Below are 55,444 nucleotides of genomic sequence, written 5' to 3'. Positions count from 1 at the left end.
GCTTCGCGGCGGTCGCGGCGAAGCCTTCCCCTCATCCCAGGCGAATGTTCAGGCTCTGTGCCTGGCCGGCGATAGCGGCGCGGGATAACTGCGCGCGCGCCTTGGCATTGAGATTCAGCCAGCTCACCACGGTATGACTGTTGCCCAGGCGCAGTGCCTCGCAGGCCAGGGCTTGTGCGGCCGCCTGGTCGCGCGCCGGCAGCAGCAGGATGCGTTCGCGGTTCAGGCCGGCCTTGCGCAGCCAGTCCGGGGTCAGGCTGGAGGGTGGGGCGATCAGGGTCAGCCAGCGCGAATCGCTTTCCTCGCTCAGCTCGCGGAGCATCGGCGCCAGCAGCGTCAGGCATTGGCCGGGGAGGCCGCGCAGGGCGATCTCGCTGAAAGCGCTTTCGTCATCGGCGGGTTGTTCTTCCATCAGCTCCGGAAGCAGGGGAGCAGTACCGCTCGCCCAGAGTGCTTCCTGGAACAGCGGGAGTTGCGGCAGGTTCAGCGGCTGCGGGTACTGCATGGGTATCTCCTGTTCAGCGGCGGATCACGCCGACGCTCAAGCCTTCGATGATCAGTTCCTGTTCCTTGAGATCGACCTCGATGGGGGCGAACTCAGGGTTCTCGGCGATCAGCCAGACCTTGCTGCCTTCGCGCTTGAAGCGCTTCACCGTTACCTCTTCACCCAGGCGGGCGACCACGATCTGGCCGTTGCGCGCCTCGCGGGTAACGTGCACGGCGAGCAGGTCGCCGTCGAGGATGCCGACATCCTTCATGCTCTGCCCGCGCACGCGCAGCAGGTAGTCGGCCGGCGGGTTGAAGAAGGTGGGGTTGATGCGGCAGGTGTCGTCGACGTTCTGCTCGGCGAGTATCGGCGCGCCGGCGGCAACGCGACCGATGATCGGCAATTCGTCGTCATTGGCGGCGGCTTTGGGTTCGAAACCGGGAATGCGGATGCCGCGGGAGGCGCCCGGGGTCATTTCGATGGCGCCCTTGCGGGCGAGGGCCTTCAGGTGTTCCTCGGCGGCGTTGGGGGATTTGAAGCCGAGTTCCTGGGCGATTTCCGCGCGGGTGGGCGGGTAGCCGTTGTCTTCCAGGCAGCGTTTGATGAAGGCGAGGATCTCGGCTTGGCGCGGCGTCAGCTTCAGCATGTCCATACTCTGGCTTTTTATACAGTGCCTGGAATTATATACAGTGATGGCGGGCTGGCAATGCCTATTTTCGCGCGGCTGTCGGCTCCACCCCCGTGGATGTAACCTGTGCCTGTTGGCAAGCGTCTTGCTGAGATTCAGTCATCTCGTCGTATTGCCTATAATTTTGTTAACAATCGATCGCACTTCGCTTGACAATACAAGAGGCTGAAACGTATGTTTCAAACAAGTGTTTGTCAGGCGGAATAGTCATGGCCCAGTCGGAAACCGTCGAACGCATCCTGGATGCTGCGGAACAGTTGTTCGCGGAGAAAGGCTTCGCTGAGACTTCTTTGCGTCTTATCACCAGCAAGGCGGGGGTTAACCTTGCGGCGGTGAACTATCACTTCGGCTCGAAGAAGGCGCTGATCCAGGCGGTCTTCTCGCGCTTCCTCGGGCCGTTCTGTTCCAGCCTCGAGAAGGAGCTGGATCGTCGCCAGGCCAAGCCCGATGCGCCGCGAGCCACTCTGGAAGAGCTGCTCGAGCTGTTGGTCGTCCAGGCGATGGCGGTGAAGCCGCGCAGCGGCAACGATCTGTCCATCTTCATGCGTCTGCTGGGCCTTGCTTTCAGCCAGAGCCAGGGGCACCTGCGCAAGTACCTTGAAGAAGTCTACGGCAGGGTGTTCCGCCGCTACATGCTGTTGGTGAACGAAGCCGCGCCGCGCCTGCCGCCGTTGGAACTGTTCTGGCGCGTGCACTTCATGCTCGGCGCCGCGGCGTTCAGCATGTCCGGCATCAAGGCGTTGCGGGCGATGGCCGAGAACGACTTCGGCGTGAGTACGTCCATCGAGCAGGTGATGCGCCTGATGGTTCCGTTCCTTGCCGCCGGCATGCGTGCCGACAGCGGCATCAGCGATCCGTCGCTGGCCGGTGCCCAACTCAAGCCGCGTGCCAAGGCCCCCGCCAAGGCCTGAGCCGAGCTGGGCGGTACAGTCCTGATCGGCTAAAGTAGCCGGCCATGACTGACCTCGATTTCCTCCATATTTCCCTGTCCGACCAGATGCTCTACGGCTTTGCCGGCGAGCACCTGTGCTTGCGCCTGGCGATTTCCAGCGCGGCCAACGGCGCTGGCGAGTCGAGTGGTTCCGGCTGCACGCCGCGTGGCCTGCATCAGGTTCGTGCGCGCATCGGCGAAGGTCTGCCCAAGGGGGCGGTGCTCAAGGGGCGGCGCTGGACGGGCGAGGTCTGGACCCGGGCGCTGCACGATGAGTGCCCCGGCCGCGACTGGATTCTCACACGCATCCTCTGGCTCAGCGGCTGCGAGCCGGGGCGCAATCGAATGGGGGAGGTGGATACCTTCCGCCGCTACATATACCTGCACGGCACGCCGGACTGCGAACCCATGAGTGTGCCGCTGTCCCACGGCTGTATCCGCCTGCGCAATGACGACCTGCTGGAACTCTTTCCCCGAGTGCCCCTCCATTGCCGGGTCCGTATCGAAGAGGCCGCCTGCCCCGACTGGCAGGCGCCACAACTGAACTGAAAGGAATGCACATGCAAGGCTCCCTGATGCTCGACATCGGCGGCACCTGGCTGACCGCCGAGGACCGCCAGATCCTGCGCCACCCGGAAGTGGGCGGCCTGATCATCTTCGCCCGCAACATCGAGTCGCCGCGCCAGGTGCGCGAGCTCTGCGCAGCCATCCGCGCGGTGCGCCCGGATCTGCTGCTGGCAGTGGATCAGGAAGGCGGTCGGGTGCAGCGTCTGCGCCAGGGCTTCCTGCGCCTGCCGGCGATGCGCGCCATTGCCGACAACGCCAATGCCGAGCGCCTGGCCGAACAGTGCGGCTGGTTGATGGCGACCGAAGTGCTGGCGGTGGGGCTGGACCTCAGTTTCGCTCCGGTGCTGGACCTGGATCACCAGCGCAGCGCGGTGGTCGGCAGTCGCGCCTTCGAGGGCAGCCCCGAGCGCGCGGTCGCGCTGGCCGGCGCCTTCATCCGAGGCATGCACGCTGCCGGTATGGCGGCCACCGGCAAGCACTTCCCCGGCCACGGCTGGGCGGAGGTCGACTCCCATGTGGGAATCCCGGAGGACGAGCGCAGCCTGGAAGAGATCCGCGCCTGTGACCTGGTCCCGTTCCAGCGCCTGTCGGGCGAGCTGGATGCGCTGATGCCGGCCCACGTGATCTACCCGCGGGTCGACCCGAATCCCGCCGGCTTCTCCCGGCGCTGGCTGCAGGACATCCTGCGCGGGGAACTGGGCTTCGACGGAGTGATCTTCAGCGACGACCTGTCTATGGCCGGCGCCCATGTGGTGGGCGATGCCGCCAATCGCATCGAGGCCGCGTTGAACGCCGGTTGCGACATGGGCCTGGTGTGTAATGATCGCGCCTCCGCCGAGTTGGCCCTGAGCGCGTTGCAGCGCCTGAAGGTCACTGCGCCGGCGCGCCTGCAACGCATGCGCGCCAGGGCCTGGCCGGGTGCCGAGTACAAGCAGCCGCCGCGCTGGCAGCAGGCCGTGGGCGAACTGCGCGCCGCACAACTGATCGACTAAAGGATTTGCCATGACTGTCTACGCCATCATCGGCGGCACCGGCCTGACTCAACTGGAAGGCCTGACCCTGAAGGACTCCGTCGCGCTGGACACGCCCTACGGCGCGCCTTCGGCTGCCATCCAGCGTGGCGAGTTCGCCGGCCGCGAGGTGTTGTTCCTCGCCCGTCACGGCCATCCGCATCGCTTCCCGCCGCACCAGGTGAACTACCGCGCCAACCTTTGGGCGTTGCAGCAGGCAGGGGCGGAGGCGGTTCTGGCGGTGAACGCGGTGGGCGGTATCCATGCGGCGATGGGTAGCGGTCATCTTTGCGTGCCGCACCAGATCGTCGATTACACCTGGGGCCGCGAGCACACTTATTTTGCCGGTGACATCGATCACGTTACCCACATCGATTTCAGCCATCCGTATGACGAAGGGCTGCGCCAGAAGCTGATCGGGGCTCTGCGGGCGCTGGGCTATTCGCATAGCAGTTATGGTGTCTATGCCGCGACCCAGGGGCCGCGCCTGGAAACCGTGGCGGAGATCGCCAAGCTGGAGCGCGACGGCTGCGACATCGTTGGCATGACCGGTATGCCCGAGGCGGCACTGGCCCGTGAGCTGGAGCTGCCGTACGCCTGCCTGTCGCTGGTGGTGAACCCGGCGGCCGGCAAGTCCAGCGGCATCATCACCATGACCGAGATCGAGCAGGCGCTGCACGAGGGCATCGGCAAGGTGCGTGAGGTGTTGGGGTGTGTGTTGGTGGGCTGAGGAGGCTCGCCGCAACCTTTGGGCCATCGCGGACGAAGTCCGCCCCTACGGATTGGGTAGGGGCGCGAAGAGTGCGTCGATATCGCTTTCCTGCAAACGCAAGCCGCTGTCCTTGCCTTCCTCCAGCACGCCAGCGGCCAGGGCGGTCTTGCGAGCCTGCAACTGCTGGATCTTTTCTTCCAGGGTGCCGCGGGCGATCAGTTTGTAGACGAACACCGGTTTGTCCTGGCCGATGCGGTAGGCGCGATCGGTGGCCTGGTTCTCGGCGGCCGGGTTCCACCAGGGGTCGTAGTGGATCACGGTGTCGGCGGCGGTGAGGTTCAGGCCGGTGCCACCAGCTTTCAGGCTGATGAGGAACAGCGGTACGCGCCCCTGCTGGAAGTCTTCCACCGGCTGGCGGCGGTCGCGGGTTTCGCCGGTGAGGAGCGCATAGGGAATGCTCCGTGCCTGCAGCTGCGCCTGGATCAGTTCGAGCATCGAGGTGAACTGCGAGAAGAGCAGGACGCGCCGTCCTTCGGCCAGCAACTCGTCGAGCATCTCCAGCAAGGCGCTCAGCTTGCCTGAGTGGGTTGCCGGCAAGTCCGCCTGCAGCAGGCGCGGGTCGCAGCAGACCTGGCGCAGCTTGAGCAGCGCGTCGAGCACGACGATCTGACTGCTCGCCAGCCCCTTCCGGCGGATTTCTTCGCGGACCTTGCGGTCCACCGCCAGACGCACGGTTTCGTAGAGGTCGCGCTGGCGCTCGTCGAGTTCCACCTTGTGGGTGATTTCGCTCTTGGGCGGCAGTTCGGTGGCGACCTGGTCCTTGCGGCGGCGCAGCAGGAAGGGCTTGATGCGCGCGTTCAGGTGCGCCAGGCGCTGGCTGTCGCCGGCCTTTTCGATAGGTTGGCGGTACAGGCGTGCGAAATGGCGCGCATCGCCCAGCCAGCCCGGCAGCACCAGGTTGAACAGTGACCAGAGTTCGCCCAGGTGGTTTTCCAGCGGCGTGCCGGTCAGGCACAGGCGCTGCCGGGCGTCGAGACGGGCCGCGGCCTGGGCTGATTTGCTGCTGGCATTCTTCAGATATTGCGCTTCGTCGAAGACCACCAGGTGCAGCGCTTGCCTGGACAGCGCGTCGATGTCCCGGGGCAGCAGGGCATAGGTGCTGAGCAGCAGGTCGTACTGCGCAAGGTCGTCGAAGTGCCGCTGGCGCTCGCTGCCGTGCAGGGTGAGCGCGCGCAGCTCCGGGGCGAAGCGCGCGATCTCGTCCTGCCAGTTGGCCACCAGGCTGGTGGGCATCAGGATCAGGACGGGTCGGTCCAGGCGCCCGGCGCGTTTTTCCGTGAGGATATGGGCGAGCACCTGCAGGGTCTTGCCCAGCCCCATGTCGTCGCCTAGGATGCCGCCGAGCTCCAGGTCGCGCAGCGCCTGCATCCAGGCGAGACCTTGCAGTTGGTAGGGGCGCAACTCCGCCTGCAGGCCGTCCGGTGCCACACAGGGCTGTTGCTGGAAGTCGCGCAGGCGCCGGGCGAGGTGCAGCAACTGCTCGCCGCCTTGCCAGCGCAGCGGGTATTGGTCGAGCTGGCTCAGCAGGCTGGCATCGGTGCTTGGGATTCGCAGGCGGGCTGCGTCGCGTTGCAGGCTGCTGAGCAGCAGCCCTTCCAGCAGTTGCAGCATGGCCCGTATGCGTGCCAGCGGCAGGCTTACGGTCAACGCTTTGCCATCCGTCTGGCGTCGGGCGTCGAGGCGAATGGGTAGTTCAGCGTCATCCGTGCCTTTGCGCAGCGCTGACGGAGCTTTCCGGATCAGCTCCAGCAGCGGGTGCAGCAGGCTGATCTGCTGGCCATCGACCACGATCCCCAGTTCCAGGTCGAACCAGGCCTGACCGGGTTCTTCCTCGATATGAACGTACCAGTCTTCGACTTCGCTGAAGTCGAAGGGAAAGTCTTCGTCGAACTCCACCACCCAGCCCTGGGCGCGAAGCGTGGGCAACTGGCGGGCGATCTGGGGCCAGTGTGCCTTGTTGATCGGCCGGTAGCATTCGTAGTGGTTGAGCAGGTCGTAGGGTGTGGCGTACTTGTCGAGCTTCTTCAGACCCAGTTTCTGCAGTGTTTTGCGCAGGGCCTGCTCGGCCTTGGGCTGCCGTTCGATGACGACGAACACTCCATCCTCCAGATAGTGGATCGGCTGGCCGCTGCGCACCGGACCGTGGGCGTATTCCTTGCCGTAGCCGAAGACCAGGCAGGCCTGGTGCTCATCCTCTTCGCCGTAAACCTCGTCTCGATAGGTGCTCAACAGCAGGTGCGGCACGGGTTGGACTTCCAGTCGCCGCTCCTGGCTGGACATCGGCAGTGGCGCCTGCGGGGCCAGGGCCTTGAGTTGCAGAGCGAAGAGCCTGGCCTCTTGCGGCGGTACCGCTGGAGCGCTCGACAGATAGCTGGCCAGTGCATCCGGGAGGTCGTGATGCAGGGGGCCGGCACGCATGTCCTGGCGGTTGACGTACCACGGTGGTGTCAGTTGGGTCAGCAATTGCGGTCTGGGATTCGTGTCAGTCTCCCAGCCGACGATGTAGTGCCCATCGTCACGGGTGTGCCAGGCGAGCCGGGCAGGCAGTTCCGTCCCCAATTGCAGCTGGCTGGACGGGTCTTCCAGCTCCAGGAACAGTTGCCCGCTGCGCAGGATCAGTTCCAGCAGTTCGGCGCCGTCGCGGCCCAGCAGCATCACTTCGTTGTGCTGCGGTTGGACGTCTGCCACGCCAAGTGCGCGAAGCAGAATGCGCTGATCCTGTTCGGTGACGCCCCGGCCCAGGGCGCGAGCGATGGAGATGATGCGTGGGTAGCCCTGGGGTTGGCCGCTTTCGCTGTAAACGGCGGTGTGGATGAAGACCCGGCCACTCCGGGTCAGCCGGTAACGCAGCGGGCCGCTGTAGGGCTTCCTGGTTTCCGGCTGCGTCTTGAGCGCAGCCGACGCGTGCCTCAGCCAGGTCTGCAGTGTGGGCGACAGGCTGTTGACGGGAGTCGGGATGGACTTCGCAGTGGGCTTGGACGCGCTGCCGGGGCTGGCGACCTGTCCGTCCAGCAGATGCAGCAACACGGCCACGCAATGCTTGCAGTCGAGGCCGACCGGACAATCGCACTGGCAGTCGAGGGTGTCGCCGCTTCTGGAGAGGCTGATCCGCTGGTGATAGCGGTTTTTGCCCGAGCCTTGGCACAGGCCTTCCAGTGAGCGCTCGGTGAGGCGCAGGACACTGGCCCGGCCTTCCCGCGCATAGGCCTCGCCACGCACCAGGGTGATGGCCGGGAACAGGCGACGCCAGGGGATGCGTTGCAAATGCTCGGCGAACTGAGGCATGGCGAGGCCTTCGTCGGGATCCTGTTACTGGGCGGGCTGCGCCGGCGGCGGAGCATCGAAGCCACCATCGGCCGGAGCGGCCGGCGCTGGCTGTTGCGGTGCTTCCGGGCCGGTGGGTGTCTCGTCTTCCAGGCCGGGTGGCGGCGGGGTGGCGGGGCGGGCGTTGAGCGGGCTGACCTTGATCAGCATGCCCAGGCTCGGGTGGTCGAGGTAGGTCAGCACGCTGTTCTTCAGGCTGGCGTCCTGGACCATGTGCTGGCTGGCGGCAAGCAGGCCGTTGGCGTCGAACTGGTTGATCCAGAAGTCGGTCTGGGTGTTCACGAAGCGCTGCTGGCTGAGGGTGACGGTACCTTCCACCGGGAAGTGGCCGTCATGCTTTTCGCCTTCGCTCAGGGCGATCGTCACCGGGCTGGCATCGATCTCCTGGCGCCAGGCCCTGTGCATCAGTACCTGGAAGCCGTCGTTCTGCTTGAGCTTGGCGACCTGGGCATCGAGCGCGGTGGGGCGCTGGCTGTCGGCACCCGGCGCTTGCGCGCCCTTGGCCCAGTCGTCGGGGGCGGGCTGGCTGGCGAATACGGCGTCGCTGGACTGCTGGAAGAGGATCAGCTCCACCTGGTAGGGCTCGGCGAAGGCGGCCGGCGACAGCAGAGCCAGGGACAGCAGCAAGGGTTGGAACAGGCGCATTGGACAGGCTCCTTAGTGAGTCTGTGGCGTGAGGCGCTCGAGTAGCGCTTCCAGCGTGTTGAACCGTTCTTCCGGGCGCTCCATCGGCACCTGGAACTTGAAGAGGGTGGCCCCTTCGAATTTGTAGCGATTGGGCTGGCCCTGGATCATCTTGATCAGCACCAGCGGGTCGACGCAGGTATCGGAGGCAAATTCTACCCGGCCTCCCTGCGGCCCGGCATCTACCTTCAAGATGCCGAGTTTTTCCGCCTGCAGTTTGAGAAGCGTCAGGCGCATCAGGTTCTTCGCCGGCTCCGGCAGCAGGCCGAAGCGGTCGATCATTTCCACCTGCAGCTCGCGCAGGCCGTCCTCGTCGGCAGCGTTGGCGATGCGCTTGTAGAGGATCAGGCGGCCGTGGACGTCCGGCAGGTAGTCCTCGGGGATCAGCGCCGGCACCCGCAGGTTGATGTCCGGGCCGCCACCCAGCGGCTGTTCCAGGTTCGGTTGCTCGCCCTTGCGGATGGCCTTCACCGCGCGTTCGAGCATCTCCATGTAGAGGGTGAAGCCCACCGCCTGGATCTGCCCGCTCTGGCCGTCGCCGAGCAGTTCGCCGGCGCCGCGGATCTCCAGGTCGTGGGTGGCCAGCACGAAGCCGGCGCCGAGGTCCTGGGCGTTGGCGATGGCTTCCAGGCGCTTCTCGGCGTCCGGGGTCATCTGCTTGCGCGGCGGGGTGAGCAGGTAGGCATAGGCCTGGTGGTGGCTGCGGCCGACGCGGCCGCGCAGCTGGTGCAGCTGGGCCAGGCCGAACTTGTCGGCGCGCTCGATGAGGATGGTGTTGGCGCTGGGCACGTCGATGCCGGTCTCGATGATGGTCGAGGCCACCAGCACGTTGAAGCGCTTGTGGTAGAAGTCGCTCATCACCCGCTCCAGGTCGCGCTCGTTCATCTGCCCGTGGCCGATGCCGATGCGCGCTTCCGGGACCAGCTCGGCCAGGTCGCGGGCGCACTTCTCGATGGTCTTCACCTCGTTGTGCAGGAAGTACACCTGGCCGCCGCGCAGCAGTTCGCGCAGCAGGGCTTCCTTGATCACCGACTTCTGTTCTTCCATGACGAAGGTGCGCACGGAGAGACGTCGCGCCGGCGGCGTGGCGATGATCGACAGGTCGCGCATGCCGGCCACCGCCATGTTGAGCGTGCGCGGGATCGGCGTGGCGGTGAGGGTGAGGATGTCCACTTCGCTGCGCAGGGCCTTGAGCTGCTCCTTCTGGCGTACGCCGAAACGGTGTTCTTCGTCGATGATGACCAGGCCGAGGTTCTTGAACTTCACATCGTCCTGCAGCAGCTTGTGGGTGCCTATGACGATGTCGACCTTGCCTTCGGCCAGTTGCGCCACGGCGCCTTCGACTTCCTTGGCGGACTTGAAGCGACTCATCACCTCGACGCTCACCGGCCAGTCGGCGAAGCGGTCGCGGAAGCTGTTGTAGTGCTGCTGGGCGAGGAGGGTGGTGGGCACCAGCACGGCGACCTGCTTGCCGCTGTGCACCGCGACGAAGGCCGCGCGCATGGCCACTTCGGTCTTGCCGAAGCCCACGTCGCCGCAGACCAGGCGGTCCATCGGCTTGTCGGCGAGCATGTCGGCCACCACGGCTTCGATGGCGGTCTGCTGGTCCGGGGTTTCCTCGAAGGGGAAGCCGGCGGAGAAGGTGGCGTAGTCGACCTGCGGGTCCTTGAACGCGTAGCCCTTGCGCGCGGCGCGACGGGCGTAGATGTCCAGTAGCTCGGCGGCGACGTCGCGGACCTGTTCGGCGGCCTTGCGCTTGGCCTTCTGCCAGGTTTCCGAGCCCAGCTTGTGCAGCGGCGCCAGGGCGTCGTCGCTGCCGGTGTAGCGAGCGATCAGGTGCAGATTGGCCACGGGCACGTAGAGCTTGGCCTCGTCGGCGTATTCCAGGGCGAGGAATTCGGCGTTCTGGCCGTCGATCTCCAGGGTGATCAGGCCCATGTAGCGGCCGACGCCGTGGTCGATGTGCACCACCGGCGCCCCTTCGCGCAGCTCGGTGAGGTTCTTGATGACGTTCTCGCCACCGTCGCGGGTCTTCTCGCGGCGCCGGCGCTGCATGACACGCTGGCCGAATAGCGGGCTTTCGGCCACCAGGGCGATGCCCGGCTGGCCCTTGTCGGCGTCCAGCAGCAGGCCTTCGTCCATCGGCGCGATGGTGATCGCCAGGCGGTCCTGGTGCGCCAGGAAGCCCGGCCAGCCCTCGACTTCCACCGGGCGCAGCTTCAGCCGCGCCAGCAGTTCCAGCAGCACTTCGCGGCGGCCGGCGGATTCGGCGGTGAACAGGATGCGCCCGTCGAACCGCTCGATGAACTGGCGCAGGCGTGCCAGCGGTTCCGTGGCTTTCGCTTCAATCGCCAGTTCCGGTAGCGCTTCGGCGGGGAAACGCTCGCGGCCGACGCCGGTCTCGATCGGTTCCGGGCTGACCACCACGCGCGGCCAGTTCTTCAGGCGGGCGAAGCAGTCTTCCACCGGCAGGAAGACGTCAGCGGGCGGTAGCAGCGGGCGTTCCGGGTCGTAGCGGCGGTCTTCGTAGCGGCTGCGCACGTCGGTCCAGAACTGCTCGGCGGCGCTCTCGATGCCCGGCAGGGAGAACACCTGAGTGTCCTGCGGCAGGTAGTCGAACAGCGTCGACGTCTCGCCCTCTTCGAAGAACAGCGGGATGTAGTACTCGATGCCGGCCGGTGTCAGGCCGCTGGCCAGATCCTGGTAGATCGGGCAGCGGCGGTAGTCGACGTCGAAGCGCTCGCGGAAGCGGCCACGGAAGCCGGTCACCGCTTCCTTGCGCAGCGGGAACTCGCGCGCCGGCAGCAGGCGGATGCTCTCCACCTTGTCGATGGAGCGCTGGGTTTCCGGGTCGAAGGTGCGCAGCGTCTCGATCTCGTCATCGAACAGGTCGATGCGGTAGGGCAGCTCGCTGCCCATCGGGAACAGGTCGATCAGCGCACCGCGCACGGCGAACTCGCCGTGCTCGTAGACGGTGTCCACGCAGCGGTAGCCGGCGGCCTCGAAGCGGCTGCGCATCTGTTCGACGTCGAGTTTCTGGCCGACGTCCAGCACCAGGCTGCTGCCGAGCAGGAACTTGGCCGGCGCCAGGCGGTGCAGGGCGGTGGTGATCGGCACCACCAGCACGCCGCGGCGCAGTCCGGGCAACTGGTAAAGGGTGGCGACGCGCTGGGAAATGATGTCCTGGTGCGGCGAGAACACGTCGTAGGGCAGGGTTTCCCAGTCCGGCAACTGCAGCACCGGCAGGTCCGGCGCGAAGAAGCTCAGCTCCTGCTCCAGGCGCTCGGCGCTCTGGCTGTCGGCGGTCAGCAACAGGGTGAAACGGTTGGCGGACGCCGAGGCTTCGGCAATGGCAAGGCTCAGGGCGGCGCCCGGCAGGTTGCCCCAGGATTGCTTGCCGGCAGCAGTCGGCAGCGAAGGAATGCGCAGTACGGACACGGGCGTTCGTGGCTCCGGTCGGAGAAATTGACCGGCCAGATTGTAACTATCCCGATTGACGGATGTCAGTCATACGACCGCTGCGGATTGCCGGCGATTGTTCGCGCCGTCATAATGTAGCCCCTTTTTTCTTCTCCTACATGTGGAAGGTATTGCCCGTGACCCAGAAGCCCGACCAGTGTCTCGGTGAGTGGATCGATCGTGAAGCCCTCGCGGAAGCCATGATTCCGCTGATCGGTCAGCTGTACCGTAACAACAACGTGGTGACCTCGATCTACGGCCGTGGCCTGATCAACCGTTCGGTGATCGCGATCCTCAAAGCGCACCGTTTCGCCCGTCACCGCCTGGCCGAAGGCGGCCTGTCGGTACACGACACCTTCCCGATCCTCAAGGCGATGAGCGAGCTCAAGCTGGGCGCCGCATCCGTCGACCTGGGCAAGATGGTTGCCAAGTTCAAGACCGAAGGTAACGGTCGCAGCATCGAGCAGTTCACCAAGGACGAACTGGCCGACGTGGTCGGCAAGCAGAACGGCGGCGCCCGCGAAGGCACCGACGTCGTCCTGTACGGCTTCGGCCGCATCGGCCGCCTGCTGGCGCGCATCCTCATCGAGAAGACCGGTGGCGGCGACGGCCTGCGCCTGCGCGCCATCGTTGTCCGCAAGGGCGCCGAGAACGACCTGGTCAAGCGCGCCAGCCTGCTGCGTCGCGATTCCGTGCATGGCCCGTTCGACGGCACCATCACCATCGATGAAGAAAGCAGCACCATCACTGCCAACGGCAACCTGATCCAGGTGATCTACTCCAACGACCCGGCGTCGATCGACTACACCCAGTACGGCATCAAGGATGCACTGCTGGTCGACAACACTGGCAAGTGGCGCGACGCCGACGGCCTGGGCCAGCACCTGAAGTGCCCGGGCATCGACCGTGTGATCCTGACCGCTCCGGGCAAGGGTGCGCTGAAGAACATCGTCCACGGCATCAACCACGGTGACATCACCGCCGACGACAAGATCGTTTCCGCCGCTTCCTGCACCACCAACGCCATCGTGCCGGTGCTCAAGGCCGTGAACGACCAGTACGGCATCGTCAACGGCCACGTCGAAACCGTTCACTCGTACACCAACGACCAGAACCTGATCGATAACTTCCACAAGGGCAGCCGTCGCGGCCGCAGCGCTCCGCTGAACATGGTGATCACCGAGACCGGTGCCGCCACCGCCGCCGCCAAGGCCCTGCCGGTACTGAAGGGCAAGCTGACCGGCAACGCGATCCGCGTTCCGACGCCGAACGTCTCGATGGCGATCCTCAACCTGAATCTGGAGAAATCCACCTCCCGCGAAGAGATCAACGAGTACCTGCGCCAGATGGCCATGCACTCCGACCTGCAGAAGCAGATCGACTTCGTCTCCTCCCAGGAAGTGGTTTCCTCCGACTTCGTCGGCTCCCGCCACGCGGGCGTCGTCGATGCCGAAGCCACTATCTGCAACGACAACCGTGTCGTGTTGTACGTGTGGTACGACAACGAGTTCGGCTACAGCTGCCAGGTCGTCCGCGTGATGGAAGACATGGCTGGGGTCAACCCGCCGGCTTTCCCGCGCTGATCCAGGCGGGACAGGGAAACGGGAGCTCTCGGGCTCCCGTTTTTCGTTAGTGGCTCCACCCTACAACGATAAAATCTGCCAATTCCTGATTCTGGAAAGACTTCAAATGGATGGACAACATCTGCATGAAGGCGAGCTGAAGCGCGGTCTGAAGAACCGCCACATCCAGCTGATCGCCCTCGGCGGCGCCATCGGTACCGGCCTGTTCCTGGGCTCGGCCGGCGTGCTGCAATCCGCTGGCCCGTCGATGATCCTCGGCTACGCCATCGGCGGTTTCATCGCCTTCCTGATCATGCGCCAGCTCGGCGAGATGATCGTCGAGGAACCGGTCGCCGGGTCCTTCAGTCACTTCGCGCACAAGTACTGGGGCGGTTTCGCCGGCTTCATGTCGGGCTGGAACTACTGGGTACTGTATATCCTGGTGGGCATGTCGGAGCTGACCGCGGTCGGCAAGTACATCCAGTTCTGGTGGCCGGACTTCCCGACCTGGGCGACGGCGGCGGTGTTCTTTGTACTGATCAACGCCATCAACCTGTTCAACGTGAAGGCCTTCGGCGAGACCGAGTTCTGGTTCGCGATCATCAAGGTCGCTGCCATCATCGGCATGATTCTGCTTGGCGTCTGGCTGCTGGCCACCGGTACCGGCGGTCCGCAAGCCTCGGTGAGCAACCTGTGGGCGCACGGCGGCTTCTTCCCCAATGGCTGGAAGGGACTGATCATGGTCCTGGCGATCATCATGTTCTCCTTCGGTGGCCTGGAGTTGGTGGGCATTACCGCCGCTGAAGCCTCCGAGCCGAAGAAGGTGATCCCCAAGGCGATCAACCAGGTCATCTACCGGATCCTGATCTTCTACATCGGCGCCCTGGCCGTACTGCTCTCGCTGTACCCCTGGGATGCGCTGCTGCAGAGCATCAACAGCGCCGGCGACCCCTACAGCGGCAGCCCGTTCGTCAAGGTCTTCTCGCTGCTGGGTAGCGAGTACGCGGCGCACATCCTGAACTTCGTAGTACTCACCGCCGCGCTGTCGGTCTACAACAGCTGCGTGTACTGCAACAGCCGCATGCTCTTCGGCCTGGCCGAGCAGGGCGATGCCCCGCGCGCCTTCGCCAAGGTCGATGATCGCGGCGTACCGCTGCTGGCCATCGGTGTCTCGGCCTTCATCACCCTGGCCTGCGTGGTGGTCAACTACGTGATCCCGCACCAGGCGCTGGAGTTGCTGATGTCCCTGGTGGTGGCCGCGCTGGTGATCAACTGGGCGATGATCAGCCTGGCCCACATGAAGTTCCGCAAGGCCATGCAGGCCAAGGGCGTGCAGCCGTTCTTCCGCGCGCTGTGGTACCCGGTCGGCAACTGGCTGTGCCTGGCTTTCGTGGTGTTCATTCTTGGCATCATGCTGCAGATCCCGGGCATCGACGTGTCGGTGTACGCGATCCCGGTGTGGATCGTGCTGATGGGTGTGTGCTACCTGTTCAAGCGCAAGTCCCCGGTCAAGGCCAGCGCCTGAACCGGTTGAGAAACGGGAGCTTCGGCTCCCGTTTTCTTTTGGTAATGCACCTTTGCCGGAGCGGAAACAGTGGCCCGGGGTGCTTGCGGTAGAATGCCCGGCGCCGGGCGGATGATGGACGGCAGGAGGTGCCGAGTGGTGCGTGGAGTCTGGCTGTTGGTGGTGCTGGCTGTTCTGGTTGCTGCCCTGGCGGGTTGCGGGCAGTCGGTCGAACGCTTTGGCGGCCCGACCATGGGCAGCAGCTACACGGTGCAGTACGTGACCACGGGCAAGGCGCCGGATACCGCGAAGCTCAAGGCCGAGGTCGATGCGATCCTGGCGAGCCTCGACGAGCAGTTCTCCACCTACCGCGACGACTCGCTGATCTCGCGCTTCAATGCCCAGCCGGCCGGCACCTGCATGGCGCTGCCGGCGGACATGCTGACGCTCTGGCGCTATGGCGAGGCGCTGTCGCAGCAGAGCGGCGGTGCCTTCGACGTCACCGTCGAGCCGCTGTTGAACCTCTGGGGCTTCGGCCCGCAGTCGCGCACCGAGCAAGTGCCGGCGGCCGCCGATCTGGAGCGCGAGCGTGCCCGCGTCGGCCATCAGCATCTGCATCTGCAGGGCGAGCAGTTGTGCAAGGACGTCAATGCGCAGCTGGACTTCGACAGCATCGTCGCCGGCTACGCGGTGGACAAGGTCAGTGCGCGCCTGGCCGAGCTGGGGCTCACGGATTACCTGGTGGAAATCACCGGCGAGCTCAAGGCCGTGGGCCACAAGCCCGATGGCACGCCCTGGCGCATCGCCCTGGAAGTGCCCAGCGGCGAGCGCGAACGGCAGGTGGAGTGTTCGGTGGCGCTGGATGGCTTCGGGCTGTCCACCTCCGGCGACTACCGCAACTATTTCGAGGAAGGTGGGCAGCGTTACTCGCACACCTTCGATCCACGCAGCGGCACGCCGGTCCGGCATGCGCTGGCGGCGGTCACGGTGGCCGATGCGCAGGCGCTGCGCGCCGATGGCCTGTCGACCCTGCTGATGGTGCTGGGGCCGGAGGAGGGCTATACCTTTGCCGAGCGCAATGGGCTGGCGGCGTTCTTCATCGTGCGCCAGGGCGAGGGCTTCGTGACCCGCGCGACGACACGCTTCGAAGCGCTGTTTCCGACGCCTGAATGAAAGGTTCGCCGGGCATGATGATTCGGCGGGAAGGTATGTAGTGACGGCAAAATTCGCCTACCTGCCGACCAACCGCTAATGTGCAGCCTTTTGCCGCAGGGCTAAGCTGCGCAATGATTTCGATCCGCCTCGGCGCATGTGGTGCCGGGGCTTCGCCGGGAGCGCCAAGCGAGCGTCCCGGCCTGTTCTGAAGGAGTACGCATGGCTGTCTACAACTACGACGTGGTGATTCTCGGCACGGGTCCGGCGGGCGAGGGGGCGGCGATGAATGCCTCCAAGTACGGACGCAAGCTGGCGGTGGTGGACAGCCGTCGCGTGGTCGGCGGCAACTGCACGCACCTGGGCACCATCCCGTCCAAGGCGCTGCGTCACTCGGTGAAGCAGATCATCGAGTTCAACACCAACCCCATGTTCCGCCAGATCGGCGAACCGCGCTGGTTCTCCTTCCCCGACGTGCTGAAAAGCGCCGAGAAGGTCATCTCCAAGCAGGTCGCCTCGCGCACCGGCTACTACGCGCGCAACCGCATCGATATGTTCAACGGCACCGCCAGCTTCGTCGACGAGCGCACCGTTGAAGTCGTGACCCCCAGCGGCGCCGTGGAGCGCCTGGTGGCCGACCAGTTCGTCATCGCCACCGGCTCGCGCCCGTATCGCCCGTCGGACATCAACTTCAACCACCCGCGCGTCTACGACAGCGACACCATCCTCTCGCTGAGCCACACCCCGCGCCGCCTGATCATCTACGGAGCCGGCGTGATCGGCTGCGAGTACGCCTCGATCTTCAGTGGCCTGGGCGTGCTGGTGGACCTGATCGACACCCGCGACCAGTTGCTGAGCTTCCTCGACGACGAAATCTCCGATGCGCTGAGCTACCACCTGCGCAACAACAACGTGCTGATCCGTCACAACGAGGAATACGAGCGCGTGGAGGGCCTGGACAACGGGGTGATCCTGCACCTGAAGTCGGGCAAGAAGATCAAGGCCGACGCCTTGCTGTGGTGTAACGGCCGCACCGGCAACACCGACCGCCTGGGCCTGGAGAACATCGGCATCAAGGTCAACAGCCGTGGCCAGATCGAGACGGACGAGAACTACCGCACCTCGGTGTCGAACATCTACGCCGCCGGCGACGTGATCGGCTGGCCGAGCCTGGCCAGCGCCGCCTACGACCAGGGCCGCTCGGCTGCCGGCAACATCGTCGAGCACGACGGCTGGCGCTTCGTGAATGACGTGCCGACCGGCATCTACACCATTCCGGAGATCAGCTCGATCGGCAAGAACGAGCACGAGCTGACCGCGGCGAAGATTCCTTATGAGGTGGGCAAGGCCTTCTTCAAGGGCATGGCCCGCGCGCAGATCTCCAATGAGCCGGTGGGCATGCTGAAGATCCTGTTCCACCGCGAGACCCTGGAGATCCTCGGCGTGCACTGCTTCGGCGACCAGGCCTCGGAGATCGTCCACATCGGCCAGGCGATCATGAACCAGCCGGGGGAACTGAACACCCTGAAGTACTTCGTCAACACCACCTTCAACTATCCGACCATGGCCGAAGCCTACCGCGTAGCGGCGTTCGACGGCCTGAACCGGATTTTTTGAAGTACCCCGACCGGCGGCCTGAGCCGGTCGGGGGGAACCTGCTCAGCGATTCCCGATCGTGGCAGTGGCCAAACCGGGAAAGTCTGTGATCAGGCTATCCACGCCAAAATCGGCGAGCCGGCGCATCAGGGCTGGCTCGTTGACCGTCCACACCGACACATGCAGCCCCTGCTTCTGCGCTTTCAGCAAGCGCTCCGGGGTGCACAGCATCCAGTTCAGCGCCAGCAGATCGCAGCCGTAGTGCGCGGCGACCTTCAATGGATCGAGCCAGGCGTATTCGGCCACCAGCCCGCGGGATAGCTCCGGCGCCAGCTCTTCCAGGGCGCGCAGCACCGTGCGTGAACTCGATGTCACCGTGATGCGGTCGCGCAGGCCGTAGCGTCCGACCAGGTGGTGGATCGCCTGTACCGTGCGCCCCGCTCGGTCTTTCGAGCCACTCTTGACCTCCAGTTGCCAGTGCTCGAAATCGCAGCGTTCGAACAGTTCCGCCAGGCGCGGAATGGGGCAGGGGCGCACCCACCCCGGACCGCCCTCGCGGGCGTCCATCGTGATCAGGTCTTCCGCCAGTTGCTCGGAAACCTTGCCGCGCCGGCCGGTGGTGCGCTTGAGCGTCGGATCGTGGATCACCATCAGCTCGCCATCGCGGGACAGGTGAAGATCCAGCTCGCAGCGTGTCACGTTGTGTTCCAGGCAGCGCTGGAAGCTGGTCAGGGTGTTTTCCGGTGCTTCGCCTTTGGCGCCGCGATGGCCATAGATCAGAGTCACTGGGGCTCCTTGGGGGACGGATTCTGGGGGGAGAGATCCTTGAGGTATTGGGAGTGGTGCTGGCGCACCGCGTCGACGACGCGGCCGCTTTCGAAATAGACGCTGAACTCGCGGTAATCCCAGCGATTGATCGGCGGTTTGCCCACCGCGGGATGTTCCTCGTCCGGCAGGCCGAAGCGCTCCAGCACGGCCTTCTGGCTCTCGCCGCGGACCGGCAGCACGATGTGTGGGTCGCCCTGTGCGCCGACGGGTATCGAGAGGGTATCCGCCAGCAGTGGCAGCGGGGTGACAAGGCTCAACAGGAGCAACAGATAGCGCATGGATTTCCCTGGGTTCATTCGTCGCGGGCCTTGGCCTGCCGGCGTTCCAATGCCTGGCGCTGGAGGATGTGGCGGGCCAGCAACTGGCGCGGGGCATCGCCGAGACCCTCGAATTCGGTGCCGATTTCGTAGTCGCCTTCGCTCTGTTGCCGGCAATGGGTGACCTTGGCACGCAGCAGCAGGCCGAGGCCCTGGGGTAGCAGGACGATCTTCAGCGCAAGCCCCTGGCCGAGCGGAAGAGGCTGCGTATCACGGAAGTCGATGCCGCCCTCGGACAGCGTGACCTGGCGGGGCGGGCCGATCTCGCGCAGCAGGCTCTGGGTCAGGGCCTGGGCGATCAGGTCGATGCGTTTGTTGATCACTTTCAGATAGCTGGCCAGCGGGCGGTCGCGCTCGTGGATATGGCGCAACAGGTGCTGCGACTCGAAGTCGGTCAGGTGCAGGTCGCTGAGCAGATTGAACAGCGCGGAATCATCCTGAAGCACTTCTTGCGACTGGATTTCGTCCTCGCGCAGCGGGCGAAATTCCAATGCGAGCGTGTCTTCAATACGATAGTATTCGCGGCGGTCATCCGCGTCTGGAGTGGACATGGCGAACCCACGGCGGCAGTGATGGTCTGAGTGTAAAGCCGCCTGCCGAGCCTCGCCACACGGAAGTCGCACGCCAGAAGGAACTGACGCCCGACGCACTCTTCATCTTCTTAATCGGCCCCACATGTTCAGACCCCTTTCCGTCTACATCGGAACGCGCTACACACGCGCCAAACGCCGCAGCCACTTCGTATCCTTCATTTCGCTCACCTCCATGATCGGCCTCGCGCTGGGCGTGGTGGTGATGATCGTGGTGCTCTCGGTCATGAACGGCTTCGACCACGAGATGCGCACCCGCGTACTGGGCATGGTGCCCCACGCCACCGTCGAGTCCTACCAGCCCATCGAAGACTGGCGCGGCATCGCCGGGCAGATCAAGAGCCAGCACCCCAACGTGCTGGAAGTCGCGCCCTTCATCCAGATGCAGGGCCTGCTCAGCGCCGGCGGCACGGTACAGAAGGTGCTGATCAACGCCGTTGACCCGAACGAGGAGAGCAAGGTCTCGATCATCGACCAGTTCTTCCAGGAGGGTTCGCTCAAGAGCCTCAAACCCGGCGAGTTCGGCATCATCATCGGCGACAAGGCGGCGAAGAACCTCGGCGTGAAGCTGGGCGACAAGGTCACCTTCATCGCCCCGGAAGTCTCGGTCACCCCGGCCGGCATGTTCCCGCGCATGAAGCGCTTCACCGTGGTCGGCACCTTCCATGTCGGCGCCGGCGAGCTGGACGGCTACGTCGGCATGGTCCACATCGACGATGCCGCGCGCCTGCGCCGCCTCAAGCAAGGCCAGGTCGAAGGCTTGCGCCTGAAGCTCGACGACCTGTTCCAGGCGCCGCGTACCGCCTGGGAAATCGCCCGCACCCTGAAGGGCAACGACTACTTCGCCCGCGACTGGACCCGCAGCCACGGCAACCTGTACCAGGCGATCCGCATGGAGAAATCCATGATCGGCCTGTTGCTGCTGCTGATCGTCGCGGTCGCCGCGTTCAACATCATTTCCACCCTGGTCATGGTCGTCACCGACAAGAAGGCCGACATCGCCATCCTGCGCACCCTGGGCGCCACGCCGGGGCAGATCATGGCGACCTTCATGGTCCAGGGCACGGTGATCGGCGTGATCGGCACCTTCATCGGCGGCGTGCTGGGCATCCTCGCGGCGCTCAACGTCAGCTCCGCCATCGCCCTGCTGGAGCGCCTGCTGGGCCACAAGTTCCTCAACGCGGATGTCTACTTCATCGATTACCTGCCCTCGCAACTGATGAGCGAGGACGTGATCCTGGTGTGCAGCGCCGCGCTGATCCTGAGTTTCTTCGCCACCCTGTATCCGGCCTGGCGTGCGGCCCGCACCCAGCCCGCGGAGGCCCTGCGTTATGAGTAAGCCGACCCCCAACGACCAGGCCGTCCTGAGCTGCCGTGACCTTGGCAAGCGCTACGAGGAAGGCCCGCAGTCGGTCGAGGTGCTCTCCGGAGTGCAGCTGGAACTGCTGCCCGGCGAGCGCGTGGCCATCGTCGGCAGCTCCGGCTCGGGCAAGAGCACCCTGCTGAACATGCTCGGCGGCCTCGATACGCCCAGCACCGGCAGCGTCTGGCTCGCTGGCGAACAGCTGTCGGCGCTGAACGAGAAGCAGCGCGGCCTGCTGCGCAACCGCGCGCTGGGCTTCGTCTACCAGTTCCACCACCTGCTGCCGGAATTCACCGCGCTGGAGAACGTCTGCATGCCGCTGCTGATCGGCAAGACGCCGATCCCGGAAGCGCGCCAGCGCGCCACCGCGCTGCTGGAGCGTGTGGGCCTGGGCCATCGCCTGAGCCACAAGCCGTCGGAGCTGTCCGGTGGTGAGCGCCAGCGCGTGGCCATCGCCCGCGCCCTGGTGAACACGCCGAAACTGGTGCTGCTCGACGAGCCCACCGGCAACCTCGACCAGCACACCGCCCACGGTATCCAGGAACTGATGCTGGAACTGTCGCAATCCCTGCGCACCGCCTTCCTGGTGGTGACCCACGACACCCACCTCGCCCAGCAGATGGATCGTGTGCTGCGCCTGGAGGAGGGCCGGCTGGTCGCCGCCTGAGGGATAACGGAATGTTCAGACCCCTGTCCGTCTTCATCGGCACCCGCTACACCCGTGCCAAGCGACGCAACCACTACATCTCGTTCATCTCCCTGACCTCGATGATCGGCCTCGCCCTGGGCGTGCTGGCCATGATCGTGGTGCTCTCGGTGATGAACGGCTTCCAGAAGGAAATGCGCTCGCGCATCCTCGGCATGGTCCCGCACGCGGTGCTGCAGAAGACCAGCGGTCCGCTGGACGACTGGCAACGCGTGGCCGAGGTAGCGAAGCGGAACCCGAAGATCGTCGGCGCGGTGCCCTATACCGAGGTCGACGGCATGCTCTCCTATAAAGGCATGATGCAGCCCATCGAGGTGGACGGCGTCGATCCGGCGCTGGAAACCCAGGTGTCGATCATCGGCCAGCACATGGTCCAGGGCCGCCTCGCCGACCTCAAGGTCGGCGAGTTCGGTGTGGTCATCGGCGAGATCACCGCGCGGCGCTTCCACGTCAACGTCGGTGACAGCCTGTTGCTGATCGTCCCCGAGCCCAGTTCCGCGCCCGGTGGCATCACCCCGCGCATGCAGCGCCTGAACGTGGTCGGTATCTTCAAGGTCGGCGCCGAGCTGGATAGCTCGTTGGCACTGATCCACGTGGACGACGCGGCGAGCCTGATGCGCTGGCAGCCCGGCCAGGTACAGAGCGTGCGCATCGCGCTGAAGGACCTGTTCCAGGCGCCGGAAGTCGGCGCGGCCATCGCCAGGCAACTGGGCGACGGCTACCGCTCGGTGGACTGGACCCACACCCAGGGCAGCCTGTTCAGCGCGATGAAGATGGAAAAGACCATGATCGGCCTGCTGCTGTTGCTGATTGTCGCGGTTGCCGCCTTCAACATCATCGCCACCCTGATCATGGTGGTGGCCGACAAGCGCGCGGACATCGCCATCCTGCGCACCCTGGGCGCCACGCCGAAGCAGATCATGGCCATCTTCATGGTGCAGGGCACGGTGATCGGCCTGATCGGCACCGTCATCGGCTGCGTGCTTGGCGTGCTGGCGGCGTATAACGTCACCGCGATCGTCTCGACCCTGGAGCGCGTCGCCGGCACCCACGTGTTCAACTCGGATATCTATTTCATCAACTACCTGCCGTCCGACCCGCAGATCAGCGATATCGTGCTGATCTGTGCCGCGGCGCTGTCCATGAGCTTCCTTGCCACGCTGTACCCGGCCTGGCGCGCGGCTTCGACCCAGCCGGCGGAGTCGCTGCGCTACGAGTGATCCATCGGACCATGAAAAAGCCGCCCCTCGGGGCGGCTTTCTCGTTTCAGGGAACACCCTGTAGGAGCGAGCTTGCTCGCGAACAAGTTCGCCGGCAGCTCTGTGCCTCGGGCGATTCGCGAGCAAGCTCGCTCCTACAAAAAGCTAGAGCTCGCGCTGCACATTGCGCAGCGCCCGGCGCCGCCGCCAACTGCGGCCGATCCACCAGCGCCAGTAGCCCTCGGTGGCCAGGTAGCCGAGGATGCCCACCAGAATCCCGCAGATCACCGAACCCAGCAGGAAGGGCTGCCAGAGCATCGTCAGCTCGCCGCTGATCCACTCCCAGGTCAGGTGGTCGGGCAGGACGCGCGCTGGGATGCCCATGACCCAGGCACCCATCTTGTAGGTGCAATAGAACACCGGCGGCATGGTGATCGGGTTGGTCAGCCAGACCAGCCCGACCGAAATCGGCAGATTGGCCCGCACCCACACCGCCAGCGAGGCGGCCAGCAGCATCTGCAGCGGGATCGGAATGAAGGCGGCGAACAGCCCCATGCCCATTGCGCGGGATACGGAGCGGCGATTCAGGTGCCAGAGGTTGGGGGACTGGATCAGCGGCCCGAGAAAGCGCAGGCCCTTGTGGCTCCTGATGCTTTCCGGATCCGGCATGTAGCGCTTGAAAATTCGGCGCGGCATGAGGGAAATCTCTGGCAGACGGACGACGCCACATTATGCCTAGCTAGGTGACAGTCATTCGTTGCCAAGTATGTCCGTGTGTAACCGCTGTGCCCCGATCGCCGTCCGATCGGACCGACGGTTGCCCGGCGACTCCAGGGAGGAGTCCGTTGCCTCGTTCAGGGATGTTCGCGCTGGCCGCCGGCCTGCTGGCGCTGCGCTGGCTATCGACGCTACCAGCCGGTTGGGTGCTGCTGTCGCTGGTGGCGCTGACGTTGCCCTTGCTGTTCACTCGCGGCTATTTCATCGGCCTGTTCCTGCTGGGTTTTGCCTGGGCCTGCCAGTCGGCCCAGTGGGCGTTGGATGACCGGCTGGACAAGGCGCTCGACGGTCGCACGCTGTGGCTGGAGGGCAGGGTGGAGGGGCTGCCTGACCTTACCGGGCCTTCGGTACGTTTCGTTCTTTCCGATGTATCCAGTCCTCGGGCGCGTCTGCCTGGCACCTTGCGCCTGTCCTGGTTCGGCGGGCCCGCGGTACAGGGTGGTGAACGCTGGCGCCTGGCGGTGAAGCTCAAGCGCCCCCACGGCATGGCCAACGGCGCAGGCTTCGACTACGAGGCCTGGCTTACCGCGCAACGGATCGGCGCCATCGGCAGCGTGAAGGATGGGCAGCGCCTGGAGGCGAGCAGCGGCCCGCCGGCCTGGCGAGAAGCCTGGCGGCAACGTTTGCTGGCGGTCGATGCCCAGGGGCGCTCCGGTGCGCTGGCGGCGCTGGTGCTGGGCGATGCCTCGGGACTGACCACGGCGGACTGGCAGGTGCTGCAGGACACCGGAACCCTGCACCTGATGGTGATTTCCGGTTCGCACATCTCCCTGCTGGCCGGGCTGCTCTACGCCGTGGTCGCCGGGCTTGCACGCTTCGGCGTCTGGCCCTCGCGCGTGCCCTGGCTGCCCTGCGCCTGTCTGCTGGCCGCGCTCGGCACCTGGGCGTACAGCCTGATGGCGGGATTCGAGGTACCGCTGCAGCGTGCCTGCATCATGGTTTCGATTGTCCTCCTGTGGCGCCTTCGCCATCGCCGTAGCGGTCTGTGGACACCGCTGCTCGGCGCCTTGCTGGCGGTACTGCTGGCGGAACCGTTGGTCATACTGTTGCCCGGCTTCTGGCTGTCCTATGCGGCGGTGGCGTTGTTGATCTTCGGTTTTTCCGGCCGACTGGGGCGCTGGACGGCCTGGCGCACCTGGCTGCGTGCGCAGTGGCTGATGGCGATCGGCTTGCTGCCCGCGTCCGTGGCGCTTGGCCTGCCGCTGAGCATTTCCGGGGTGGTCGCCAACCTGCTTGCGGTGCCCTGGGTGGAAATGGCGGTGGTGCCGCTGGCCTTGCTGGGCAGCCTGGCGCTGGGCATTCCCTGGCTGGGCGAAGGGTTGCTCTGGATCTCCGGCGGGCTGCTCGAGTTGCTGTTCCGCCTGCTGGGCTGGATGGCGGCCCTGGCGCCTGCCTGGCAGCCCGTCAACGCGCCGGCCTGGGCGCTGCTGCTGGCCATGCTAGGTGCGTTGTTGCTGCTGGCGCCGGCTGGCGTACCGGTGCGAGCGTTCGGACTGGCGATGTTCCTGCCGGTGTTCTGGCCGTCGATCGTGCTGCCGCCGCCGGGGATGGCCGAGGTCCGGGTGCTGGATGTGGGGCAGGGCCTTTCGGTGTTGATCCGCACGCGCAGTCAGGCTTGGCTCTACGACACCGGCGCGCGCAATGGCGATTTCGATATCGGCGAGCGGGTCGTCGTACCGACGCTGCGGAGTCTGGGGATCAACCGTCTGGACCGATTGATGCTCAGTCACGCGGACAACGACCATGCAGGTGGCGCCCTGGCGGTGAAGGCGTCGCTGCATCCCGTGCAGGTGGTCAGCGGCGAGGCGGATCGGCTGCCCCGCGAGTTGCGGGCACAGCCCTGTCGGAAGGCGAGCTGGGAGGTCGACGGCGTCCACTTCGCGGCCTGGGCATGGGAGGGTGCACGGGAAAGCAACGACCGCTCCTGCGTCCTGGCGCTCGAAGCCAATGGCGAGCGCCTGCTGCTGACCGGCGACCTGCCGCAGGCCGGCGAACTGGCCTGGCTGGCCGAACACCCGGATATCCACATCGACTGGTTGCTGGCGGGGCACCACGGCAGCCGCAGCGCTTCCGGACCGGTCTTCGTGCGCAGCGTGACGCCCACTGCCGCGATCATTTCCCGCGGCGCCAATAATCCCTATGGCCACCCCCATCCGTTGGTCGTCGAGCGCTTCCGGGCACAGGGCATCCGGATTCACGATACGGCACAGGAGGGTGCGCTGACGCTGATGCTCGGCGCCCACGGGGAGGTCCGGGGAGTGCGGGAAGGCGCACATTTCTGGCAAGAAAAATGAGACCGGGGCGGTCGGCTGGCACGGGCCCCTATGCTAGAGTGGCGCCACTTTTTTTCAGGGGATTCACCACTGTGTGGGAACTGGTCAAAGCTGGCGGCTGGATGATGCTGCCGATCTTGCTGAGCTCCATCGCCGCGATGGCGATCGTCGCAGAACGTCTCTGGACCCTGCGCAAGAGTCGCGTGGCCCCGCCACAGTTGCTCGGCCAGGTGTGGAAGCAGATCAAGGGCAAGAAGATGAACAGCCAGGCCCTGAAGGACCTGCGCGCGTCGTCCCCGCTGGGTGAGATCCTTGCCGCTGGCCTGGCCAACTCCAAGCACGGTCGCGAGATCATGAAGGAGTGCATCGAGGAGGCCGCTTCCCGCGTCATCCATGAGCTGGAGCGCTACCTCAATGCCCTGGGCACCATCGCCGCGATGGCGCCGCTGCTCGGCCTGCTGGGCACCGTGTTCGGCATGATCCAGATCTTCAGCGCCTTCATGGGCGACGGCATGGCCAACGCGCCGATGCTCGCCGGCGGTATTTCCAAGGCCCTGATCACCACCGCGTCCGGCCTGATCGTGGCGATCCCGGCGGTGTTCTTCCACCGCTACCTGCTGCGCCGTGTCGATGAGCTGGTGATCGCGATGGAACAGGAAGCCATCAAGCTGGTGGAAGTCACCCAGGGCGATCGCGAAGTCGATTTCGCCGAGGAAGGCAAAGCGTGAAGTTCCGCCGCAGAGCGGGCGGAGCGGCCCGCGAGGACGTCTTCATCAACCTGGCGTCGCTGATCGACGTGATCTTCGTGCTGCTGCTGTTCTTCGTGGTCAGCACCTCGTTCACCAAGCCGGCGCAGCTCAAGGTCGAACTGCCCGAGGCGGTCAGCGGCACGCCGCCGGAAGCCACCGAGATCAAGCCGCTGGAAATCTCCATCAGCGTCGAGGGCCACTACGCCCTGAACGGCCAGAGTCTAGCCCGCGACGACCTGGAGAACCTGATGAACGCCATGCAGCGCGAGTCCGCTGGCGACAACAGCCTGCCGGTGGTGATCACCGCCGATGGCAAGGTCGATTACCAGTCCGTGGTTACCGCGATGGATGCCGCAGGCAAGCTGGGCTTCACCCACCTGCGCATCACCACCATCGAGGCCCATTCGGACAAGAAGCCCTGATGGCGTTCTCCGACCGCCTGCTCGACGCCTGGTACAAGGGCCATCCGGCCCTTGTCCTGCTCAAGCCGCTCGAACTGCTCTACCGGCGTGTCGCCCGTCGCCGTCGCGCAGATTTCCTTTCCGGCGCCAAGCCGGCCTACCGCGCTCCGGTGCCGATCATCGTGGTCGGCAACATCACCGTGGGCGGCACCGGCAAGACGCCGATGATCCTCTGGCTGATCGAGTACTGCCGCGCCCGTGGCCTGAAGGTCGGCGTGGTCAGCCGTGGGTATGGCGCCAAGCCCCCGCAGACACCCTGGCGCGTGCGCGCCGAGCAGTCGGCGGCGGAGGCGGGCGACGAGCCGCTGATGATCGTGCGCCGCAGCGGCGTGCCGCTGATGATCGACCCGGACCGCTCCAGCGCCGTGCGCGCGCTGCTGGCCGAGGAGCCGCTGGACCTGATCCTCTGCGACGACGGCCTGCAACACTACCGCCTGGCGCGCGACCTGGAACTGGTACTGATCGACGCCGCCCGTGGTCTGGGCAACGGCCGCTGCCTGCCCGCCGGGCCGCTGCGCGAACCCGCCGAGCGCCTGGCCGAAGTCGACGCCGTCCTGCACAACGGCGCACTTTCCGACCCGCCGGGCGCCTTCTCCTTCGTCCTGCGACCTTCCGCCCTGGTCAGCCTGGCCAGCGGCGAACGCCGTGGCGTCGAGCATTTCCCCGCCGGTCAGGCGCTCCATGCCCTGGCTGGAATCGGCAACCCGCAGCGTTTCTTCAAGACGCTCGAGGCGCTAAACTGGCGGCCGATTCCGCATCCCTTCCCCGACCATGCGGCCTATACCGCCGAGCAACTGCGCTTCACGCCGGAGCTGCCGTTGGTCATGACCGAGAAGGATGCGGTGAAATGCCGGTCCTTCGCCGCGCCCGACTGGTGGTACCTCGCCGTCGAAGCGCAGCCCTCGCCGGCCTTCGTCGCCTGGTTCGACGCCCAGCTCGAGCGCCTGCTCGCCCGCTGATCCGGCGTCGCCCCTGCGGCGTCCGAATTCAATCCGTTCACGTTCAAGGAACGCATCATGGACCCGAAACTCCTCGATATCCTCGCCTGTCCGCTGTGCAAGGGCCCGCTCAAGCTCACCGACGACAAGTCCGAGCTGATCTGCAAGGCCGACGGCCTGGCCTACCCGGTACGCGACGGCATCCCGGTGATGCTCGAAGGCGAAGCGCGTACCCTGAACGTCGACGAGCGTCTGGACAAGTAACTCCCATGAGCCAGGCCTACACCGTCGTCATTCCCGCCCGTTATGCCTCCACCCGCCTGCCCGGCAAGCCGCTGCAGGACATCGCCGGCAAGCCGATGATCCAGCATGTCTGGGCGCAGGCCGGCAAGAGTTCGGCTGCCCAGGTGGTGGTCGCCACGGACGATCGGCGCATTTACGATGCTTGCCAGGGCTTTGGCGCCCAGGTGGTGCTGACCCGCGCCGACCACAACTCCGGCACCGACCGCCTGGCGGAGGTGGCCGACGCGCTGGGCCTGGCCGACGACGCCATCGTGGTCAACGTGCAGGGCGACGAACCGCTGGTGCCGCCGTCGATCATCGATCAGGTGGCCGCCAACCTCGCGGCCCACCCGGAGGCGGGCATCGCCACCCTGTGCGAGGCGATCCATGACCCGGCAGCGCTGTTCAACCCGAACATCGTCAAGGTGGTCAGCGACAAGGACGGCCTGGCCCTGACCTTCAGCCGCGCTACGCTGCCCTGGGCGCGCGACGCCTTCGCGGTGGACCGTGAAAGCCTGCCGGCCAACGTGCCGTACCGCCGCCATATCGGTATCTACGCCTATCGTGCGCGTTTCCTGCGCGACTTCGTGGCCTGGGGCCCGTGCTGGCTGGAGGACACCGAGTGCCTGGAGCAACTGCGTGCGCTCTGGCACGGCGTGCGTATCCACGTGGCCGATGCCCTGGAAGCGCCGCAGGCCGGCGTCGATACCTCGGAAGACCTGGAACGCGTGCGGCGCATCCTGGGGGCTTGATGAAGGTTCTGTTCGTTTGCCTGGGCAACATTTGCCGCTCGCCCACCGCCGAGGGCATCTTCCGCCACAAGGTCCGCGAAGCGGGCCTTGAGGAGGGCATCGAGATCGACTCCGCCGGTACCGGCGACTGGCACGTCGGCAAGGCGCCGGATGCGCGCACCCGCGCCGCCGCGTTGCGCCGTGGTTACGATCTGTCGGCCTTGCGGGCACGGCAGGTGAGCGTGGCGGACTTTTCCCGCTATGACCTGATCCTCGCTATGGATCACGCCAACCTGCATGACCTGAAACACCTGCGCGCCGGCGGTGGCAAGGCCGAGTTGGATCTGTTCCTGCGTCGCTTCGATCTGGAAATCGACGAAGTTCCCGACCCGTACTACGGCGGCGATGACGGTTTCGAGCAGGTGCTGGACCTGGTGGAGCGGGCCTGTGACGGCCTGCTGATGGAAGTGAAGAGGCGCCTGTGACGCTGCAACTGCAAGAACGCGTTTCCCTCAAGCCCTACAACACCTTCGGCGTCGAAGTCGCGGCGCGCTGGTTCGCCCAGGCCCATGACGACGTCGAGGTGCGTGCCGGCATCGCCGCCGCTACCGAGAAGAGCCTGCCGCTGATGGTGATCGGCGGTGGCAGCAACCTGCTGCTGACCCGTGACGTCGAGGCGTTGGTCCTGCGCATGGCGTCCCGTGGCATCCGCGTCCTCAGTGACGACGGCGAGCGCATGATGGTTGAGGCGGAAGCCGGTGAGGTCTGGGATGACTTCGTGCGCTGGACACTGGCGCAGGGGCTGGGCGGGCTGGAAAACCTCAGCCTGATTCCTGGCACCGTGGGTGCCGCGCCCATGCAGAACATCGGCGCCTATGGTGTCGAGATCAAGGACGTGTTCGCCGGCCTGACTGCGCTGGACCGTGAAAGCGGCGAGTTGCGCGAGTTCGGTTTGGAGGACTGTGCCTTCGCCTACCGCGACAGCCGCTTCAAGCGCGAACCGGGTCGCTGGTTGATCCTGCGGGTGCGCTTCGCCTTGACTCGTGCGGCGCAACTGCATCTGGACTATGGTCCGGTGCGCCAGCGCTTGGTGGAGGAGGGCGTGACTGCGCCGACACCGGCAGATGTTTCCCGAGTGATCTGCGCCATCCGCCGCGAAAAGCTGCCCGACCCGGCGGTGCTCGGCAACGCTGGCAGTTTCTTCAAGAATCCCGTGGTGTCTGCCGGGCAGGCGGATGAGCTGAGTGTGCGCTTCAGCGATCTGGTGGCCTACCCGCAGGGGGACGGCCTGGTGAAGCTGGCGGCCGGCTGGTTGATCGACAAGGCGGGCTGGAAAGGCTTCCGTGATGGCGCTGCGGGCGTGCATGCGCAGCAGGCGCTGGTGCTGGTCAACTACGGCGGAGCGACCGGTGCGCAGCTGTATGCGCTGGCGGGGCGAATTCGTGACGACATCCAGCAGCGTTTTGGCGTTGAGTTGGAGATGGAGCCGAATCTCTACTGAGGTCGCTCCGGACGCGAGAAAAGGGGATGCCTTGGCATCCCCTTTTTTGTGTCTGCTTCCTGGGATGAGCCGGGATGGGTTAGCGCTTATGTAGGAGCGAGCTTGCTCGCGAATTGCCTGCGGTTGTTCGCGAGCAAGCTCGCTCCTACAGGTTGGGTGGGGCGCCTTGCTGGTCGGGCAATAAAAAAGGGGATGCAGTTGCATCCCCTTTTTCGTGCCGGAAGCTATCAGCTGTGGTGTTTTTCCGCCACGTTGCTTTCTTCTTCCTCGGGCTTCTCGGCGTTTTCGCCTTCAGTCTGCTCGGCAGCCGATTGCTCGGTCTGCTCGATGGCAGGCGCTTCGTTCACCGCTTCTGCCGCAACGGCATCGGCTGGAACCTCTGCGGCCGGCTCAGTCACGACTTCAGCTTCCACGGCTGCGGTCTCTTCGACCACCGCTTCGACAGCCGGAGCTGCTTCGACCTGCGGGGCAGCGGCCGCGGCTGCGGCGGCTTCACGGGCCATACGCTCCAGGCGACGACGCTCGCGCGGGTCGTTGGAGGCGCGGCCGGTGGCGTTGGCCGGAACTGCTGCGTCGGCGGCCGGAGCTTCGACCGGCGCTTCGGCGGCAGGCTCAGGCTGGGCTTCGACAGCGGCCTGGACGACCTCTTCCACGTGAGCTTCAACGACCGGGGCGGCTTCCACCGCTACGCTTTCGCTGGCTTCAACCTGCTCGACGGTTTCGCTGGGCTTGGCCAGGAACTCGATGGTCTGCTCCAGGGCGCTTTCGGTGCGCACGGCCTCGACTACGTTGGACTCTACCGGCAGAGCGGCTTCGGTCGGTGCCTCGCTGTCCGACTGCTGCTCGGTGGCAACTTCGGCAACGACAGCGGCAGTGGCGCCAACGATGGCGGCAGCAGTCGATGCTTCGCCAGCAGCCTGTTCGGTCTGCTCGCTCACTTCTTCGCCACCTTCCACGCCATCGACACCGGCTTCACGCTGACGCTCGCGGCGGTTGCTGCGGCGGCGCTGACCACGGGAGCGGCGACGAGGACGCTCGCCATCGGCGCCTTCCTGGTCATCCTGCTGGTCCAGCAGTTCCTCGTTCAGCAGCTCTTCGGATTCCACGGCAGCGGCTTCGCTGGCCTGACGCTCCTCGCGCGGCTGACGCTCTTCACGGGGTTGACGCTCGGCGCGTTCGCCACGCGGCTGACGCTCTTCGCGGGCCGGACGCTCGCCACGCTCTTCGCGGGGCTGGCGCTCTTCGCGCGGTTGACGTTCGGCACGCTCTTCACGGGGCTGACGCTCGGCACGCTCTTCGCGCGGCTGGCGTTCCTCGCGAGGCTGACGCTCGGCGCGCTCTTCACGCGGCTGGCGTTCCTCGCGGGGTTGACGCTCGGTGCGCTCTTCACGCGGCTGACGCTCCTCGCGGGGCTGACGTTCGGCGCGCTCTTCACGCGGCTGACGCTCTTCGCGAGCCGGACGCTCGGCGCGTTCGCCACGCTCACCACGCTCGTCACGGCGACGCTCGCCACGCTCCTTGCGCTCGTCATCACGACGGCCACCTTCGCGGCCATCGCGGCGACGGTTCTGCTGGCGGCCGTTGCGGCGCTCGCCCTGGCCTTCGCTACGCTCGGCAGCCGGCTTCTCGGCGGCGGCGGGTTGCGGCTGCTCCGGCTTGCTGCCGGCGAACAGGCTGACCAGCGACTTCACCAGGCCCTGGAACAGGCTCGGCTCCGGCATCGGCTTGGACGCTTCGACAACCGGTGCGGGTGCGGCAGCGGTCTGCTGCGGGGCAGGGGTCTGCGGGGAAACAGTCTTCACCGCGGCTTCCTGGCGGACCAGGGTGCGGGTAGAACTGATCGGCTGGACTTCCTCGTGCTCGATGTGGGCCATCTCGTAGCTGGACTGGCCGGCCAGCAGTTCGGGGCTGTCATCGCGCAGGCGCTGAACTTCGAAGTGCGGAGTTTCCAGGTGGTCGTCCGGCAGGATGAAGATGCGCGCGCGGGTGCGCAGCTCGATCTTGGTGATGGCGTTGCGCTTTTCGTTGAGCAGGAAGGCAGCTACCTGGAACGGCACGCGCGCACGAACTTCGGCGGTGCGGTCCTTCAGCGCTTCTTCCTCGATCAGGCGCAGGATGGCCAGCGACAGGGATTCGACGTCACGGATGATGCCCTGGCCATTGCAGCGCGGGCAGACGATGCCGCTGGTCTCGCCCAGGGACGGACGCAGGCGTTGACGGGACATCTCCAGCAGGCCGAAGCGCGAGATGCGGCCAACCTGTACGCGGGCGCGGTCGGCTTCCAGGGCTTCGCGGACGCGTTCTTCCACGGCGCGCTGGTTCTTCGCTGGGGTCATGTCGATGAAGTCGATGACGATCAGGCCGCCGATATCGCGCAGGCGCAGCTGGCGGGCGATTTCCTCGGCCGCTTCCAGGTTGGTCTGCAGCGCGGTTTCTTCGATGTCGCCGCCTTTGGTGGCGCGCGCCGAGTTGATGTCGATGGACACCAGTGCCTCGGTCGGGTCGATGACGATGGAGCCGCCCGACGGCAGCTTCACTTCGCGCTGGAAGGCGGTCTCGATCTGGCTTTCGATCTGGAAGCGATTGAACAGCGGAACGCTGTCCTGGTACAGCTTCACCTTGCTCGCGTACTGCGGCATGACCTGGCGGATGAAGTTCAGGGCTTCTTCCTGGGCATCGAGGCTGTCGATCAGCACTTCGCCGATGTCCTGGCGCAGGTAGTCGCGGATGGCGCGGATGATGACGTTGCTTTCCTGGTAGATCAGGAACGGACCGCTGCGCTCGCCCGAGGCTTCCTTGATGGCGCCCCACAGTTGCAGCAGGTAATCCAGGTCCCACTGCAGCTCTTCGGAGCTGCGGCCCAGGCCGGCGGTGCGGACGATCAGGCCCATGTCGCCGGGAACGTTCAGGCCGTTCAGGGCCTCGCGCAGCTCATTGCGCTCTTCGCCTTCGATGCGGCGGGAGATACCGCCGGCGCGCGGATTGTTCGGCATCAGCACCAGGTAACGCCCGGCGAGGCTGATGAAGGTGGTCAGGGCCGCGCCCTTGTTGCCACGCTCCTCTTTCTCGACCTGGACGATGACTTCCTGGCCCTCGCTGAGCACATCCTTGATGTTGATGCGGCCTTCGGGGTTCTTCTTGAAGTATTCGCGGGAGATTTCTTTGAGGGGGAGGAAGCCGTGGCGCTCGGCGCCGAAGTCTACGAAGGCGGCTTCGAGGCTGGGTTCGATGCGGGTGATGCGCCCTTTATAGATGTTGGCTTTCTTCTGTTCGCGCGCACCGGACTCGATGTCCAGGTCGAACAGGCGTTGGCCGTCTACCAGCGCTACACGCAACTCTTCGGGTTGAGTTGCGTTGATCAGCATTCTTTTCATGTAGTACCAATGGTTTCCGGGGCCACCGGAAACGGCGATCGGCACACACGACTCTCACGGTCGGTGCTAAGGCACGTACTCAGGAATGGCGGACCATTCCCGTGTCCAGCGGCAGCAGGAGAAATCTGCTGTGCCGCGACTACGTTTCCTGCTTGTCGAGTAAGAACAAGCACTCATCAGGAGGAGGAATCGACTGTCGGATGCGGACGATGAAGGCGTCTACGTTCAAGGCATGAAAGCAACGCAATCCGACAGTTGTGCATCTCCGCCCTGCACATTTCCCTAAGAGCCGGGTGCCGCTCGCAGAATCCGGGAGCGGGGTTGGCTTTTATCACGACTACCTTGGTGGTCGTGGTCATGTCTGAAGGCCTGGGTTTCGAGGCGCTGTCGGCGCGAGAATCGCTCGGGCCGTTGCAACGCTTCCGGGGACTGCCTCGTGTCCGTTCAATGTGTTTGCAGGCGGTTGGGGACGGCGATTACGCGATCATCCGTGGGCCTGGCCACTTTTGGCGGCCTCCCGAATATAGCAGCAATGATTAAGTGCTTCAATTGAATGAAAAATTGTTATTATATCCGGATGACGAATCCCGCCCCTCCGACTTCCGGCGTTCAGCTGCTTGAAGTCGCGCCGGAGTATGCCGGCCAACGCATCGACAATTTCCTTCGCACCCAGCTCAAGGGCGTCCCCAAGACCCTGATCTACCGCATCCTTCGCAAGGGTGAGGTGCGGGTCAACAAAGGCCGCATCAAGCCGGAGTACAAGCTGCAGGCAGGCGACGTGGTGCGCGTGCCGCCGCTGCGCCTGGCTGAGCGCGACGAGCCGGTGCCGCTGGCGCAGGGGCTGCTGGAGCGCCTGGAAGCCGCCATCGTCTTCGAAGACAAGGCGCTGATCGTGGTGAACAAGCCCACCGGCATCGCCGTGCATGGCGGTAGTGGGCTGAGTTACGGGGTTATCGAGGCTTTCCGCCAACTGCGTCCGGAGTGCAAGGACCTGGAGCTGGTGCATCGCCTGGATCGTGATACCTCCGGCCTGCTGATGATCGCCAAGAAGCGCAGCATGCTGCGCCACCTGCATGATGCGCTGCGCGGCGAACGTGTGGTGGATAAGCGTTACCATGCCCTGGTGCGTGGCAGCTGGCCGGCGGCGAAGAGGCAGATTGCCGTGCCGCTGCTGAAGAACAACCTGCGCTCCGGCGAGCGCGTGGTGGAAGTGAATCCAGAAGGCAAGGAAGCGCTGACCGAGTTCAAGGTGCTGCGCCGCTTCGGTGATTTCGCCACCCTGGTGGAGGCGCGCCCGATCACCGGTCGTACCCACCAGATTCGTGTGCATGCCAAGCATGCCGGTCATTCCATTGCCGGCGACCCCAAGTACGGCGACGAAGACTTCTCCCGCGAGATCCGCGAGCTGGGCGGCAAACGCCTGTTCCTGCACTCCGCGTTCCTGCGCGTGCCGATGCCCGATGGCTCGGTGCTGGAGCTGGAGGCGCCGGTCGATGAAGTCTGGCAGCGTACCGTGGAGCGCCTGGATGCGTGAGTATTCCCTGCTGATCTTCGACTGGGATGGCACGCTGGTGGATTCCATCGGTCGTATCGTCGAGTCGATGCGGGTCGCGGCGGTCAGCTCCGGCCTGCCGTCGCGCAACGATGAGGCGATCAAGGGCATCATCGGTCTCGGTCTGCCCGAGGCGATCCAGACGCTCTATCCCGAAGTGGAAGAAGGCGAGCCGCTGGAGCGTTTCCGTCGCGACTATGGTGAGCACTACCTGAGTCTCGAAGTGCAGCCTTCGCCGCTGTTCCCGGGTGTTGCCGAGGCGATGGTCGAGTTTCGCCGCGCGGGTTACCAGTTGGCGGTCGCCACCGGCAAGAATCGCCGGGGGCTGGATCGCGTGCTGGCGGGGCAGGGGTGGACCGATTTCTTCGATATCACCCGCGCCGCCGACGAGTCGGCGAGCAAGCCCGATCCGCGCATGCTGCATGAAATCCTCCGGCATTGCCGGGTGGCGGCGCGCGATGCGCTGATGGTGGGGGATTCCCCCTTCGATCTGGACATGGCGCGCCGTGCCGGCATGGATTCGGTGGCGGTGGGTTATGGTGCGCAGTCGCTGGAGACTCTGCGAGAGTATGCTCCGGCGCTGGAAGTGGAACATTTCAATGAATTGCGCGCCTGGCTGGCCGGGCGTTCGGTGAGGCCGGTGCTCGAGGTAGGCAACGATGTCGGATGAATGGAAGGCTGGGGATACCAAGGCGGGTGACGACAAGAGCTGGAAGCTGCTGGAGAAGGCGGTGCTGGCCGGGGTTCAGGAGCAGCGTCGTTCGCGCCGCTGGGGCATCTTCTTCAAGCTGCTGACTTTCCTTTACCTGTTCATCGCCCTGGCGCTGCTCAGTCCGTTCGGTGGTCTGTCGAAGTCTGCCTCGCGCAGCGCCAGCCATACGGCGCTCATCGAGGTGAAGGGCATGATCGCCGACAACGAGCCGGCCAGTGCCGACAATGTCGTCGGCGCGCTGCGCTCGGCGTTCGAGGATTCCGGTACCAAGGGGATCGTACTGCGCATCAACAGCCCGGGCGGCAGTCCGGTGCAGTCCGGCTATATCTACGATGAAATCAAGCGTCTGCGCGGTGAGCATCCGGATATCAAGGTCTACGCCGTGATCAGCGATCTCGGTGCTTCCGGCGCTTATTACATTGCCAGTGCTGCCGACGCAATCTATGCGGACAAGGCCAGTCTGGTGGGCTCCATCGGCGTGACGGCGGCGACGTTCGGCTTCGTCGGTACGATGGAGAAGCTGGGTGTGGATCGCCGTGTCTACACCTCGGGTGAGCACAAGGCCTTCCTCGATCCGTTCCAGCCGCAGAAGCCGGATGAAACAGCGTTCTGGCAGCAGGTGCTGGACACCACGCACAAGCAGTTCATCGACAGTGTGAAGAAGGGGCGCGGCGATCGCCTGAAGGACAAGGATCATCCCGAGCTGTTCTCCGGTCTGATCTGGTCCGGCGAGCAGGCGCTGCAATTGGGTCTGATCGACGGCCTGGGTAGTACCAGTTACGTGGCTCGCGAGATCATCAAGGAGAAGGAAGTGGTGGACTACACCGTCCAGGAAACTCCCTTCGACCGCTTCGCCAAGAAGTTGGGCGCCAGTGTCGCGGAGCGCATGGCGTTGTGGATGGGGTGGCAGGGGCCGGTTCTGCGCTGATTCCTTTCCATATATAGAGAAGGGCCCGGCGCGCGCCGGGCCTTGCTGTTTTTAGGGGATCTGTACGTGTTCCGCCAGTAGCATGTCCACCAGGCGGATCAGCGGCAGGCCGATCAGGCTGGTGGCGTCTTCGCCTTCCGTGGAGCGGAACAGGCTGACGCCAAGGCCTTCGGCCTTGAAGCTGCCGGCGCAATCGAAGGGTTGCTCGGCTTCCAGGTAGCGGCGGATGCGCGGCTCGTCGAGGTTGCGGAAGTGCACGGTGAATGGCACGCAATCGACCTGGCTCCGGCCGCTGTGGCTGTTCAGCAGACAGAGGCCGGTGAGGAAGCTGATGCTCTTGCCGCTGGCGTCCTTCAGTTGCTCGGTGGCGCGCTCGATGTCGTGGGGTTTGCCGAGGATGCGGTGGTCGTTTACGGCGGCCTGGTCCGATCCAATGATCAGATGGCCGGGATAGCGTTGACTCAGGGCGCGCGCTTTGCTTTCCGCCAGGCGTTGAACCAGTTGTTCGGCGCTTTCGTCGGGGAGAGGGCTTTCGTCGATGTCGGGGCTCGCGCATTCGAACGGCAGGCGCAGGCGCTGCAACAGTTCGCGGCGGTAGGGTGAGCTGGAGGCAAGGATCAGGGGCAACATGGAAGATTCCTTCGGAGCGTCGCCGCGATTCTAGCGAAAAGAGCTGTCCATACAGCGGTTTATGGCTAATTTCCTTTGACAGCTTCAAGTGCATCCCTATAATGGCGCGCTTATGTTGAATGGACCGATACCACCTCACGTTGATCCGCGCAAACTGGTCGAGCGCGCTGCCACCCTCGAAGGTGAGCTGCCGATCGCCAAGATGCCACGTCTCAACGAGCAACTGACCCGCAGTGATGGCAATGTTCACGCGAAGTTTTCCTTCTTCCGTGACGAGCAGAAACTGGCGGTCATGCACGTCGAACTCGACGCCGAGGTGAGCATGGTATGCCAGCGCTGTCTCGAGTCGGCCAACTTCCATGTGGGTGGTGAGTACGATTACGTCATCATTCCGGAAGGCAAGTCGATCGATGATCTGCCCAGTGGCTACGATGCGTTGGAAGTGGGGGAAGATCCCCTCGACCTGACCTCGCTGGTCGAGGACGAGTTGCTGCTCGCCTTGCCCATCGTGCCGGTCCATGACCCTGAGGATTGCCAGCAGCCGGTGGGATACGCAACAGCGCCCGAGCCGAGCGAGAACGTGGAAGAACGGCCCAATCCGTTCAGCGTACTGGCGCAGTTGAAGCGTGACCCAAACGTTTAGGAGTTAATCAATCATGGCTGTTCAGCAGAACAAAAAATCCCGTTCCGCTCGTGACATGCGTCGTTCCCACGATGCCCTGGACGCGAACGCTCTGTCCGTAGAGAAGAGCACCGGTGAAGTTCACCTGCGTCACCACGTCTCCCCGGACGGTTTCTATCGCGGCCGTAAGGTCGTAGACAAGGGCTCTGACGAGTAATCCTTGTCCGCACCAATCATCGCGATTGATGCAATGGGTGGGGACTACGGTCCCCACTGCATTGTTCCGGCCTGCATTTCCTTTCTGGCCGAATATGCCTCTCTTCAGCTGGTCCTCGTTGGCCAAGCCTCTCTGATCGAAGAACACCTGCGCGGCCTTTCCCCGGTCGAGCGTCAGCGCCTCCATGTCCACCCTGCCAGTGAAGTCATTGCGATGGACGAACGTCCGTCCCAGGCGTTGCGCGGCAAGCCCGATTCCTCCATGCGTGTTGCCCTCGAGCTGGTTCGGGATGGCAAGGCCCATGCCTGCGTCAGTGCCGGCAATACCGGTGCGCTGATGGCGCTTTCCCGTTATCTGCTGAAGACGCTGCCCGGCATCGATCGCCCGGCGATGGTCACCGCGGTGCCGACGCAGGCTGGCCGCTGTCATCTGCTCGACCTGGGGGCCAATGTCGACTGCAGTGCCGAGCATCTCTACCAGTTCGCCGTGATGGGTGCTGTGGCGGCGGAGGCGCTGGGCAAGAGCAATCCCAGGGTTGCTCTGCTGAATGTCGGTACCGAGGACATCAAGGGCAACCAGCAGGTGAAGCTGGCGGCCAGTCTGCTGCAGCAGGCGCGCGGGGTGAATTACATCGGCTACATCGAGGGCGACGGCCTGTATCGCGGGCTGGCCGATGTGGTGGTGTGCGACGGCTTCGTCGGCAACATCCTGCTCAAGTCCAGCGAGGGCTTGGCGGCGATGGTCGCGGCCCGTCTGGAAGAGTTGTTCAACTCCAGTTTGCCGGCCAAGGCGGTGGGCTTGATGGCGATGCCGTTCCTGCGTCGGCTGCGCGGCGATCTCACGCCGTCCCAGCACAATGGCGCGAGTTTCCTGGGTTTGCAGGGCATCGTGGTAAAGAGTCATGGCAGTGCGAGAGAGGAGGGCATCCAGAGCGCGTTGCGTCGGGCGCTGCTGGAAGTTCGCGAGAATCTGCCCCAGCGGCTGCATGGTCGCCTGGAACATCTGCTCTAATGTGTGACCGCGGTCGTCAGACCGTCATCCAACTGTCAGTTCAATACGCCAGGCTTTCGCCGGCGATATCCATTTGACGAATCAGATAAAAGGGACCTGTTGCAATGTCCGCATCCCTCGCCTTCGTATTCCCCGGTCAAGGTTCGCAGTCCCTCGGCATGCTCGCCGAACTGGGCGCCCAGCACGCCATCGTGCGCGATACCTTTGCCGAAGCCTCTGCAGCCCTGGGTTATGACCTCTGGGCCCTGGTGCAGGAAGGGCCGGAAGAGCGCCTGAACCAGACCGACAAGACCCAGCCCGCCATCCTCACCGCTTCTATCGCCCTGTGGCGTCTGTGGCAGGCCGAAGGTGGCGTGCAGCCGGCCTACGTCGCCGGTCACAGCCTGGGTGAGTACTCTGCGCTGGTCGCCGCCGGCAGCCTGGCTTTCGCCGATGCGGTGAAGCTGGTCGAGCGCCGTGGCCAATTGATGCAGGAAGCCGTGCCGGCCGGTACCGGTGGCATGGCTGCCATCCTCGGCCTGGAAGACGCCGACGTGCTCGCTGCCTGCGCCGAGGCGGCGCAGGGCGAAGTGGTCAGTGCCGTGAACTTCAACGCCCCTGGCCAGGTGGTGATCGCCGGTGCGGCCAAGGCCGTCGAGCGCGCCATCGAGGCTTGCAAGGCCCGTGGGGCCAAGCGCGCCGTGGCGCTGCCGGTCAGCGTGCCGTCGCACTGCGAACTGATGCGCCCGGCTGCCGAGCGTTTCGCCGAGGCCGTCGAGGCCGTTCAATGGCAGATGCCGCAGATTGCCCTGGTGCAGAACGTTACCGCTCAGGTTCCGGCTGATCTGGCCGCGCTCAAGCGCGACCTGTTGGCGCAGCTGTACAGCCCGGTCCGCTGGGTCGAGAGTGTGCAGTTGCTGGCCGAGAAAGGTGTCACCGGCCTGGTCGAGTGCGGCCCGGGCAAGGTGCTGGCCGGTTTGAACAAGCGTTGCGCCAAGGGCGTGACCACCCACAACCTGGACTCCGCGGACGCCTTCGGGGCGGCACGCGCGGCGCTGGTTTAAAGGAGATAAAGCATGAGTCTGCAAGGCAAGGTTGCACTGGTTACCGGCGCGAGCCGGGGGATAGGCCAGGCCATCGCCCTGGAATTGGGTCGCATGGGCGCCACCGTGATCGGCACCGCTACCAGCGAGTCCGGCGCGCAGAAAATTTCCGAATACCTCAAGGCCAGCGGCATCCAGGGTTCGGGCATGGTGCTGGACGTCTCCAATGACGAGTCCGTGACCAGCACCCTCGAGGCCATCCAGAAAGAGGTCGGTGCTCCGGCTATCGTCGTCAATAATGCCGGCATCACCCGCGATAACCTGCTGATGCGCATGAAAGACGACGAGTGGTTCGACGTGGTCAACACCAACCTGAACAGCCTCTACCGTCTGTCGAAAGCCGTCCTGCGTGGCATGACCAAAGCGCGCTGGGGCCGCATCATCAATATCGGCTCGGTGGTCGGTGCCATGGGTAATGCCGGGCAGACCAACTACGCTGCCGCCAAGGCCGGTCTGGAGGGCTTCACCCGTGCCCTGGCGCGCGAAGTCGGTTCCCGTGCTATCACTGTCAACGCGGTCGCTCCGGGCTTCATCGACACCGATATGACCCGCGAGCTGCCCGAGGCCCAGCGTGAAGCGCTGCTCGGTCAGATTCCGCTGGGTCGACTGGGACAAGCCGAAGAGATCGCCAAAGTGGTAGCATTCCTCGCTTCCGAGGGCGCAGCTTATGTAACGGGTGCCACGGTACCGGTGAATGGCGGAATGTACATGAGTTGATGTGACGTGTTCCTTCGCGGCGATGTCAAATGCGCTGTCTAAAATTCTCATAGCACTGCAACTGGGATTAGACAGACCATTCGGGTATCCGCGAAGGGGCGTCAGCGTTCAGCTTGAAATGCAGAAAACCCTTTCTATACACTTACCCGCAGCCCAGCTGTACGGATTGTCCATAGGAGTGAAAACAAGGTATGAGCACCATCGAAGAACGCGTCAAGAAGATCGTTGCTGAGCAACTCGGCGTTAAGGAAGAAGAAGTCACCAACAGCGCTTCCTTCGTTGAAGACCTGGGCGCCGACTCCCTTGACACCGTTGAGCTGGTGATGGCTCTGGAAGAGGAATTCGAGACCGAAATCCCCGACGAGCAAGCCGAAAAGATCACCACCGTTCAGGAAGCCATCGACTACATCGTTGCCCACCAGGCATAAGACGTAGTCGTCGGTTCCCCGACGAAAGAAGCCGCACGGCCTGCAAAGGCGTGCGGCTTTTCTTTAACGCCGGCATCAGCCGGCGTTATTGCCGTGAAACCGCTAGAGAGGAAGTCACAGTGTCGCGTAGACGCGTAGTCATCACCGGCATGGGCATGCTGTCGCCCCTGGGTGTGGATGTGCCGAGCAGTTGGGAAGGCATTCTCGCTGGGCGCAGTGGTATCGCCCCGATCGAACACATGGACCTGTCCGCCTTCTCCACCCGCTTCGGCGGTTCGGTGAAGGGGTTCGACGTCGAGCAGTACATGTCCGCCAAGGAAGCTCGCAAACTCGACCTGTTCATCCAGTACGGCCTTGCCGCCAGTTACCAGGCGGTGCGCGACTCCGGCCTGGAAGTCACCGACGCCAACCGGGAGCGCATCGGCGTTGCCATCGGTTCGGGCATCGGCGGTCTGACCAACATTGAAAATACCTGCCGTTCGCTGTTCGAGCAGGGCCCGCGGCGCATTTCGCCGTTCTTCGTGCCCGGCTCGGTCATCAACATGGTTTCCGGGTTCCTGTCGATCAACCTCGGTCTGCAGGGCCCCAACTACGCCATCACCACCGCCTGCACCACCGGCACCCACAACATCGGCATGGCCGCGCGCAACATCGCCTATGGCGACGCTGACGTAATGGTTGCCGGCGGTGCCGAGATGGCGGCCTGTGGCCTGGGGCTGGGCGGTTTCGGCGCGGCCCGCGCGCTGTCCACCCGCAACGACGAGCCGGCCAAGGCCAGTCGTCCGTGGGACAAGGACCGTGATGGCTTCGTGCTCTCCGACGGCGCTGGCGCGCTGGTGCTGGAAGAGCTGGAGCACGCCCAGGCCCGTGGCGCGCGTATCTACGCCGAAGTCGTAGGCTTCGGCATGAGCGGCGACGCGTACCACATGACCGCCCCGCCGGAAAGCGGCGCGGGCGCCGCGCGCTGCATGAAGGCGGCGCTGCGTGACGCCGGCCTGAATCCGGAACAGGTCGACTACATCAACGCCCACGGCACTTCGACGCCGGCTGGCGACATCGCGGAAATCGCCGCGGTGAAGTCGATCTTCGGCGAGCATGCCTACCAGCTGTCGATGAGTTCCACCAAGTCCATGACCGGCCACCTGCTGGGGGCCGCCGGCGCGGTCGAGGCGATCTTCTGCGTGCTCTCCCTGCGCGACCAGGTGGCGCCGCCGACCATCAACCTGGACAGCCCCGACGAAGGCTGCGACCTGGACCTGGTGGCGCACCAGCCCAAGGAGCGTCCGATCGAGGTCGCGTTGTCGAACTCCTTCGGCTTCGGCGGCACCAACGGTTCCCTGGTGTTCCGCCGGTTCCACGGCTGATGCTGAGCTGGGTCGACGGCCGCAGCGCGGAGGCCCTGTCCGTGAGGGATCGCGGACTGGCCTACGGCGACGGCCTGTTCGAAACCATTAGCGTGTCGGCGGGCCGTCCACGCCTGCTGGCCCGCCACATGGCCCGGCTGGAGGAGGGCGTAGAGCGCCTATCCCTGTCGGTTTCGCTGGATCGGGTGGAAAACGAACTGCTGCGCTTCTGCACGGCGCTGGGCGATGGTGTCGCCAAGCTGATGCTGACCCGCGGCGAAGGCGCGCGCGGCTATGCGCCGCAAGTGGATGCCCAGGTGCGCCGCCTGCTGCTCGGTTCGCCGGCACCGGCTTATCCGGCCAGGCACCGGGAGGAGGGCGTGCAGCTCTTTCCCTGTGTTACCCGCCTGGCCGAGCAGCCGCTGCTGGCCGGTCTCAAGCACCTCAATCGCCTGGAGCAGGTACTGGCCCGGGCGGAGTGGAATGATCCGGCATTTGCCGAAGGCCTGATGCGCGATGTGTCCGGGCGGATCATCGAAGGTGTGTTCAGCAACCTGTTCCTGGTTCGCGACGGTCAACTGATCACCGCCGACCTCTGCCGTTGCGGCGTTGCCGGCGTGATGCGGGCCGAAGTGATCGAGCGCGCCGGCGACCTTGGACTACCGGTCATCGTGCGGGACATCGACTTCGCCGAACTGGCGCGGGCTGACGAGGTCTTTCTCTGCAACAGCCTCTACGGCATCTGGCCGGTACGTGGCGTGGACGGTCATGCTTGGCCGGTCGGGTTGCTGACCCGTAAACTGCAAGGCCAACTTCGCGAACTTCTGGATTCCTGACACGTGATGCGCAAATTGCTGGTGCTGCTGGAAGGCGGCCTGCTGCTGGCCGGGCTCGTGCTGGGCCTGGCGGCCTGGGAGCAGCATCGCGCGCTGCAACAGCCGCTCCAGCTCACCGAGGAACGACTGCTCGATGCGCCGACCGGGGCAACACCCGGCGGGCTGCTGGCCCGGCTGCAAGATGAGGACGTGCTGCACGGTGCGTTCTGGCTGCGCCTGTACTGGCGCTTCAACCTGGCCGGCGAAGCGCTGCACAGCGGTGAATATCGCCTCAAGCCTGGCATGACTGCCGCTGAGCTGCTCGATTCGTGGCGCGATGGCGACGTGGTGCAGTACGGCCTGACCCTGGTCGAGGGCTGGACCTTCCGCCAGGTGCGCGAGCTGCTCGCCCGTCAGCCCAAGCTCGGCCAGACCCTGGTCGGCCTGAGCGATTCCGAAGTGATGGCCAGGCTGGGCAAGCCCGGCGTGTTCCCCGAGGGACGCTTCTTCCCGGATACCTATCGCTTCGTCCGTGGCAGCAAGGATGTCGACCTGCTGAAGCAGGCCTACCAGCGCATGGACAATATCCTCGCCGAGGAATGGGACAAGCGTGAACCGGACCTGCCGTACAAGGACTCCTATCAGGCGCTGATCATGGCCTCGCTGGTGGAGAAGGAAACCGGTGTGCCGCAGGAGCGTGGGCAGATCGCCGGCGTCTTTGTGCGCCGCCTGCAGAAGAACATGCTGCTGCAGACCGACCCGACCGTCATCTACGGCATGGGCAATCGCTACAGTGGCAGGATCACCCGTACCGATCTGCGCGAGGCGACCCCCTACAACACCTATGTGATCGCCGGCCTGCCGCCGACGCCCATCGCCCTGCCGGGGCGCGAGGCCATCCACGCGGCGCTCAACCCGGTGCCCGGACAGAGCCTGTATTTCGTTGCGCGGGGCGATGGCAGCCATGCCTTCTCCGACAACCTCGACGATCACAACAGGGCGGTTCAGGCGTTCCAGCTCAAGCGCCGCGCCGACTACCGTTCCAGTCCGGCGCCCATTCCGCTGCCGGCGCCGGTGTCCGCGCCGAACGCGCCCGCCGGTGACGTCCCGGCGGCGCAGTAGCCCGACACATTTAAGGAGAGCCGAGTGACCGGCCTGTTCATCACCCTGGAAGGCCCCGAAGGTGCGGGCAAGAGCACCAACCGCGAGTACTTGGCCGAACGCCTGCGCGAGCGCGGCATCGAAGTCCAGCTGACCCGCGAGCCCGGCGGTACTCCGCTGGCCGAACGCATCCGTGAGCTGCTGCTGGACCCCAGCGATGAAAAAATGGCGGTGGACACCGAGCTGCTGCTGGTCTTCGCCGCCCGCGCCCAGCACATCGCCGAAGTGATTCGTCCGGCCCTGGCGCGCGGTGCGGTGGTGCTGTGCGACCGCTTCACCGATGCCACCTACGCCTACCAGGGTGGCGGGCGCGGTCTGCCGGTGGAGCGCATCGCGCAGCTGGAACTCTTCGTCCAGGGCGATCTGCACCCGGACCTGACCCTGGTCTTCGATCTGCCGGTGGAAATCGGCCTGTCCCGCGCCGCGGCCCGTGGCCGGCTGGACCGCTTCGAGCAGGAAGGCCGCGCCTTCTTCGAAGCGGTACGCAATACCTACCTGGAGCGCGCCCGCTCCGAGCCGGCGCGCTATCACATTGTCGATGCCGCGCAGCCGCTGGCCGAGGTGCAGCGCGATCTGGACGGCCTGCTGCCGACCCTGCTGGAGCGCCTGCATGGCTGATATCTATCCCTGGCAACAGGGCCTCTGGCAGCAACTGAGTGGTCGCCCGCGGCATGCCCACGCCTACCTGCTGCACGGCCCGGCGGGTATCGGCAAGCGCGTGCTGGCGGAAAATCTGGTGCACTTCCTGCTCTGTCAGAAGCCGATGGGCGGCAACGCCTGTGGCCAATGCAAAGCCTGCCAGTTGCTGGCCGCCGGTACCCACCCGGATTACTTCCTGCTGGAGCCGGAAGAGCCGGAGAAACCCATTCGCGTCGACCAGGTGCGCGAGCTGGTGGACTTCGTGGTGCAGACCGCCCAGTTGGGCGGGCGCAAGGTACTGCTGCTGGAGCCCGCCGAGGCGATGAACCTGAACGCCGCCAACGCGCTGCTGAAAAGCCTGGAAGAACCCTCCGGTGATACGGTGCTGCTGCTGATCAGTCACCAGCCCAGCCGCCTGCTGCCGACCATCAAGAGCCGCTGCGTGCAGCAGGCCTGCCCGCAACCGAGCAGGGAGCAGAGCCGCGCCTGGCTGGCCGGCGCCCTGCCGGACGAGTCGGCGGAAGGATTGGACGAGTTGCTGGTGCTGGCCGGCGGGTCGCCGCTCACCGCACTGCGCCTGCACGGGCAGGGCGTGCGCGAGCAGCGCGCGCTGGTGGTGGAGGGAGTGAAGAAGCTGCTCAAGCAGCAGATCGCCCCCAGCCAGTTGGCGGATAGCTGGAATGCGCTGCCCTTGCCGCTGCTGTTCGACTGGTTCTGCGACTGGACCTTGCTGACCCTGCGCTACCAGTTGGCGCGCGACGAAGCCGGCCTCGGCCTGACCGATATGCGCAAGGTGGTGCAGTACCTCGCCGAGAAGTCGGCACAGCGCAAGGTGCTGGCAATCCAGGACTGGTTGCTGGTGCAGCGGCAGAAAGTCCTGAATAAAGCCAATCTCAATCGTGCCTTGCTTCTCGAAGCCTTGCTCGTACAGTGGGCAAGTCTGCCCGGGCCGGGCTAGAATCCGGCCATCGGGAAAATCTGCCAGGATAGCTGAATGAGCTTGCCACCGAATCTGGGTCCGCGTAACGGAATCCTGTCCCTGACCATCAAGGACAAGTCCGTGCTGTATGCCGCCTACATGCCGTTCATCCGCAACGGCGGGCTGTTCATTCCGACCAACAAGACCTACAAGCTGGGCGATGAAGTCTTCATGCTGCTCAACCTGATGGATGAGCCGGAGAAGATTCCGGTGGCCGGCAAGGTGGTCTGGATCACCCCCAGGGGGGCGCAGGGCAACCGGGCGGCGGGTATCGGCGTGCAGTTCAACGATGGCGACAACTCCGCGCGCAACAAGATCGAGACTTACCTGGCCGGCGCGCTGAAATCGGACCGTCCGACCCATACCATGTAGCTCATACCATTTAGAACTGGCAGGCTTTACAGGCTGCAGACACGAAGCGCCCGAAGGGGCGCTTCGTCATTTTCCGGAGAGTGTTTTCATGCTGGTCGATTCCCACTGCCACCTCGATCGTCTCGATCTCGCCGCCCACGGTGGTTCGCTGGATGCCGCCCTGGACGCCGCCCGCGCGCGCGGCGTGAGCCAGTTCCTGTGCATCGGCGTCAGTGCGGACAACGCCAGGGCGGTGAAGGACCTGGCCGAGCGCTATGCCGACGTGCATTGCTCGGTGGGCGTGCATCCGCTGGACCTGGAGCCGGGCGCCGCGCCGGCGCTGGACTGGCTGCTGGGCGAGCTGAACCATCCGCGCGTGGTGGCCATCGGCGAGACGGGCCTGGACTATCACTACGAGCCCGAGGCCGCCGAGCTGCAGCAGGAAGCCTTCCGCCTCCATCTGGAAGCTGCCAAGGTCACTGGCAAGCCGGTCATCGTGCATACCCGCGAAGCCCGTGCCGATACCCTGGCGCTGCTGCGCGAGGCGGCGCTGCCGCAAGCCGGCGTGCTGCACTGCTTCACCGAAGACTGGGAGATGGCCAAGGCGGCGCTGGACATCGGTTTCTACATCTCGCTGTCGGGCATCGTCACCTTCCGCAATGCCGAGCAATTGCGCGAGGTGGCCCGCCAGGTGCCGGCCGACCGCCTGCTGGTGGAAACCGATTCGCCCTATCTCGCACCGGTGCCTCACCGCGGCAAGCCGAACCTGCCCGAGTATGTGCGCGAGGTCGCCGAGTACCTGGCCGTACTGCGGGGGGTGAGCTTCGAGACCCTGGCCGAGCAGACCACCGCCAACTTCCGCCGGTTGTTCCCGCTCGCTACCTGATCGTCTTGACGTCGAATTGTCTTGGCGCGGATACATTTCCTGCGCGCAAAAAAAACCCGGGTTCTGGGGGATGAATCCGGGTCAAGACCATTAGGAGTGTAACAATAAGGTACGCGATCCTCGGTACCTTCACCGGCGGGGCACTTGGGGGGAGATGCCGCGCACCGGTATCTACAAGTATTGGCCAAGATGCCGTGGCTGCCACAGGGGGCCGGGTGTTTTTTAAACGGATTTGGAATACATCACAGCGGGCTGAGCACCTGGGCTCATTCCTGCGCCAGATTCGCGATTAGCGCCAGGGTTTCCTCGATCACTTGCTCTGACGTATAGAAGTGCGGCGAGAAGCGGATACCGGCGCCGCGCTGGATGCATACCACCTGTTCTGCGCGCAGACGCTCCAGCAGCCGGGTATTGTCCCAGCCGGCCAGGCTGAAGGTCAGGATACCCGCGCGGCGCGTCGGATCCAGCGGGCTGTGCAAGGCGGCGTCGGGAATCCGGGCGAGTCCGTCCTGCAACTGCTGCACGTGCTCCTCGACCAGGGTGCCCACCTTCGCCATGCCGACTTCTTCCAGCAGGCTCAGGCTCGCGCCCAGCGCCACGGTACCGAGCATGTTCGGGCTGCCGCACTCGAAGCGCCGCGCGCTGCGCGCCGGCTGCCAGTCGGCCTGATCGTAGTTGCCGGCGTTTTCCAGCATGTGCCAGCCGTATTCCTGCAACGCCAGTTGTTCCCGTTCGGCGGTGCGGCAATAGAACACACCCAGGCCTTCCGGGCCGAGCATCCACTTGTGGCCGTCGGCCATCGCGAAGGCACAGTCATAGGCCTGGACGTCGAAGGGCAGGGCGCCGAGTTGCTGGATGGCGTCGATGCAGAACAGCACGCCGCGCTGGCGGCAGCCCGCGCCGAGGCGCTCCAGGTCCATGCGCAATCCACTGGCGTACTGCACGGCGCTGATCGACAGCAGGCGCGTACGCGGGCCACAGGCGGCGAGCAGGTCGCCTTCGGGATCTGCGCCGTCCAGGCTGACCTGGATGACCTCGACACCCCTGGGCCTGAGCGCTTCCCAGACGACCCGGTTGGAGGGGAACTCCTGATCGCTGATCACCACCTGGTCGCCGGAGCGCCAGTCCAGGCCGAAGGCGACGAACGACAGCGCCTCGGAGGTGTTCTTCACCAGGGCGATGTCGCCGGTGGTCTGGGCGTTGAGCAGGCGCGCCAGACGCTCGCGCAGGCGTTTTTCGATGGTCAGCCACTGCGGGTAGTCGCGGGCGCCGAGCAGGATGTTTTCCTGGGCGAAGGCGGCCACGGCGTCAGCCGCACGTTTGGGCCAGGGCGCCACGGCGGCATGGTTCAGGTAACGAAGGCCGGACTGATGGGGAAATTCGTGGGAAAAGCTACTCATGTCGGATGATCCGTGCAATTTGGCGCTGAATAGGCATAATACGCGGCTTCGAATTTTGACTATTTTTGACCGAACAGTCTTTTTATGCAGAAAGAGCCGCGCAAGGTTCGCGAATTCCGTCGTCGCGAACAGGAAATCCTCGACACCGCCCTGAAGCTGTTCCTCGAACAGGGCGAAGACAGTGTCACGGTCGAAATGATCGCCGATGCCGTGGGTATCGGCAAAGGCACCATCTACAAGCACTTCAAGTCCAAGGCCGAGATCTACCTGCGCCTGATGCTGGACTACGAGCGCGACCTGGCGGCGCTGTTCCACTCCGAAGACGTTGCCCGCGACAAGGAGCGCCTGTCGCGCGCCTACTTCGAATTCCGCATGCGCGACCCGCAGCGCTACCGCCTGTTCGACCGCCTGGAAGAGAAGGTAGTGAAGACCAGCCAGGTTCCGGAGATGGTCGAGGAGCTGCACAAGATCCGCGAATCCAACTTCGAGCGCCTGAGCCAACTGATCAAGGAGCGCATCGCGGCGGGCAAGCTGGAAGACGTGCCGGCCTACTTCCACTACTGCGCGGCCTGGGCGCTGGTGCATGGCGCCGTGGCGCTGTACCACTCGCCGTTCTGGCGCGAAGTGCTGGAGGACCAGGAGGGCTTCTTCCAGTTCCTCATGGACATTGGCGTGCGCATGGGCAACAAGCGCAAGCGCGACGGCGATACGTCGACCTCCTGAGCCGACATTCGCGCCACCCATCGTCGCTCGTGCGACAGGGCGGCGGGCGAGGGTGGAGATATACTGACTGGGTGATCTCCACCGGAGCCAAGCATGATCGTCGATCGCCAGGGCAGGCGTTTCCGCAACCTTCGGGTCAGCCTGACCGCCGCCTGCAACTACGCCTGCACCTACTGCGTGCCGGACGGCAAGCGTCTGGTCGCCGCGCAGGACGAGCTCTCCGCAGAAGCGCTGGTGCGCGGGGTCGCCTACCTGATCGAGTCCGCCGGTATCGAGCGCCTGCGGGTGACCGGCGGCGAGCCGCTGGTCAGTCCGAAGCTGGACGCTTTCCTGCATGGCGTCAGCCGCCTTGGGTTGCGGGACATCGCCATCACCACCAACGGCCAACTGCTGTCGAGGAAGCTGCCGCTGCTGCTGGAGTGCGGTATCCGCCGCCTCAACGTTTCCCTCGATACGCTCGATGCCGACGCCTTCCGCCGCATCGCCCGTGGCGGCGACCTGGCGACCGTGCTCAAGGGGCTCGATGAGGCGCGCGCGGCGGGGCTGAAGATCAAGCTCAACATGGTGCCGTTGCGCGGCCAGAACCTCGACCAGGTGGTGCCGCTGCTGGACTACTGCCTGGCGCATGGTTTCGAGCTGCGCTTCATCGAGCTGATGCGCATGGGGCATCTGGCCCGCGACCCGAATGCGTTCAACCGGCAGTTCGTCAGCATGCCGGAGCTGTTGGAGCTGATTGGTTCTCGCCATGACTACACCCAGGCCGATGCGCCCGTGGACGCCACCGCGCTGCGCTATGAAGTGCCGGGACAGGGCTTCTTCGGCGTGATCGCCAACGAAAGCGTGCCGTTCTGCCGCACCTGCTCGCGCCTGCGCCTGTCCTCTACCGGCTGGCTGCATGGCTGCCTGTCGTCGAGCAATCGCCATTACATCGGCGATCTGCTCGACAAGCCGCGCCATCAGGCCCTGCCGGCCCTGCAGCGTCTGCTGGTGCATGCGCTGGCGGACAAACAGGAAGTCGCCTTCTCCGGCGGCGTCACCATCATGAAGATCATCGGCGGCTGAATCCGCCCCCCCAGACCTGATTAGCCCATGCCCAACGAATTCCCTATTTCCTACATCGAGCCGGTGTTCCGGCCGCCGAGCGAGGCGCACTCGCTCATTCTTCCCGTCACCAACGGATGCTCCTGGAACCAGTGTGGTTTCTGCGAGATGTATACCCAGCCGCAGAAGAAATTCCGTGCCCGCGACGAAGACGAGGTGCTGAAGGAGATTCGCCGCTGCGGCGAGCGCCTGATCGTCCAGCGGGTGTTCCTCGCCGACGGCGATGCGCTGGTGCTGCCGACGCGGCGCCTGCTCAACATCCTGCGCGCGATCCGTCAACACATGCCCGAGGTGGACCGCGTTTCCAGCTACTGCCTGCCGCGCAACCTGCGCAAGAAGTCGGTGGAGGAACTGAAGGAGCTCGCCGATGCAGGCCTGCGCATGGCCTACGTGGGCGCCGAGTCCGGCGACGACGAGGTGCTGGCGCGGGTGAACAAGGGTGAAACCCATGCCTCCACGCTGGATGCCTTGCAGAAGCTGGGCGAGGCAGGGATCAAGCGTTCGGTGATGATCCTCAACGGCCTGGGCGGCAGCACGCTGAGCGCCCAGCACGCCGACAACTCGGCGCGCCTGATGAACGAAGCGCAGCCGGAGTTTCTCTCCACCCTGGTGGTGAGCTTCCCCACGGGCGAGGAGCGCTATCGCCAAGGCTTCCCGGACTTCCAGCCGCTGTCCCAGGCCGAGCTGTTCGTCGAGGTCGAGCGGTTGCTGGGCGCGCTGGAACTGCGTAACACGGTGTTCCGCAGCGATCACGCATCCAACTACCTGGTCCTCAAGGGGATTCTGGGTGCCGACAAGGCACGCCTGCTGACCCAGGTGCGCCAGGCCATCGAGCAGCCGCAGCGCGCGCACCTGCGTCAGGAATGGCAGCGCGGTCTGTGATGGCGCGGAAGCTGCATTGCCTGTCCGAATGCCGGTTTTTCGTCGCCGGCCCTGGAGACTTCGGATGCGTTACCTGCTGTTGACCCTCGCCCTTGCCGCCTTGGGCGGCTGCATGACGCCCAGTAACATGGTCGAGCGCACCGGCTATTACGCGGGCGATGCCGGCTTCCTCGACCACAGCCAGACCCGCCGTACGGGGAACTGGCGCCTGCAGCCGGACTCTTTCATCTACATCGCCCAGGGTCCCTTCGTGCCACCCGGTCATCCCTATGCGCGGCCGAACGTGGTGGCGGAGGAGGCGTTCAAGGGCTTCGTCGAGTACTTCCTGATGGTACGGCGCGCCCAGGGGCCGCTGGGGCTCGAGGGGGCGATGAAGGAGGCGCGCGCGGTCGGCGCCAATTATCTGCTCTATACCCGCTTCGCGCGTGGTGAGGATAATGTCGGCAGCTACGAAGAGTATGAAGACACGGACAATGCCGTCGGCCGCGACCGCAGCGTGATTCAGCTGATGCTGATCGAGACCGCCAATCGCGCCCTGGTGGACAGTGCCACCATCCACAGTCGCGGCGGTTTTCTGACATTCTATGATGCCAAGCCCGACGATCTGATCGGGCCACCGCTGGTAGATTATGCCCGCAGCCTGCTGGGGGTGAGGACGCAAGAGGAGTACCAATGAGCGATCCGCTGACTGCTTCGGAGCGTGCCGGCAACCTGCTGGCGCAGATTCCCGCTACCAAGGACAAGGGGCTGCCGCCGGTGCACCTGTGGAATCCGGATTGCTGCGGCGACATCGACATGCGCATCGCCCGCGACGGCACCTGGTACTACCTGGGCACGCCGATCGGACGCAAGCCGATGGTGCGGTTGTTCTCCACCATCATTCGCCGCGATGGCGACGACTATTTCCTGGTCACTCCGGTGGAGAAGTGCGGGATTACCGTCGATGACGCGCCGTTCGTCGCGATCAGCCTGGCCGTGGAAGGCGAGGGGGAACAGCAGGTGCTGCGCTTCACCAGCAATGTCGACGATGAGGTGGTGGCCGATGCCGAGCATCCGATTCGTGTGGAGATCGATCCCCGGACCCAGGAGCCGTCGCCCTATGTGCTGGTGCGAGTGAACCTGGAGGCGCTGATCCATCGCAACGTGTTCTACCAGCTGGTGGACCTGGCGGTTTCCCGCGAGATCGACGGCGTTGACTGGCTGGGCGTCTGGAGTTCGGGGGAGTTCTTCCCCATCGCTCCGCAGCCGTGACCCTTTGGTCTGAACGCGTCCGGTAGTTCCCATCCAGCTTCGCTACACATTTTTCGAACCTGCAAAAAAGGCTCCCGAGGGAGCCTTTTTCGTTACCGCCAACGCCTTACATGTTGGGGTAGTTCGGACCGCCGGTACCTTCCGGTGCCACCCAGGTGATGTTCTGGGCCGGGTCCTTGATGTCGCAGGTCTTGCAGTGCACGCAGTTCTGCGCGTTGATCTGGAAGCGCTTGCTGCCGTCGTCGTTGCTCACCACTTCGTACACGCCGGCCGGGCAGTAGCGCTGCGCGGGCTCGTCGTAGAGCGGCAGGTTCTTCTGCACCGGCACGCTCGGGTCGGTCAGCCGCAGGTGGATCGGCTGGTCTTCCTCGTGGTTGGTGTTGGAGAGGAACACCGAGGACAGCTTGTCGAAGCTGATCTTGCCGTCCGGCTTCGGATAATCGATCTTCGGTGCTTCGCTGGCCTTCTTCAGGGTTGCGTAGTCCGGCGTCGTATCGTGCAGGGTGAACGGGATCTTGCCGCCGAAGATGTTCTGGTCGATGAAGTTGAACGCACCGCCACCGATGGCGCCGAACTTGTGCATCGCCGCACCGAAGTTACGGCTGCGGAACAGTTCGTCGTACAGCCAACTGCCCTTGAAGGCATCGACGTAGTTGTTCAGCACGTCGCCGCCTTCGCGGCCGGCGAACAGGGCTTCGGCCACGGAGTCGGCGGCCAGCATGCCGGACTTCATAGCGGTGTGGCTGCCCTTGATCTTGGCGAAGTTCAGGGTGCCCAGGTCGCAACCGATCAGCGCGCCGCCGGGGAAGACCATCTTCGGCAGCGAGTTCAGGCCGCCCTTGCAGATGGCGCGGGCGCCGTAGGCCACGCGCTTGCCGCCTTCCAGGTACTGCTTGATCACCGGGTGGTGCTTGTAGCGCTGGAATTCGTCGAACGGCGACAGGTGCGGGTTGCTGTAGGACAGATCGATGATCAGGCCGACCACCACCTGGTTGTTTTCCAGGTGATAGAGGAAGGAACCGCCCGGGTTCTCGTCGTTCAGCGGCCAGCCGGCGGTGTGCACCACCAGGCCCTGCTCGTGCTTGGATGGATCGACGTCCCAGATTTCCTTGATGCCGATGCCGTAGTGCTGGGCGTCGGCGTCGCTATCGAGCTTGTATTTCTTGATCAGTTGCTTGCCGATGTGGCCACGGCAGCCTTCGGCGAACAGGGTGTACTTGGCGCGCAGTTCCATGCCGGGGGTGTAGTAACCCTCTTTCGGATTGCCTTCGCGGTCGACGCCCAGGTCACCGGTGACAATGCCGCGCACCACGCCATTCTCGTCGATCAGCGCTTCCTGGGCGGCGAAGCCCGGGTAGATCTCGACGCCCAGGCCTTCGGCCTGCTGGGCCAGCCAGCGGCACAGGTTGCCCAGGGAGATGATGTAGTTGCCTTCGTTGTGCATGGTCTTGGGCACGAAGAGGTTCGGCACCTTGGCCGCCGCTTCCGGGCTCTTCAGCACATAGATGTCGTCGCGCTTGACGGGGGTGTTGAGCGGTGCTTCGAGTTCCTTCCAGTTGGGGAACAGCTCGTTCAGCGCGCGGGGCTCGAACACGGCGCCGGAGAGGATGTGGGCGCCCACTTCGGAACCCTTCTCGACCACACAGACGCTGATTTCCTGACCGGCGTCGGCGGCCTTCTGTTTCAGTCGGCATGCGGCGGACAGACCGGCAGGGCCGGCGCCGACGATGACGACGTCGAATTCCATAAATTCGCGTTCCACTATCGATCTCTCCTGAATCAAGGCTCTGGGCATTTTGTAGGTATTGGGTTGGGCGCGGGCCCCCCCGGTAAGAGCGGGGCGCATTATAGCTAGACCTGTTGCTATATCTAAACCCTTTATCCGTCACAATACAAACGTTCGTTTGAATCGCGTGTAACCCTGATAGAATCGGGGTCCGCGGCTTATAAAGGGGTATTTTCGCGTATTGACCCGCCAGGGCGATGCGGTCAAGATACCTGCGGTTTTGCGGTCGCGTTGCGCTGGATGTAGTCGCAGATGGCATGCACTACCGGCCAGGCCTGTCTGGCGACATTCCTATTCACCGGAGAATAACGAGGAATCCATGAAGGTTCTTGTAGCTGTCAAACGAGTGGTTGACTATAACGTCAAGGTCCGCGTCAAGGCGGATAACTCCGGCGTCGATCTC

At 64.9% G+C, this 55,444-nt stretch carries 53 protein-coding genes and 1 pseudogene; 41 read left to right on the top strand and 13 right to left on the bottom strand.

Annotation, left to right across the window (positions count from 1 at the left end):
- Positions 1–31: 31 nt before the first annotated feature.
- A complete protein-coding gene (gene sulA, locus ACYCAX_RS14110) occupies positions 32–505 on the bottom strand; it encodes an SOS-induced cell division inhibitor SulA (protein ID WP_015477967.1) in 474 nt (157 codons plus the stop codon).
- A gap of 13 nt (positions 506–518) precedes the next feature.
- Complete coding sequence (lexA, locus tag ACYCAX_RS14105) at positions 519–1,133, bottom strand: transcriptional repressor LexA (RefSeq protein WP_015477966.1); 615 nt, start codon at positions 1,131–1,133, stop codon at positions 519–521.
- Positions 1,134–1,384: 251 nt separating this feature from the next.
- Between lexA and ACYCAX_RS14100 the strand changes: the two genes are divergently transcribed.
- The 4 genes from ACYCAX_RS14100 to ACYCAX_RS14085 are packed head-to-tail and all read left to right on the top strand — an operon-like array spanning position 1,385 to position 4,413.
- Positions 1,385–2,086 (top strand): TetR/AcrR family transcriptional regulator, encoded by a 702-nt coding sequence (locus tag ACYCAX_RS14100; RefSeq protein WP_015477965.1) that lies wholly within the window; start codon positions 1,385–1,387, stop codon positions 2,084–2,086.
- A gap of 44 nt (positions 2,087–2,130) precedes the next feature.
- Positions 2,131–2,655, top strand: a complete 525-nt coding sequence (locus ACYCAX_RS14095) for a L,D-transpeptidase (protein WP_015477964.1) — start codon at positions 2,131–2,133, stop codon at positions 2,653–2,655.
- 11 nt (positions 2,656–2,666) lie between these two features.
- Positions 2,667–3,665: a beta-N-acetylhexosaminidase gene (gene nagZ / locus ACYCAX_RS14090; protein ID WP_294980266.1), complete on the top strand. Its 999-nt coding sequence runs from the start codon at positions 2,667–2,669 to the stop codon at positions 3,663–3,665.
- Positions 3,666–3,675: 10 nt separating this feature from the next.
- The gene (locus ACYCAX_RS14085) at positions 3,676–4,413 is read left to right on the top strand and encodes an S-methyl-5'-thioinosine phosphorylase (protein ID WP_015477962.1); all 738 of its coding nucleotides are present in this window, start codon (positions 3,676–3,678) and stop codon (positions 4,411–4,413) included.
- A gap of 45 nt (positions 4,414–4,458) precedes the next feature.
- Here the strand turns inward: ACYCAX_RS14085 and ACYCAX_RS14080 are convergent, their stop codons facing one another.
- The 3 genes from ACYCAX_RS14080 to mfd are packed head-to-tail and all read right to left on the bottom strand — an operon-like array spanning position 4,459 to position 11,901.
- The gene (locus ACYCAX_RS14080; RefSeq protein ID WP_294980270.1) at positions 4,459–7,740 is read right to left on the bottom strand and encodes a DEAD/DEAH box helicase; all 3,282 of its coding nucleotides are present in this window, start codon (positions 7,738–7,740) and stop codon (positions 4,459–4,461) included.
- Positions 7,741–7,764: 24 nt separating this feature from the next.
- Positions 7,765–8,424 carry a CsiV family protein gene (locus tag ACYCAX_RS14075; RefSeq protein WP_460248258.1) on the bottom strand — a complete coding sequence of 220 codons (660 nt, stop codon included), beginning with the start codon at positions 8,422–8,424 and terminating at the stop codon, positions 7,765–7,767.
- Between the two features lie 12 nt (positions 8,425–8,436).
- Complete coding sequence (gene mfd, locus ACYCAX_RS14070; RefSeq protein ID WP_460248257.1) at positions 8,437–11,901, bottom strand: transcription-repair coupling factor; 3,465 nt, start codon at positions 11,899–11,901, stop codon at positions 8,437–8,439.
- A gap of 140 nt (positions 11,902–12,041) precedes the next feature.
- Here mfd and ACYCAX_RS14065 point away from each other — a divergent pair, with 140 nt between their 5' ends.
- From ACYCAX_RS14065 to sthA, 4 genes are all read left to right on the top strand, one after another.
- Positions 12,042–13,505, top strand: coding sequence for a glyceraldehyde-3-phosphate dehydrogenase (locus ACYCAX_RS14065; RefSeq protein WP_460248256.1), 1,464 nt, complete (start codon positions 12,042–12,044; stop codon positions 13,503–13,505).
- A 106-nt stretch (positions 13,506–13,611) separates the two neighbouring features.
- A complete protein-coding gene (locus ACYCAX_RS14060; RefSeq protein ID WP_460248255.1) occupies positions 13,612–15,009 on the top strand; it encodes an amino acid permease in 1,398 nt (465 codons plus the stop codon).
- Positions 15,010–15,123: 114 nt separating this feature from the next.
- On the top strand, positions 15,124–16,161 hold the full coding sequence (locus ACYCAX_RS14055) for an FAD:protein FMN transferase (RefSeq protein WP_460248307.1): 1,038 nt from the start codon (positions 15,124–15,126) through the stop codon (positions 16,159–16,161).
- 201 nt (positions 16,162–16,362) lie between these two features.
- On the top strand, positions 16,363–17,757 hold the full coding sequence (gene sthA, locus ACYCAX_RS14050) for a Si-specific NAD(P)(+) transhydrogenase (protein WP_015477955.1): 1,395 nt from the start codon (positions 16,363–16,365) through the stop codon (positions 17,755–17,757).
- Between the two features lie 42 nt (positions 17,758–17,799).
- Here the strand turns inward: sthA and ACYCAX_RS14045 are convergent, their stop codons facing one another.
- The 3 genes from ACYCAX_RS14045 to ACYCAX_RS14035 are packed head-to-tail and all read right to left on the bottom strand — an operon-like array spanning position 17,800 to position 19,432.
- A complete protein-coding gene (locus ACYCAX_RS14045; protein ID WP_015477954.1) occupies positions 17,800–18,522 on the bottom strand; it encodes a glycerophosphodiester phosphodiesterase in 723 nt (240 codons plus the stop codon).
- On the bottom strand, positions 18,519–18,842 hold the full coding sequence (locus ACYCAX_RS14040) for a phosphodiesterase (protein WP_294975387.1): 324 nt from the start codon (positions 18,840–18,842) through the stop codon (positions 18,519–18,521). The genes ACYCAX_RS14045 and ACYCAX_RS14040 overlap by 4 nt, the downstream gene beginning before the upstream one ends.
- A gap of 14 nt (positions 18,843–18,856) precedes the next feature.
- Positions 18,857–19,432 carry a PilZ domain-containing protein gene (locus ACYCAX_RS14035; RefSeq protein ID WP_041712080.1) on the bottom strand — a complete coding sequence of 192 codons (576 nt, stop codon included), beginning with the start codon at positions 19,430–19,432 and terminating at the stop codon, positions 18,857–18,859.
- Between the two features lie 124 nt (positions 19,433–19,556).
- Here ACYCAX_RS14035 and ACYCAX_RS14030 point away from each other — a divergent pair, with 124 nt between their 5' ends.
- Genes ACYCAX_RS14030 through ACYCAX_RS14020 form a run of 3 tightly spaced genes read left to right on the top strand, consistent with a single transcriptional unit; the run spans position 19,557 to position 22,760 of the window.
- A complete protein-coding gene (locus tag ACYCAX_RS14030; RefSeq protein WP_015477951.1) occupies positions 19,557–20,810 on the top strand; it encodes a lipoprotein-releasing ABC transporter permease subunit in 1,254 nt (417 codons plus the stop codon).
- Positions 20,803–21,501 carry a lipoprotein-releasing ABC transporter ATP-binding protein LolD gene (gene lolD, locus ACYCAX_RS14025; protein ID WP_017519266.1) on the top strand — a complete coding sequence of 233 codons (699 nt, stop codon included), beginning with the start codon at positions 20,803–20,805 and terminating at the stop codon, positions 21,499–21,501. Before ACYCAX_RS14030 ends, lolD begins: the two co-directional genes overlap by 8 nt.
- Before the next feature lie 11 nt (positions 21,502–21,512).
- Complete coding sequence (locus ACYCAX_RS14020) at positions 21,513–22,760, top strand: lipoprotein-releasing ABC transporter permease subunit (protein WP_460248254.1); 1,248 nt, start codon at positions 21,513–21,515, stop codon at positions 22,758–22,760.
- 144 nt (positions 22,761–22,904) lie between these two features.
- On the opposite strand, the gene ACYCAX_RS14015 is transcribed toward ACYCAX_RS14020, so the two are convergent.
- Positions 22,905–23,435 (bottom strand): DUF2062 domain-containing protein, encoded by a 531-nt coding sequence (locus ACYCAX_RS14015; RefSeq protein ID WP_015477948.1) that lies wholly within the window; start codon positions 23,433–23,435, stop codon positions 22,905–22,907.
- A 164-nt stretch (positions 23,436–23,599) separates the two neighbouring features.
- Here ACYCAX_RS14015 and ACYCAX_RS14010 point away from each other — a divergent pair, with 164 nt between their 5' ends.
- From ACYCAX_RS14010 to murB, 8 genes are all read left to right on the top strand, one after another.
- A complete protein-coding gene (locus ACYCAX_RS14010) occupies positions 23,600–25,810 on the top strand; it encodes a DNA internalization-related competence protein ComEC/Rec2 (protein ID WP_294975397.1) in 2,211 nt (736 codons plus the stop codon).
- A gap of 71 nt (positions 25,811–25,881) precedes the next feature.
- Positions 25,882–26,517: a MotA/TolQ/ExbB proton channel family protein gene (locus ACYCAX_RS14005; protein WP_015477946.1), complete on the top strand. Its 636-nt coding sequence runs from the start codon at positions 25,882–25,884 to the stop codon at positions 26,515–26,517.
- Positions 26,514–26,960: an ExbD/TolR family protein gene (locus ACYCAX_RS14000; protein WP_294975373.1), complete on the top strand. Its 447-nt coding sequence runs from the start codon at positions 26,514–26,516 to the stop codon at positions 26,958–26,960. Before ACYCAX_RS14005 ends, ACYCAX_RS14000 begins: the two co-directional genes overlap by 4 nt.
- Positions 26,960–27,958 carry a tetraacyldisaccharide 4'-kinase gene (gene lpxK / locus ACYCAX_RS13995; RefSeq protein WP_460248253.1) on the top strand — a complete coding sequence of 333 codons (999 nt, stop codon included), beginning with the start codon at positions 26,960–26,962 and terminating at the stop codon, positions 27,956–27,958. Before ACYCAX_RS14000 ends, lpxK begins: the two co-directional genes overlap by 1 nt.
- 57 nt (positions 27,959–28,015) lie before the next feature.
- Entirely contained in the window at positions 28,016–28,201 is a 186-nt protein-coding gene (locus ACYCAX_RS13990; protein WP_009621404.1) for a Trm112 family protein, read from the top strand.
- 5 nt (positions 28,202–28,206) lie between these two features.
- The gene (gene kdsB, locus ACYCAX_RS13985) at positions 28,207–28,971 is read left to right on the top strand and encodes a 3-deoxy-manno-octulosonate cytidylyltransferase (RefSeq protein WP_015477943.1); all 765 of its coding nucleotides are present in this window, start codon (positions 28,207–28,209) and stop codon (positions 28,969–28,971) included.
- The gene (locus ACYCAX_RS13980) at positions 28,971–29,435 is read left to right on the top strand and encodes a low molecular weight protein-tyrosine-phosphatase (protein WP_294975363.1); all 465 of its coding nucleotides are present in this window, start codon (positions 28,971–28,973) and stop codon (positions 29,433–29,435) included. Before kdsB ends, ACYCAX_RS13980 begins: the two co-directional genes overlap by 1 nt.
- Positions 29,432–30,451, top strand: coding sequence for a UDP-N-acetylmuramate dehydrogenase (gene murB / locus ACYCAX_RS13975; RefSeq protein ID WP_460248252.1), 1,020 nt, complete (start codon positions 29,432–29,434; stop codon positions 30,449–30,451). Before ACYCAX_RS13980 ends, murB begins: the two co-directional genes overlap by 4 nt.
- A 227-nt stretch (positions 30,452–30,678) precedes the next feature.
- Here murB and rne read toward each other — a convergent pair whose 3' ends face one another.
- Positions 30,679–33,825 carry a ribonuclease E gene (gene rne / locus ACYCAX_RS13970; RefSeq protein ID WP_294975357.1) on the bottom strand — a complete coding sequence of 1,049 codons (3,147 nt, stop codon included), beginning with the start codon at positions 33,823–33,825 and terminating at the stop codon, positions 30,679–30,681.
- A 577-nt stretch (positions 33,826–34,402) separates the two neighbouring features.
- On the opposite strand from rne, the gene rluC reads away from it, so the two are divergent.
- From rluC to sppA, 3 genes are read left to right on the top strand one after another with little or no spacing between them, the layout of a single operon-like run.
- Positions 34,403–35,359, top strand: coding sequence for a 23S rRNA pseudouridine(955/2504/2580) synthase RluC (rluC, locus tag ACYCAX_RS13965; protein WP_294975354.1), 957 nt, complete (start codon positions 34,403–34,405; stop codon positions 35,357–35,359).
- Positions 35,352–36,047, top strand: a complete 696-nt coding sequence (locus ACYCAX_RS13960; RefSeq protein WP_015477938.1) for an HAD-IA family hydrolase — start codon at positions 35,352–35,354, stop codon at positions 36,045–36,047. Before rluC ends, ACYCAX_RS13960 begins: the two co-directional genes overlap by 8 nt.
- On the top strand, positions 36,037–37,017 hold the full coding sequence (gene sppA, locus ACYCAX_RS13955; RefSeq protein ID WP_015477937.1) for a signal peptide peptidase SppA: 981 nt from the start codon (positions 36,037–36,039) through the stop codon (positions 37,015–37,017). The genes ACYCAX_RS13960 and sppA overlap by 11 nt, the downstream gene beginning before the upstream one ends.
- 51 nt (positions 37,018–37,068) lie before the next feature.
- On the opposite strand, the gene ACYCAX_RS13950 is transcribed toward sppA, so the two are convergent.
- Entirely contained in the window at positions 37,069–37,647 is a 579-nt protein-coding gene (locus ACYCAX_RS13950; protein ID WP_015477936.1) for a Maf family protein, read from the bottom strand.
- Positions 37,648–37,759: 112 nt separating this feature from the next.
- Here ACYCAX_RS13950 and ACYCAX_RS13945 point away from each other — a divergent pair, with 112 nt between their 5' ends.
- The 13 genes from ACYCAX_RS13945 to ACYCAX_RS13885 all read left to right on the top strand — a co-directional run bounded on the left by ACYCAX_RS13945 (position 37,760) and on the right by ACYCAX_RS13885 (position 47,898).
- Positions 37,760–38,290 carry a YceD family protein gene (locus ACYCAX_RS13945; protein WP_015477935.1) on the top strand — a complete coding sequence of 177 codons (531 nt, stop codon included), beginning with the start codon at positions 37,760–37,762 and terminating at the stop codon, positions 38,288–38,290.
- 13 nt (positions 38,291–38,303) lie between these two features.
- Entirely contained in the window at positions 38,304–38,486 is a 183-nt protein-coding gene (gene rpmF, locus ACYCAX_RS13940; RefSeq protein ID WP_009621425.1) for a 50S ribosomal protein L32, read from the top strand.
- Positions 38,487–38,489: 3 nt separating this feature from the next.
- A complete protein-coding gene (gene plsX, locus ACYCAX_RS13935) occupies positions 38,490–39,497 on the top strand; it encodes a phosphate acyltransferase PlsX (protein WP_294975337.1) in 1,008 nt (335 codons plus the stop codon).
- A gap of 104 nt (positions 39,498–39,601) precedes the next feature.
- Positions 39,602–40,540 carry an ACP S-malonyltransferase gene (gene fabD / locus ACYCAX_RS13930; protein ID WP_460248251.1) on the top strand — a complete coding sequence of 313 codons (939 nt, stop codon included), beginning with the start codon at positions 39,602–39,604 and terminating at the stop codon, positions 40,538–40,540.
- Positions 40,541–40,552: 12 nt separating this feature from the next.
- Entirely contained in the window at positions 40,553–41,296 is a 744-nt protein-coding gene (fabG, locus tag ACYCAX_RS13925; protein ID WP_294975331.1) for a 3-oxoacyl-ACP reductase FabG, read from the top strand.
- 191 nt (positions 41,297–41,487) lie between these two features.
- Entirely contained in the window at positions 41,488–41,724 is a 237-nt protein-coding gene (gene acpP / locus ACYCAX_RS13920; protein WP_015477931.1) for an acyl carrier protein, read from the top strand.
- A gap of 119 nt (positions 41,725–41,843) precedes the next feature.
- A complete protein-coding gene (gene fabF, locus ACYCAX_RS13915; protein WP_015477930.1) occupies positions 41,844–43,088 on the top strand; it encodes a beta-ketoacyl-ACP synthase II in 1,245 nt (414 codons plus the stop codon).
- Entirely contained in the window at positions 43,088–43,903 is an 816-nt protein-coding gene (pabC, locus tag ACYCAX_RS13910; RefSeq protein WP_294975323.1) for an aminodeoxychorismate lyase, read from the top strand. Before fabF ends, pabC begins: the two co-directional genes overlap by 1 nt.
- A gap of 6 nt (positions 43,904–43,909) precedes the next feature.
- Positions 43,910–45,004 carry an endolytic transglycosylase MltG gene (gene mltG, locus ACYCAX_RS13905; protein WP_294975394.1) on the top strand — a complete coding sequence of 365 codons (1,095 nt, stop codon included), beginning with the start codon at positions 43,910–43,912 and terminating at the stop codon, positions 45,002–45,004.
- 24 nt (positions 45,005–45,028) lie between these two features.
- On the top strand, positions 45,029–45,661 hold the full coding sequence (gene tmk, locus ACYCAX_RS13900) for a dTMP kinase (protein ID WP_294975320.1): 633 nt from the start codon (positions 45,029–45,031) through the stop codon (positions 45,659–45,661).
- Complete coding sequence (locus tag ACYCAX_RS13895; protein ID WP_015477926.1) at positions 45,654–46,640, top strand: DNA polymerase III subunit delta'; 987 nt, start codon at positions 45,654–45,656, stop codon at positions 46,638–46,640. The genes tmk and ACYCAX_RS13895 overlap by 8 nt, the downstream gene beginning before the upstream one ends.
- A 36-nt stretch (positions 46,641–46,676) precedes the next feature.
- Complete coding sequence (locus tag ACYCAX_RS13890) at positions 46,677–47,033, top strand: PilZ domain-containing protein (RefSeq protein ID WP_015477925.1); 357 nt, start codon at positions 46,677–46,679, stop codon at positions 47,031–47,033.
- An 88-nt stretch (positions 47,034–47,121) separates the two neighbouring features.
- A complete protein-coding gene (locus ACYCAX_RS13885; protein WP_294975317.1) occupies positions 47,122–47,898 on the top strand; it encodes a TatD family hydrolase in 777 nt (258 codons plus the stop codon).
- Positions 47,899–48,164: 266 nt separating this feature from the next.
- Here ACYCAX_RS13885 and ACYCAX_RS13880 read toward each other — a convergent pair whose 3' ends face one another.
- Positions 48,165–49,298, bottom strand: a complete 1,134-nt coding sequence (locus ACYCAX_RS13880; RefSeq protein ID WP_294975314.1) for an aminotransferase class V-fold PLP-dependent enzyme — start codon at positions 49,296–49,298, stop codon at positions 48,165–48,167.
- 84 nt (positions 49,299–49,382) lie between these two features.
- Between ACYCAX_RS13880 and ACYCAX_RS13875 the strand changes: the two genes are divergently transcribed.
- The 5 genes from ACYCAX_RS13875 to ACYCAX_RS13855 all read left to right on the top strand — a co-directional run bounded on the left by ACYCAX_RS13875 (position 49,383) and on the right by ACYCAX_RS13855 (position 53,255).
- On the top strand, positions 49,383–50,021 hold the full coding sequence (locus tag ACYCAX_RS13875) for a TetR/AcrR family transcriptional regulator (RefSeq protein WP_015477922.1): 639 nt from the start codon (positions 49,383–49,385) through the stop codon (positions 50,019–50,021).
- Positions 50,022–50,114: 93 nt separating this feature from the next.
- Complete coding sequence (locus ACYCAX_RS13870; protein ID WP_294975310.1) at positions 50,115–51,083, top strand: GTP 3',8-cyclase MoaA; 969 nt, start codon at positions 50,115–50,117, stop codon at positions 51,081–51,083.
- A 27-nt stretch (positions 51,084–51,110) separates the two neighbouring features.
- Positions 51,111–52,004, top strand: a complete 894-nt coding sequence (locus tag ACYCAX_RS13865; protein WP_460248250.1) for a radical SAM protein — start codon at positions 51,111–51,113, stop codon at positions 52,002–52,004.
- Between the two features lie 64 nt (positions 52,005–52,068).
- Positions 52,069–52,680 (top strand): DUF4823 domain-containing protein, encoded by a 612-nt coding sequence (locus ACYCAX_RS13860; protein WP_460248249.1) that lies wholly within the window; start codon positions 52,069–52,071, stop codon positions 52,678–52,680.
- The gene (locus ACYCAX_RS13855) at positions 52,677–53,255 is read left to right on the top strand and encodes a DUF1285 domain-containing protein (RefSeq protein ID WP_015477918.1); all 579 of its coding nucleotides are present in this window, start codon (positions 52,677–52,679) and stop codon (positions 53,253–53,255) included. Before ACYCAX_RS13860 ends, ACYCAX_RS13855 begins: the two co-directional genes overlap by 4 nt.
- Positions 53,256–53,361: 106 nt before the next feature.
- On the opposite strand, the gene ACYCAX_RS13850 is transcribed toward ACYCAX_RS13855, so the two are convergent.
- Positions 53,362–55,050, bottom strand: coding sequence for an electron transfer flavoprotein-ubiquinone oxidoreductase (locus ACYCAX_RS13850; protein WP_157883335.1), 1,689 nt, complete (start codon positions 55,048–55,050; stop codon positions 53,362–53,364).
- A 310-nt stretch (positions 55,051–55,360) separates the two neighbouring features.
- On the opposite strand from ACYCAX_RS13850, the pseudogene ACYCAX_RS13845 reads away from it, so the two are divergent.
- Positions 55,361–55,444 (top strand): annotated as a pseudogene (locus ACYCAX_RS13845) (electron transfer flavoprotein subunit beta/FixA family protein); the annotation flags it as partial.

The sequence above is a fragment of the Pseudomonas sp. MT3 genome (genome assembly GCF_054720805.1).
The sequence above is the reverse complement of the archived record's forward strand: the minus strand, read 5'-3'. Positions and strand labels throughout refer to the sequence as shown.

Coding starts and splice junctions, on each gene's coding strand:
- fabD (WP_460248251.1), top strand. CDS start 39,602: ATGTCCGCATCCCTCGCCTTCGTATTCCCCGGTCAAGGTTCGCAGTCC.
- ACYCAX_RS14035 (WP_041712080.1), bottom strand. CDS start 19,432: ATGTCCACTCCAGACGCGGATGACCGCCGCGAATACTATCGTATTGAA.
- ACYCAX_RS14085 (WP_015477962.1), top strand. CDS start 3,676: ATGACTGTCTACGCCATCATCGGCGGCACCGGCCTGACTCAACTGGAA.
- ACYCAX_RS14010 (WP_294975397.1), top strand. CDS start 23,600: ATGTTCGCGCTGGCCGCCGGCCTGCTGGCGCTGCGCTGGCTATCGACG.
- rpmF (WP_009621425.1), top strand. CDS start 38,304: ATGGCTGTTCAGCAGAACAAAAAATCCCGTTCCGCTCGTGACATGCGT.
- ACYCAX_RS13885 (WP_294975317.1), top strand. CDS start 47,122: ATGCTGGTCGATTCCCACTGCCACCTCGATCGTCTCGATCTCGCCGCC.
- ACYCAX_RS13950 (WP_015477936.1), bottom strand. CDS start 37,647: ATGTTGCCCCTGATCCTTGCCTCCAGCTCACCCTACCGCCGCGAACTG.
- ACYCAX_RS14040 (WP_294975387.1), bottom strand. CDS start 18,842: ATGCGCTATCTGTTGCTCCTGTTGAGCCTTGTCACCCCGCTGCCACTG.
- ACYCAX_RS13880 (WP_294975314.1), bottom strand. CDS start 49,298: ATGAGTAGCTTTTCCCACGAATTTCCCCATCAGTCCGGCCTTCGTTAC.
- sulA (WP_015477967.1), bottom strand. CDS start 505: ATGCAGTACCCGCAGCCGCTGAACCTGCCGCAACTCCCGCTGTTCCAG.
- sthA (WP_015477955.1), top strand. CDS start 16,363: ATGGCTGTCTACAACTACGACGTGGTGATTCTCGGCACGGGTCCGGCG.
- mltG (WP_294975394.1), top strand. CDS start 43,910: ATGCGCAAATTGCTGGTGCTGCTGGAAGGCGGCCTGCTGCTGGCCGGG.
- ACYCAX_RS13960 (WP_015477938.1), top strand. CDS start 35,352: ATGCGTGAGTATTCCCTGCTGATCTTCGACTGGGATGGCACGCTGGTG.
- ACYCAX_RS14065 (WP_460248256.1), top strand. CDS start 12,042: ATGTGGAAGGTATTGCCCGTGACCCAGAAGCCCGACCAGTGTCTCGGT.
- acpP (WP_015477931.1), top strand. CDS start 41,488: ATGAGCACCATCGAAGAACGCGTCAAGAAGATCGTTGCTGAGCAACTC.
- ACYCAX_RS14015 (WP_015477948.1), bottom strand. CDS start 23,435: ATGCCGCGCCGAATTTTCAAGCGCTACATGCCGGATCCGGAAAGCATC.
- ACYCAX_RS14095 (WP_015477964.1), top strand. CDS start 2,131: ATGACTGACCTCGATTTCCTCCATATTTCCCTGTCCGACCAGATGCTC.
- ACYCAX_RS13990 (WP_009621404.1), top strand. CDS start 28,016: ATGGACCCGAAACTCCTCGATATCCTCGCCTGTCCGCTGTGCAAGGGC.
- ACYCAX_RS13895 (WP_015477926.1), top strand. CDS start 45,654: ATGGCTGATATCTATCCCTGGCAACAGGGCCTCTGGCAGCAACTGAGT.
- lolD (WP_017519266.1), top strand. CDS start 20,803: ATGAGTAAGCCGACCCCCAACGACCAGGCCGTCCTGAGCTGCCGTGAC.
- rluC (WP_294975354.1), top strand. CDS start 34,403: ATGACGAATCCCGCCCCTCCGACTTCCGGCGTTCAGCTGCTTGAAGTC.
- ACYCAX_RS13855 (WP_015477918.1), top strand. CDS start 52,677: ATGAGCGATCCGCTGACTGCTTCGGAGCGTGCCGGCAACCTGCTGGCG.
- fabG (WP_294975331.1), top strand. CDS start 40,553: ATGAGTCTGCAAGGCAAGGTTGCACTGGTTACCGGCGCGAGCCGGGGG.
- ACYCAX_RS14030 (WP_015477951.1), top strand. CDS start 19,557: ATGTTCAGACCCCTTTCCGTCTACATCGGAACGCGCTACACACGCGCC.
- ACYCAX_RS13860 (WP_460248249.1), top strand. CDS start 52,069: ATGCGTTACCTGCTGTTGACCCTCGCCCTTGCCGCCTTGGGCGGCTGC.
- ACYCAX_RS13980 (WP_294975363.1), top strand. CDS start 28,971: ATGAAGGTTCTGTTCGTTTGCCTGGGCAACATTTGCCGCTCGCCCACC.
- pabC (WP_294975323.1), top strand. CDS start 43,088: ATGCTGAGCTGGGTCGACGGCCGCAGCGCGGAGGCCCTGTCCGTGAGG.
- ACYCAX_RS14060 (WP_460248255.1), top strand. CDS start 13,612: ATGGATGGACAACATCTGCATGAAGGCGAGCTGAAGCGCGGTCTGAAG.
- ACYCAX_RS13870 (WP_294975310.1), top strand. CDS start 50,115: ATGATCGTCGATCGCCAGGGCAGGCGTTTCCGCAACCTTCGGGTCAGC.
- sppA (WP_015477937.1), top strand. CDS start 36,037: ATGTCGGATGAATGGAAGGCTGGGGATACCAAGGCGGGTGACGACAAG.
- ACYCAX_RS13945 (WP_015477935.1), top strand. CDS start 37,760: ATGTTGAATGGACCGATACCACCTCACGTTGATCCGCGCAAACTGGTC.
- ACYCAX_RS14055 (WP_460248307.1), top strand. CDS start 15,124: ATGGACGGCAGGAGGTGCCGAGTGGTGCGTGGAGTCTGGCTGTTGGTG.
- lexA (WP_015477966.1), bottom strand. CDS start 1,133: ATGCTGAAGCTGACGCCGCGCCAAGCCGAGATCCTCGCCTTCATCAAA.
- nagZ (WP_294980266.1), top strand. CDS start 2,667: ATGCAAGGCTCCCTGATGCTCGACATCGGCGGCACCTGGCTGACCGCC.
- ACYCAX_RS13875 (WP_015477922.1), top strand. CDS start 49,383: ATGCAGAAAGAGCCGCGCAAGGTTCGCGAATTCCGTCGTCGCGAACAG.
- ACYCAX_RS13890 (WP_015477925.1), top strand. CDS start 46,677: ATGAGCTTGCCACCGAATCTGGGTCCGCGTAACGGAATCCTGTCCCTG.
- ACYCAX_RS14075 (WP_460248258.1), bottom strand. CDS start 8,424: ATGCGCCTGTTCCAACCCTTGCTGCTGTCCCTGGCTCTGCTGTCGCCG.
- ACYCAX_RS13865 (WP_460248250.1), top strand. CDS start 51,111: ATGCCCAACGAATTCCCTATTTCCTACATCGAGCCGGTGTTCCGGCCG.
- kdsB (WP_015477943.1), top strand. CDS start 28,207: ATGAGCCAGGCCTACACCGTCGTCATTCCCGCCCGTTATGCCTCCACC.
- ACYCAX_RS14100 (WP_015477965.1), top strand. CDS start 1,385: ATGGCCCAGTCGGAAACCGTCGAACGCATCCTGGATGCTGCGGAACAG.
- ACYCAX_RS14020 (WP_460248254.1), top strand. CDS start 21,513: ATGTTCAGACCCCTGTCCGTCTTCATCGGCACCCGCTACACCCGTGCC.
- ACYCAX_RS13850 (WP_157883335.1), bottom strand. CDS start 55,050: ATGCCCAGAGCCTTGATTCAGGAGAGATCGATAGTGGAACGCGAATTT.
- lpxK (WP_460248253.1), top strand. CDS start 26,960: ATGGCGTTCTCCGACCGCCTGCTCGACGCCTGGTACAAGGGCCATCCG.
- rne (WP_294975357.1), bottom strand. CDS start 33,825: ATGAAAAGAATGCTGATCAACGCAACTCAACCCGAAGAGTTGCGTGTA.
- ACYCAX_RS14080 (WP_294980270.1), bottom strand. CDS start 7,740: ATGCCTCAGTTCGCCGAGCATTTGCAACGCATCCCCTGGCGTCGCCTG.